Here is a 57671-nt window from a genome sequence, read left to right as displayed (position 1 = left end):
CAGCGTGAACAGCGAACGCGACGAGACGTCGATGCGAGCCAACGTGCGGCGCAACAGGCCGATCGTCTCGCGAACGAACCAGTGGTCCTTGTGCTGCATGAGTGAAGCGTCCGCGGCGAGCAGATTGCGCGCGTCGCCTTCGGTCCTGAATACCCAAGTGCCGACCGCAAGCTCGTTGGTGCGCATGGACAGGATCGCGTCGTCGAGTTCACGGGCGAATTGCAGCGGCCACCAGTTCGCGCCGGCTGCGACGATGGCCTCGATATCCGACGGCGGTTCGGTTTGCGGAGCCCTGGCCGTGAACGTTGCAATACGTTTCGCGCGATCGATCGTCACGTCGAGGGTTTTATACGTGAGGCCGTCTTCGCGATCCGTGCGCTCTATACGTGTGAGCATCACGCCTTGTGCGTCCGCGGGACGATCGCTCTGCGCGGCAAGTTCGAGCGCACGCGCCTGGATCGCCTGATCGAACTGGTTTGGCTTCACGACTTCATCCACGAGTCGCCACGCTTTCGCGCGTTCGCCGCGCACGCCTTCGACCACCGTGCAGAAGATGTCGGCGCGATCGTGGCGCACGCGGCGCTTGTCCGTCACCCGCGTGAGGCCGCCGGTGCCCGGCAAGACGCCGAGCAGCGGCACTTCCGGCAACGACACTGAAGACGAGCGGTCATCCACCAGATAGATCTCGTCGCAGGCAAGCGCGAGTTCGTAGCCGCCACCCGCGCAGGCGCCGTTCACCGCCGCGAGAAACTTCAGACCGGAATAGCGCGAGGAATCTTCCAGACCATTGCGCGTTTCGTTGGTGAACTTGCAGAAGTTGACCTTCCACGCATGGGTGGAGAGACCCAGCATGAAAATGTTGGCGCCCGAGCAGAACACGCGATCCTTCAGACTCGTCAGCACCACGGTTTTCACTTCCGGATGCTCGAAGCGGATGCGCTGTATTGCGTCGTGCAGTTCGATGTCGACGCCGAGGTCGTATGAATTCAGCTTGAGCTTATAGCCGTCACGGATACCGCCGTCCTCGGCGATATCGATGCCGAGCGTCGCCACCGGACCATTGAAGCTCAGCTTCCAATGCTTGTACTGCGAGGGATCGGTGCGGTAGTCGACCGGCGCAACGGCGGTTTCTGCTGTGGACATGGGGCGTCTCCTGACTGGACGATGCAAATTTGTTTTTTGAACAATAGTGCACCGACAAACCCATGTAAAGCACTTTAGTGCATGTTTGCTAGTAAACCCTGACGCCGGAGCGCAGATCAACCCACCCGCACGTCATCCGGCGATTCGGCGGCAAGCCTTGCGGCGAGGCGGTCGCGCAGTTGCAGATAGGCGTCGGCCAGGGTTTTTTCGCTGGTGTCGAAGGTCATATCGGCGCGGCCATACAGTTCGCTGCGCCCCGCCAGGATGCGCTTCAGGTCGTCCATCGCCTCCTTGTTACCCGACATCGGCCGCAGGTCGCCTTGCGCGACGACCCGGCGCATATGTTCCTCCGGCGCGGCCTGCAGCCACACCGTGTAGCAGTGCGACAGCAAGGTATTGAAGGTGCCCGATTCCGACACCAGCCCGCCCGGCGACGCAATCACCGCATGCTCGTGCTCCTGAATCACGGCCTCGAGCGCACGGTGCTCATAGCGCCGGTAAGCGGCCGCTCCGTACAGCGAATGAATCTCCGAAGGCGGGCAGCCCGCCAGTTGCTCGATCACCCGAGTGAGCTCGATGAACGGCACCTTGCGCTCCTGCGCCAGCATCCGTCCGAGCGTCGATTTGCCCGCGCCACGCAGGCCGATCAGGGCAATCCGGTCCTTGCGATGCGGGTCGCGCGGCGCCTGCGCGAACATCTCGGCAAGCGTCATGCGGGCGCGCTGCAACGCCGCCTGATCGCGCCCGTGCAGCAATTCGCGGATCAGCAGCCACTCGGCGGAGGCGGTGGTTTCGTCGCCGATCACCTCGGCCAGCGAGCAGTTCAAGGTGGTCGCGATCTGCCGCAGCACCAGCACGGACGCATTGCCCACACCTGATTCCAGATTCGCCAGGTGCCGCTCCGACAGGCCCGTTTCCGTCGCCAGCGTCTTGCGGGTCATGCCGCGGCGCGCGCGCAGGAGGCGCACGCGCTCGCCCATTGCCGTGAGAAAGGGATCGCGCTCTTCGCGCTCGACGCCGCGCTCCGCCGGCGCGCCCGCGCGGCCCGCATCCTCGTCTGGGGAGTCGTCCAACGGCGCAGGAGAGTAATTTTGATTCATGTTTTGCTGCCCCTTAACTTCGACACATGTACTATAGTGCTTGACATGCAGGTGGTGAACGGTTAATTTTCGCCAAATATTGATTCAATAACAAACGCTGCCGAGAATTTCCGGCGGCGTCACGGAGAGTGCGCGACGATTCGCATGCATTAACGTGCGTGTGGCGGTCGAACGCGCCGACCTGGAGGCTCGCATGTCCCCACATGAATTCCAGCGCCTGATTGCGGGCGTCACGGAACAACTCGCCGGCCGGCCGCTCGACGGCAGTCTGGCGGCGTGGCTGAACGACACCTATCCCGCTGAAGGCGGCACGTTCCGCGAGCTTGCCGAAGCCTGCCGCAGCGGCGTCGCCGAAGGCTGGCTGTGCAACCGCGAAGGCGGCGGCATTCGCTACGGCCGCATCTTCAAGGCGCTGCCCGAAACTCACGGCTTTTCCGTCGACGTGGTCGATATGAAGGATATCGCCGGCCCGCACCATGTTCACCCCAATGGCGAGATCGATCTGATCATGCCGCTGACCGCAGGCGCCACGTTCGACGGCCACCCGGCCGGCTGGTGCGTGTACGGCCCCGGCTCCGCGCATCGACCGACGGTGGCGAACGGTGAGGCGCTGGTGCTGTATCTGTTGCCGCAAGGCGCAATCGAATTCACTCCCGCTTGAGCGCCGCCATGACCGAACTATTGAAGAACCACGTGGGCGGCAAGTGGATCGCGGGCAGCGGCACGGGCGTGACGCTCACCGATCCCGTGACGGGCGAAGCGCTCGTGCGCGTCTCGAGCGAGGGCCTCGATCTCGCCCACGCCTTCCGCTTTGCCCGCGATGAAGGCGGCGCGGCGTTGCGAGCGCTGACCTATGCGCAGCGCGCGGCCCGCCTCGCCGATATCGTCAAGCTGCTGCAAGCGAAACGCGACGACTACTACGCGATCGCCACCGCGAATTCGGGCACCACACGCAACGACTCCGCGGTCGATATCGACGGTGGTATTTTCACGCTGTCGTATTACGCGAAACTCGGCGCAACGCTTGGCGAGGTGCATGCACTACGGGACGGCAACACCGACTCGCTGAGCAAGGATCGATCGTTCAGCGTGCAGCATGTGCTGACGCCGACACGCGGCGTCGCGCTCTTTATCAACGCCTTCAATTTTCCGTCGTGGGGCTTGTGGGAAAAAGCCGCGCCGGCCCTGCTCTCGGGCGTACCCGTCATCGTCAAGCCCGCCACGGCCACCGCCTGGCTCACCCAACGCATGGTCGCCGATGTGGTCGACGCGGGCATTCTGCCGCCCGGCGCGCTCTCCGTGATCTGCGGCGGCTCGGCGGGCCTGCTCGATCAGATTCAGCCTTTCGACGTGGTGTCGTTCACGGGCTCCGCGGACACGGCCGCCACGTTGCGCGCACATCCGGCATTCGTACAGGGCGGCGCACGCCTGAACGTCGAAGCCGACAGTCTGAACAGCGCGATTCTGTGCGCCGACGCCACGCCCGAGACGCCCGCCTTCGATCTGTTCATCAAGGAAGTCGTGCGGGAAATGACGGTGAAATCCGGGCAAAAATGCACGGCCATCCGCCGCGCTTTCGTGCCGGAGGCTGTACTTGAAGCCGTGCTCGAGGCACTAAAGGCGAAGCTCGCGAAGATCACCGTCGGCAATCCGCGCAACGACGCCGTGCGTATGGGTTCGCTCGTGAGCCGCGAGCAATACGAGAACGTACTGGCCGGTATCGCGGCGCTTCGGGAAGAAGCGGTGCTCGCTTTCGACGGCTCCGCAGTGCCGCTCATCGATGCGGACGCAACCATCGCGGCTTGCGTCGCGCCGCATCTGTTCGTCGTCAACGATCCTGATAACGCGACGCTCCTGCACGACCTCGAAGTATTCGGACCGGTCGCGAGCGTGGCGCCTTATCGCGTTTCCGCCGCTGGACATGCGCTACCCGAAGCGCACGCAGTCACCCTCGCGCGACGCGGTCTCGGATCCCTCGTCGCATCGATCTATTCGAACGACGAAGCGCATCTCGGCCGCCTCGCGCTGGAACTCGCGGATTCGCACGGCCGCGTGCATGCCGTTTCGCCCTCGGTGCAGCAGAGTCAAACCGGTCACGGCAACGTGATGCCGATGTCGCTGCACGGCGGCCTGGGCCGCGCGGGCGGCGGCGAAGAACTCGGCGGCTTGCGCGCACTCGCTTTCTATCACCGGCGCTCGGCCATCCAGGCCGCGAGCGCGGCAATCGAGGCGCTCACACAGACGACGCATTTACCCTCGGCCTGACGGCGCACGACCGCAGCAAAAACGTAGCAATCAGGACCGGGCACGCGAATCAGCCCGCAAGCATCGAGCGGATCATGAGCACAGAACAGCCGGACCGCGCCCACCCGATGGAGGAGACACATGGAAGCCCTGCTGGAAAAGGCGGCTAACCAGCCCGCCGCGACGGTCGAAGCGCCGCCCGCGCTGTTCAATTTCGCGGCCTACCTGTTTCGACTGAACGAAACGCGCGCCGGCAAGACCGCCTATATCGACGACACCGGCAGCACGACCTACGGTGAACTCGAAGACCGCGCGCGGCGCTTCGCCAGCGCGCTGCGTACGCTCGGCGTACATCCTGAAGAGCGAATACTGCTGGTGATGCTCGACACCATCGCGCTACCGGTTGCCTTTCTCGGCGCGCTCTACGCGGGCGTCGTGCCGGTCGTGGCGAACACGCTGCTCACGCCCGCCGACTACGTGTACATGCTGACGCATAGCCACGCGCGCGCCGTGATCGCCTCGGGTGCGCTCGTGCAGAACGTGACGCAGGCGCTGGAGTCCGCCGAACATGACGGTTGTCAGTTGATCGTCTCGCAACCGCGTGAAGGCGAGCCGCTCCTCGCGCCTCTGCTTGACGACCTGATCGACGCCGCCACGCCTGCCGCCAAAGCCGCCGCGACCGGTTGCGACGACATCGCCTTCTGGCTGTATTCGTCGGGCTCGACCGGGAAACCGAAGGGCACCGTCCACACGCATGCCAACCTGTACTGGACCGCCGAGCTGTATGCCAAGCCAATTCTCGGCATTGCCGAAAGCGACGTGGTGTTTTCCGCGGCCAAACTGTTCTTTGCATACGGGCTCGGCAATGGACTGACATTCCCGCTCTCGGTCGGCGCGACCGCGATCCTGATGGCCGAGCGCCCCACCGCCGACGCGATCTTCGCGCGCCTCGTCAAACATCGCCCGACGGTGTTTTACGGCGTGCCCACGCTCTACGCGAACATGCTGGTGTCGCCGAACCTGCCCGCGCGCGCCGATGTCGCGATACGCATTTGCACGTCGGCGGGCGAAGCGTTGCCGCGCGAAATCGGCGAGCGCTTTACCGCGCACTTCGGCTGCGAAATTCTCGACGGCATCGGCTCGACCGAAATGCTGCACATCTTCCTGTCCAACCGCGCGGGCGCGGTCGAATACGGCACCACGGGCCGCCCGGTGCCCGGATACGAAGTCGAATTGCGCGACGATGCGGGCCACGCCGTGCCCGACGGCGAAGTCGGCGATCTGTTCATCAAAGGGCCAAGCGCGGCGGTGATGTACTGGAACAACCGAGAGAAATCGCGCGCCACCTTTCTCGGCGAATGGATTCGCAGCGGCGACAAGTACTGCCGGCTGCCGAATGGCTGCTATGTCTATGCGGGCCGCAGCGACGACATGCTGAAAGTCAGCGGCCAGTATGTCTCGCCTGTCGAAGTGGAAATGGTGCTGGTGCAGCACGACGCGGTGCTCGAAGCCGCGGTGGTCGGCGTCGATCACGGCGGCCTCGTCAAGACGCGCGCGTTCGTCGTACTGAAGCGTGAATTCACGCCATCTGAGATACTCGCGGACGAGTTGAAGGCTTTCGTGAAGGACAGGCTCGCGCCGCATAAATATCCGCGCGATATCGTGTTCGCCGACGATCTGCCGAAAACCGCCACCGGAAAAATTCAACGCTTCAAACTGCGCGAGCAGTCATAAGGTGATTTATGCAGAACCCCGCCAGCGCCAACGTTACCGCCGCAACGACCGTTAGCGAGTTCGCTGAACTGCCCGCTACCGCGTCGCATGGACCGCTGCGCATCGAGTATCGCTGGGTGAATGCGCGCGCGACCGACGCGCCGATCGCCGTCTTCCTGCATGAAGGCCTCGGTTCGATCGCGATGTGGCGCGACTGGCCGCAAACGCTGTGCGAACGGATCGGCATGCGAGGGCTCGTCTATTCGCGGCCCGGCTACGGGCTTTCCACACCGCGTGCGCATGAGGTGAAGTGGCCCACCGATTTCATGACGGCGCAGGCGCGCGACATTCTGCCCGCATTGCTCGACGCACTCGGTATCGATTCACGCGAACGCCGCCGCATGTGGCTGATCGGTCATAGCGACGGCGGCTCGATCACCCTGCTGTACGCTGCGCTCCATGCCGAGGAATTGGCCGGTGCGGTGGCGATTGCGCCGCATGTGTTCGTCGAAGATATTTCGGTGGAAAGCATCGCGCAGACCAAACAGCTCTACGAAACCAGCGACCTGCGCAGCAAACTCAGCCGCTATCACGCGGACGTCGATTCGGCGTTTTATGGCTGGAACGACATATGGCTGAATCCGGCGTTCCGGATGTGGACAATTGCCGGGGAACTGGCGTCCATTCGCAAGCCGCTGCTCGCGGTGCAAGGCCATGACGACAACTACGGCACGATGGCCCAGATCGATACGATCGCCGCACACGTTCCACATGCGCAACTGGTCAAGCTCGAGGCTTGCGGGCATTCGCCGCATCGCGACGCGCCCGAGGCTTTGAACGAAGCCATTGCGGCATTCGTTGCTGGAAGCGCGTCTTCCTGATCATCGAGCGAGGCCAAACCTTTCGGCATGCTAACGCAGTGTGCGATTGGTCGGCGCCCAACTCTCACCAAATACTCAAATTTCCACATCTTCACAAAAGTTACACAGGTCAGCGACTATTCTTGCGTATCGCTGACCTGGGCACGTCGATGCCCTCGCGCATCTTCCCCGTGCCGGAGACATTGCCATGTCCGTTGTGTCGAAGCCGTCTAAAGCCTTGCATTGCAAACGTTTGGCGGCCGCGCTGGCTGCCCTGTCGCTTTGTGCGCTGGTCGGTGCTTGTGGCAACGACGACGACAAAACAGCCGGCACGAGCGCGGTTAGTCCTACCGAGATTCCCGCCAGCGAGAGCACTGCCGCCGCGCTTCTCCCGGCGAATCCGTCCTCCGCTTCACCGGCGCCCGCCGCGCTGACGATTCAAACCCCAGCACTACCCGCATCAAGCGCCGACCCGGCACTGTCTGCTGCCGCGCCGGCGCCGCTCGCCACGCCCGTCATCCACACCGTGGACTGAGTTTCGCGCCTCACGCGACGCGCGGGTGGGGCTCGCGCGCCTCGTGGATCGTTCCTCCACCGAAGATCGAAAGCCAATACCATGACCTCAAAAAATCGCCGTGATTTTCTGCGCTCCGCCGCGCATGCTGCCGGTTCCGCCACCGCATTGAGCATGCTGCCTCTGGGCATTCGCAACGCGCTCGCCATTCCTGCCAACAACAAGACCGGCACGATTCGCGACGTCGAGCACATTGTCGTGCTGATGCAGGAAAACCGCTCGTTCGACCACTACTTCGGCACGCTCAAAGGCGTGCGCGGTTTTGGCGACACGCGCGCGACCAATTTACCGAACGGCAAGCCCGTGTGGTATCAGCCGCTCGCGGCGGATCTCGGCTACGTGCTGCCGTTCCGCCCCACCGCGCCCAATCTGGGCCTGCAATTCCTCCAGGATCTCGCGCACGACTGGACCAGCACGCACGCGGCGTGGAACGGCGGCCGCTACGATCAATGGGTGCCCGCGAAAGGCACCACGACGATGGCCTACCTCACGCGCGAGGACATTCCGTTTCACTATCAGCTCGCCGACGCCTTCACGATCTGCGACGCGTACCACTGCTCGCTGATGGGACCGACGGACCCGAACCGCTATTACATGTGGAGCGGCTGGGTGGGCAATGACGGCAGCGGCGGCGGACCGGTGATCGACAATTCCGAACTCGGCTACGGCTGGTCCACCTACCCCGAAGTCCTGCAGAATGCGGGCATTTCGTGGAAGATCTATCAGGACATCGGCACCGGTCTCGACGCCAACGGCTCGTGGGGCTGGACGCAGAACCCGTATATCGGCAACTACGGCGACAACTCGCTGCTCTACTTCAACCAGTACCGCAACGCGCAGCCCGGCAACCCGCTCTACGATAACGCGCGCACCGGCACGAATGCGGCAAAGGGCGACGGCTACTTCGATATTCTCAAGCGCGACGTGCAGAACAACGCGTTGCCGCAAGTGTCGTGGATCGTCGCGCCCGAAGCCTATTCCGAACACCCGAACTGGCCGTCGAACTATGGCGCGTGGTACATCGACCAGGTGTTGCAGATTCTCACGTCCAATCCCGAGGTGTGGAGCAAGACGGTGCTGCTCATCAACTACGACGAGAACGACGGTTTCTTCGATCACATGGTGCCGCCCTTCGCACCTTCGTCGAGCGCTAACGGCTTGTCGACCGTCGACACCAGCAACGAAATCTATCCGGGCGACGCGAAGACTCCCGCCGCACCGTACGGCCTCGGAACGCGCGTGCCGATGCTGGTGGTTTCACCGTGGTCGAAAGGCGGCTACGTGTGCTCAGAACTGTTCGACCATACGTCGGTGATCCGTTTTATTGAAAAGCGTTTCGGCCACGATCACAATCTCGGCGAATCGAACATCACGCCGTGGCGCCGCGCGGTATGCGGCGATCTGATGTCCGCATTCAACTTCAGCAATCCGAACGACGCCTTCCCGACGCTGCCGAGCACGAGCGGCTACGTACCGCCGGACCAGAACCGCCACCCGGATTACGTACCGCTGCCGCCTGCCCTGCAGGCACTGCCGAAGCAGGAAGCCGGCGTGCGCCCCGCTCGCGCGCTGCCTTACGAGCTGTTCGTGCGTGTGCACGGCGAAGGCGCGGCCAATCAACTCACCATGCGCTTCGTCAACACGGGCCGCACCGGCGCGGTATTTCTCGTCTACGCCGCCCACAGTCTCGATGCACCGCGCACCTATACGGTGGAAGCCGGCAAGCGCTTGCAGGATCAGTTGCCGTGCAATGCCGACGGCAGCTACGACTTCACCGTGCACGGCCCGAACGGCTTTCTGCGCCGCTTCGCGGGCAGGCCGGTTGCGCGCAGCTGGTGGCATGGTTCCGATATCGCGCGGCCCGAAGTGGCGGAAGGCTACGACGTCTCGAACGGCAACCTGCAACTGCGGCTGGAGAACGTGGGCAGCGCACGTTGCCAGTTCACGATCGTCAACGCGTATGATCCGGGAAATGTCATCAAGCATTCAGTACGTGGCGGCGATACCGAGCAGCTCTACCTCGACCTTCGCAATGCGCATGGCTGGTACGACCTGGCTATAACGGTCGATACGGACCCGCTGTTCGCGCGGCGCTTTGCCGGACACGTGGAAACCGGCAAGAGCAGCATGAGCGATCCGGCGCTGGGCGCTTAAGCTTAAGCCTGAGCCGGAGCCGAACGTCTCGGTGAAATACAACGGCCGCTGCGATAGAAACCGCAGCGGCCGTTTTCCATGCTGCCTCCCGAGCGCATGGGCAACATCACGTCATGCGGCAACGGCAGCCGACAACGACGCGCGCTCGCGTGTCTTCTCGCGAATCGCATGCACGATGAACTCCGCATCGCGCGCGACGCCGGAGAAACGCCCGGAACCCCATGTATGCAGCCACGGCAGGCCGACGAAATACAGACCGTCGATCGGCGTTACGCCACGCGTGTGCGCCGGATACCCGCGACCGTTGAACACGGGGGCATCGAGCCAACTGAAGTCCGGCGTAAAACCGATGCACCAGATGATCGCCGCAATACCGCTGCCCTCCAGATCGAGCGTAGCGCGCTCTTGCGCGGGACGCCAGACCGGTTCGTACGCGCCACCCGCCGGCGCATCAATGCCGTGCTTCGCGATGAAGCCGTCAATGCTCGCGTTGATCCGGTTATACGTATCGTCGGCGGCATCGAGATTGGCGGCCAGCGTAGGCGAAAAGTGGAACTGCCCGTCGCGCAGATCGTCGAGCCGCCCATACAATTCCATGCCTTCAGCGGCGAACTTGCGCAGGTCGATATCGCGGCCACCATCGCGGCCCGTCACATAGTGATTGGTGTTGTCGCGCACCCCTTCACGTAACGGATGTTTTTCGACCGGCATATCGTAGTACTGCATGTCGGCGAGCCAATCGACCACGTCACGCCCCCGATAAAAGCGCGCGCAACGCGGCGCCTCGCCGACCGCGAGCACCACCTTGCGGCCCGCCAGATGCAGATCCTCCGCGATCTGCGCGCCGGATTGCCCCGTGCCGACCACCATCACCGCGCCCTCAGGCAAAGCCTGCGGGTTGCGATACGCTGACGACTGCAGTTGCATGATCCCCGCAGGCAAGCGCTCCGCGAGGCGCGGCACGATCGGCGTGTGATAGCCGCCCGAGGCCACCACCACCTGGTCCGCGGTGAAGTCGCCGTGCGTCGTCGTGATGGCGTAGACGCCGTCGTCGCGCTGCTTGACGCGTTTGACTTCAGTGCGCTCCAGCACCGGCGCGTCGACATGCGCGATGAAGCCATCGAGGTAGGCAATGATTTCGTCTTTCTTCATGAAGCCGTGCGGGTCATCGCCACGATACGGATAGCCGGGCAATGCGCATTGCCAGTTCGGCGTGACGAGGCAAAACGCGTCCCAACGCTGTTCGCGCCACGTATGCGTGAGCACATTCCTTTCCACGACCAGATGGTCGATGCCGGCCTGTTTCAGGTAGTAGCTGACCGACAGCCCCGCCTGGCCGCCGCCGATGACAAGCACGCCGTAGTGGCCCTCGGCGCGCGCGTGATGGGTTGGATTCGACATGATGCGTCCTCTGAAAGAATAAGCGCCTAGCTGAATTCGATGACCTTGACGGTCGCGTCCGGCCGATCGCGAAAGCGCGCCGCGTCGCGCTCGATCTGTGCAAGCTGGTCCATTGCCGCCGAGCAGGCAAAGCCGTATTTCTCGCGCACGCGTTCGGACGCGATGCCTAACGCCTGCCGGGAACGTTCGACGAAATCCTCGAGCGCATAGGCCTCGCCCGGCGTAAAAAAATCGCCGATCACGAGCGAAGGCGAATAACAGTTCGCTTCGTCGCCATCGGGCCATTGAATGCGAAAGTGCATGACAGGCATCGTTTATCCTCGAATCAATGGGTAAGCAGAGCGCGCTTCGCGAGGAAACGGCGGTAGGCATCCACATGGCACCGTGCGCTCGCCGCCCAGCTAAAGCGCGCGAGCAACGCGGGCACGGCATTCTCGAAATCGATACCGTTTTCACCCAACGCACGCACAAGGGCCGCGGCGATCGATTCCACGTCGTCAGGATCGGCCCAGCAGCAGGTGGCGTCGTCGAGATACTCGGTGAATGGCGCAATCGAAGACACCACCACCGGTGTGCCGCTCGCCAGCGCTTCCAGCACGACAAGACCGAAACCTTCGCGCAGCGACACCATCGAAAGAACATCGGCGCTTCGAAACAGAGCGGGCATGACGGCGTCTTCGAGCGGGCCGGTCAGCACGACGCTTTCATGAGGTCCGATCGACAGACCCAACTCACTCGCCCGTTGCAGCAAGCGTCGGCTGTAGGCGTCGTGGTCGAGAAGGCTCGCGCCGCCTGCAATGACGAGTTGTGCTTGCGGCAAACCGCTGCACACCGAGGCAAACGCTTCGAGCAGGCCCAGTGTGTTCTTGCGCGCTTCGATACCGCCCACCGCCAGCACGATCGGGCCGCCTTGCAGTCCGAAACGCTGCCGCAGTTGCGCGTCGTGTTGATCGCGTCGCGAAGAAAAACGCGCCACGTCTACACCGTTCGGCACAGTGCTTGCGCTAATGCCGTATACCGACTGCATGTCTCGCGCCCATGTATCGCTCACACACAACACGTGGTCGGCATCCTGAAACGCACGGCGCTGCCACGCCGTCAATTGCTGATCTTCGAAATGATCCAGGTGATGCACAGTGCGCATGAAGCCGTGAATAAGACCCTGCGCTTTCAACTCGGCCAGCGCGTTGCCGCTGATGCTGTCCTGCGCGTGCAGTACGTCGAACGCAGCTGCGTCGTGCTCGATCAACGCGCGCCGGAACGCATCGATTCGGGCCTCGACCATCGCAACCGTATCAACCTGAGCCAGAACGATCGGCGCATACACCACTCGGCAAGGCGGCAAACGAAACAGGCTCTCGCCGGGCGCGGCCGGCACGAACACCGTTACCTCGTGCCCAAGCGCCGTCAATGCGCTCGCCAGTTCGAGCGTGTGCACCACGCCACCGCGCGGATTGACCGAATGCGTGAGCAACGCGATACGCAGCGCGCTCATTTCGCCGCCCCCTTTCCGACGATGAACGGCTCACGCTGGAAGTCCCATAGCGTAGCGGCGTCATCCTGCCGATGCAGGACCACCTGGCTCGTTGCATCCACGGAACCGATCACTGAGCACGCAAGCGATCGGGCGCTGAACTTTGCTCGCACAGTCTCCACATGTTCGGGCCGCACGGACAGCAGATATCCAAAACTCGGAAACGCAGTCACCCAGCGTTCCAGCGGCACGCCCTCGGGCGTGGGGATGCGCGCGAGATCGATCCGCGCGCCGACCTCCGAACATTCGAGCAACATTAGCGCCGTGCCGAGCGTGCCCGCCATGCTGATATCCTTCGCGGCGTCGCACAGGCCGCTCTCCGCCAGTTGCGGCAGCAGTTCGAGATCGCCCCTTAGACGCTCGGGCGGCGCATCCACCGAAGCATTCCAGAACGGATACGGCTCTTCGAAACGGCCGCGCAGATCGACAGCCATCATCAGGCTGTCACCGGGTTTCGCGTTGAAACTCGACAGCAACGCCTTCGCGCGGCCGACGATCGACACCGCCAGTTGCGCTGCATCGCTGCGCGTATTCGTGTGGCCGCCGACAATCGGCACGCCATACGCGAGCGAAGCCGCCGCCATGCCCGCCAACACCTGCTCCGCCGCGTCGATGCCCTGACTCCACAGCGCATCCACCACCGCCAATGGCCGCCCGCCCATCGCATAGATATCGCTTACGTTGACCATCACGCTGCTATAGCCGGCGAACCACGGCATGGCGCTCACGAAATCGCTGACCATGCCTTCGATAGCGAAGAGCAGATAGCCGTCACCGTCGGCGAGCGCGGCGCAGTCGTCGCCGAGCGCCACAGCCTGCGCGAGATCGCGCGCGCCGCGCGGCAAGCGCTTCGCCAGCGAGTCGACGACACCCACGATATCGGTCTTGTGCCGGAATCCGCGGCTCTCGCGCAGACTCGCGACAAGGTCGGCGACAGTCATGCGGCGCTCCGCTCTGGCTCACGGCCGCGCGAGGGCGGCGACGAATGCGCTCGCGTCTGCGTGACAAAGCCGCCATAAGGCTCCGCGCACGGCGGATAGCGGTCCAGTTGCGCCTGCATCAGATGATGCGGTCTGCCCAGCAACGTTTCCTCCGTCAGCACGTCCCAGTACATCGCGCGAAACAGCGGCACATTCTGACTCTGCACGTGCGCGAGAAACGTCTCGCAGCCGAGCGCGTGTGCGCTGCTCACCGCGAGACGAATCAGCGTTGCGCCGATCTTTCCGTGCCGGCGAAAGGCCGCATGCACGGCGAGCCGCGAACCAAACCACACATTGTCGTGGTCGCGATGAATACGCACGGTGCCGACCACCTGTTCCGGCATGCCGGCGAGACAACTGAGCGCCACCAGTTGCTGCGCGTGCTGGTCGATATCGTCGCGATCATCGCCGACAAAAATGCCCTGCTCGATGCAGAAGACCGCGCGCCGCAACCTGAATGCCTCTTCGGCTTCCCAATTCAACGTGGTCCACTTGATACGAAATTCGCTCGGCGCATACGGCGCGAAAACAATCTCGCCATCCAGCGCCTCGCCTGCAATCGCTTCGCCGAACATGATCACTCCTCGTACGATGACAGCGACGAACACGCGCCGCATTTGCCGCAACCCGCCTTGATATCGCTCGAACGCATGGCCGCGGCATTGAGCATGCCGCCAAGCGGCTGCAAAACCGACTTCATGAATTCGGGCGTAGGGGCCGGATGATCTTCGAGCGGCGTGCCGCTGATCGGCACGAACGGCACGACGAACGGATAGACGCCGATCTCGATCAGTTCGCGCGACATCGCGAGAATTGATTCGGCGCTATCGCCCAGGCCCGCGAGGATATATGTGCTGACCTGTCCGCGTCCGAACACGGCCACCGCGGCCTCGAACGCCTCCATGTAGCGCGACAGCGGCACGCTCGCCTTGCCGGGCATGATGCGTTCGCGCAGCGCGGGCGTGACGACTTCGAGGTGCATGCCGAGTGTGTCGATGCCGCTCGCTTTCATGCGCGCGAACCAGCGGTCGTCGTCGGGCGGCTCGCACTGCGCCTGGATCGGCAGATCGACCGCGGCCTTGATCGCGAACGCGCTCTCACACAGAATCTGCGCGCCGCGATCCGGCGTGGGCGGTGTGCCGGTGGTCAGCACCATATGCTTCACGCCGTCGAGCAACACGGCCGCGCGCGCCACTTCCGCCAGTTGCTCAGGCGTCTTGCGCGTAATGGTGCGACCCGCTGCGAGCGATTGCCCGATTGCGCAGAACTTGCAGCTCTTGCGCCGGCTCTCGTAGCGAATACAGGTTTGCAACACGGTGGTCGCGAGCACGTCGGCGCTATGCAACGTGGCGATATGCGAATAAGGCACGCCGTCGAGTGTCTGCATGCCGTAGAAACGCGGCGACTTCGGGAAGCTGATATTGGCGATCGGAATCGTGCCGCGCAGCAACGCGCTCGACCCACTCGCATCCGGCGTCTGCGCGACGAACGGCGAGTGCCACGCGGTGCTCGTATGCACGGGCACCATGATCGTCACGCCATCCACCGTTACCGCCTTGTGGTCGGACGGACCCGCGCCGCCGCGGCGGCTGGCCGCGCCCGCATCCGGCGACACGAGCCGCAAGCCGGCCGACTGCAATTCAGTCATCAATTGCCGGCTCTGCGCCGACAGTGATTCACTGGCGCTCATCGCACCCTCCTTCGGTTGAATTGAAATCGGCGCTCGGGACGGACGGCCACGCCGGCATCGGCGCCACGGTTTCCGCGGGCCGCCGGTTGATCGCAAGACTCAGCAATTCGGGGCGCGCGTAATGGCCGACCGAATCCATCATGCGTTTGCGCTTGGTGATCAAGGCCATGTCGAGATCGGCGATCACCATGCCTTCGCCCTCGCGTAACGGCTCGGCGAGATGCTGCCCTTCCGGCGAGATGATCGCGGTGTTGCAGCCGCCGCGCAGCGCCTTCTGCAGATTCGTATCCGGGGTGACGGACGCAATCTGCGCTTCGCTGAGCCATCCCGTCGCATTGACGACGAAGCAACCCGATTCCAGCGCGTGATGCCGGATCGTCACCTCGATCTGATCGGCGAAGATCGGTCCCACCAGCGAGCCGGGAAACTGGCTGCAATGAATCTCTTCATGCTGCGTCATCAACGCATAACGCGCGAGCGGGTTGTAATGCTCCCAGCAGGCGAGCGCGCCCACGCGCGCCACCCCGGTGCGCGCCACCGTCAGACCGGCCGCGTCGCCTTGCCCCCAGATCATCCGCTCATGAAATGTGGGCGTGATCTTGCGGCGCTTGAGCACGATCTGACCATCCACGTCGAAAATCAACTGCGTGTTGTAGAGGCTACCGTGATCGCGTTCGTTGACGCCGAGCACCACTACCATCCGATGCAAACGCGCCTGCTCGGCCACCGCCTGTGTCACCGGGCCCGGCACCACCACGGCCTCTTCGTAGAGTTTCATGTGATCGGCGCCGGAAGCGACGGGCGGCCGTACGAAAGAGAAGTACGGGTAATACGGCACGAAGGTTTCGGGAAATACGATCAGTTGCACGCCTTCGCGCGCCGCCTGTTCGACTGCCTCGCAGACCTTGTCGAGCGTTCCGCCGCTGCGCTCGAAGTCCGGTGCGATCTGGACCGCCGCGGCGCGCACGATGCGTTTGCCGGTCGTTTTATCGGACATAGTGGTCACTCGCCTCTCGTCAGACCGTCCACGTATGGATGATCAGTGCGTTGTCCTTGCGATGAAGCAACTGGATGTCGAGCACATCGAGCGGGCTGATTGGACGAATGCCTTCGATCAGCGAGGCCTCGCCGTGTCCATATAGCGCCTGCAGCGCGAAGCGGCACGCGTAGACCTTGCCGCCTTCTTCCATGAACTTCATCAGTTGCTTGTTGAAGTTCAGATGGCCGGGGAACGCTTCGTCGCCCAGTGTCGGAAAGCCGCGTTGCAGACCGAGCGTCACGCCCGGTCCGTACAGCAGCACCGATGTCTCGAAGCCCTTGCGTTGCAGGCGCGTGGCCTGCAATAGATTGACGAAGCCGATCGAGCCTTCGAACGCGACCGTATGGAACGTGACGAGCGCCTTTTCGCCGGGTTCGGCTTTCACGTCTTCGAAGACTTTCTCCTCATAGTCGACAAGGTAATCGCCTTTCTGATGCAGCGGTTTGTTGACGGCTGGCATGGCACTCTCCGATCAGGTTTGCTAAGTAAAAGATGGCGCGCGTTCAGGTTGTGCGCGCCTCCTCCAATGCAACGGCCGTGCCATTGATCGACCCCGTGAATGCGATCAATCCGCGATCAATTCCGCCTCGATTCGAAGTGCGACTCGAAAATTTTTTGGGCGCGAAGGTTGCATACAGTTCCGGCATCCCGTGCAAACGCTGTTGGTGCGGCTTTACCGCACCAGCCAAGTGCGATTCGCGCAGTCCAACGTGTCGGCATGGTGCAGTCATTCACCACAGTCGATCAATCCAATCATTGATTGCATGCGAATGCGATCATCTTTTCCAACGTGAATAGAGACTCGAAGGCAATGAGCAGCCCGACACATCACTGGATCAAACGTCTTGCCGACATTCGCAAGCCGGCCTACCTCGCGATTCCCGATCTGATCGAAGAAGATCTCGCCACTGGAAGGCTGCGTCCGCGCGACCGCTTGCCGGGACTGCGCGATCTCGCCGAAGAGCTCGCGCTGAACTACACGACGGTGGCGCGCGCCTATGCCGAAGCGCGCAAGCGCGGCCTGCTCGATTCGCGCGCCGGCAGCGGCACGTTCGTGCGCGGCCGCACCGCCACCTTGCCGCTCGCGGGCGGCAGCAGCATCGAAATGTCGATGAACACGCCACCCGAGCCGCCCGATTACGCCATGCGTCTGCGCGACTCCGCCGCACGCCAGATGGCCGACAGCGATCCTTATCAGTTGCTGCGTTACCAGGACTTCGGCGGCTCGGCGGCGGACAAGGATGCGGGCGCCGAATGGCTGAGGCGCCGGGTGCCGCATTGCGACGCGCAAAACGTGCTGGTGTGCCCCGGCATTCATAGCGCGCTGGTGGCGCTCGTCTCGCAGCTCGCGCGGCCCGGCGGCACCATCTGCCTCGATGCGCTCGCCTACCCCGGCATCAAGGCGATCGCCGCGCAACTCGGTGTGCGTCTGCAAGCGCTGCCGCGCGACGACGAAGGACCGCTCGCTCACGCGTTCGAAGCGCTCTGCAAAACCGACAAGCCGAGCGCGTTCTATTGCAATCCGACACTGCAGAATCCGAGCACGCTCACGCTCACGCACAAACGGCGCGAGGCGCTCGCCGACGTAGCGTTGCGCTACAGCGTGCCGATCATCGAAGACGATGCGTATGCCATGCTGCCGCAGAGCGCGCCCGACGCGCTCGCGAGTTTCGCGCCCGAACTGACGTATTACGTGACGGGCCTGTCCAAGAGCTTCGGCGCCGGCTTGCGCGTCGCGCATCTGCATGCGCCGACGCCGCGCCAAACGCAGCGGCTAGCCGGCGCGTTACGCGCGACCACGGTGATGGCGAGCCCGTACACGGTCATGCTCGCGACGCAATGGATCGCGGACGGAACCGCGGCGGAGATGCTCAGTGCGATCCGCAACGAATCGCGCGCACGCCAGGCCATTGCCGCGCGCATGCTCGAAGCATGGCCTTACGAAGCGCATCAGGATGGTTTTCATTTGTGGCTGCCGGTGCCGGTGGAAAGCGGCTGGAGCGCATCCGAACTTGCCTTGCAGTTGCGCAATCAGGGCATTGCCGCCGTGGCGGGCGCCGCGTTCTCCACCGACGGCAATCCGCCCAATGCCATGCGGGTGTGCCTCGGCGGATCGAAAACGCGTGACGAATGCGCACAAGCGCTGCACATCGTGGCGGAGACTCTCGACCATCCGCATCATCTGCATTCGCCGGTGATGTAAAACGATCCATCCGATCGCGCGTTATTGTCATACGAATACAACGACGCGCGCGAAGCCATTTATTTCTGCGTGCGACACTCCGCCGCACGCAGCTCTCGCTGCGTTTGGGGTAATTGAAAGAATTCGCTGCTCAAGTCGGGCCTGCTCAGGCCGTATACCGCAGGTGAGGCCCCCGCCTCGCCGACTCCGGTTTACCGCTCACCCCCAAAGACTCCCGACATGTTCACCTCCATTCGCGCGCGCATCGTCGCCCTATGCGTTGCTATCGTTGTGGTTGCGCTCGCTGCCAACGCGGTTCTCAACTACGTCGTCGCCAACTCGTATAACGCCGATGCCATCGACAGCAGCCTGACCTCGGTGGAAAGCGGTCACGCGGCCGGCATCAGCGACTGGGTTGCCGCCAACACCCAGATGATCAACTCGCTGCAGGACGTGGTACTGCAACCCGATCCGTCAGCAGCGTTAAAACAGATCGCCGCGGCCGGTAAATTCTCGAACGTGTATGTCGGCTATGCGGACAAGACCTCGAAGTTCTCCGACCCGACCGGCATTCCGGCGGACTACGATCCGACCGGCCGCCCCTGGTACAAGCAGGCCGCAGCCGCTGGCAAGCCGGTCGTGACGCCGCCCTACGTGGACGTGGGCACGGGCAAACTGGTGGTGGCATTCGCGGCGCCGGTCGTGCGCGACGGCGCGGTAAAAGGCGTGGTGTCCGGCGACGTCGCGATGGACAGCGTGATCGCCAACGTCAAGGCGATTCATCCCACGCCGGCGAGCTTCGGCATGCTGATCGACGCGAGCGGCCATATCGTCGCGCATCCCGATCCAAAGCTGACCTTGAAGCCGGTCTCCGATGTCGCGCCCGGTTTGACCGGCGATAAGCTCGCCGCCCTCTTCAGCGCCGACCGTCCGCTCGACATGGACGTGAATGGCAGCACGAAGCTGATGCGCGCGCAAGCGATTCCCGGCACTGACTGGTACGTGGTCGTCGCACTCGACAAAGCCGAAGCGACCGCCGGCATGCGTTCGCTGCTGACCGCTTCGATCATCGCGCTGATCGTGATCGCCGGCATCGCCGCCGCCATCGTGGCGGCGGTGACCGCGGTGTCGTTCCAGCGTCTGTCGAAAGTGCGCGATGCCATGGACGCCATCGGCTCCGGCGAAGGCGATCTGACGCAGCGCCTGCCGGCCGTCGGCAACGACGAAGTCGCGCAGATCGCGCGCTCGTTCAACACCTTCATCGACAAACTCAGCCACGTGATGCGCCAGATTCGCGACGCCAGCGAATCGGTGCGCGTGGCCGCCAATGAAATCGCCGCGGGCAACGTCGATCTGTCGGGCCGCACGGAATCCGCTGCCGCGAGCTTGCAGCAAACCGCAGCATCGATGGAAGAAATCACCTCGACGGTCACGCAATCGGCCAGCTCCGCGAAACAGGCCGACAGTACTGCCGTTTCCGCCTCGCAGGTCGCCTCGCGCGGCGGCGTGGTGATCTCCGAAGTGATTGCGACGATGGGCGAGATCCAGCATGCGTCGGTGAAAATCTCCGACATCATCGGCGTGATCGACGGCATTGCGTTCCAGACCAACATCCTCGCGCTGAATGCCGCGGTGGAGGCCGCGCGTGCAGGCGAACAGGGCCGCGGCTTCGCGGTGGTGGCCGGTGAAGTGCGCAGCCTCGCGCAACGCAGCGCGCAGGCCGCGAAGGAAATCAAGGCGCTGATCGAAGCAACCGTGGCGAGCGTCTCGTCGGGTTCGGGCCAGGTGCGCCAGGCCGGCGAGACGATGACCGAGATCGTCAGCAACGTCGCCAACGTGACGACCATCATTTCCGAAATCACGCAGGCGGCCAACGAGCAGACGCGCGGTATTCAGGAAGTGAACCGCGCGGTCAGCCAGCTCGACGAAATGGTGCAACAGAATGCCGCACTGGTCGAAGAATCCACGGCGGCGGCGGCCGCACTGCAGAGCCAGGCCGTGAGCCTCGCCAGTGCAGTGACGCAATTCAAACTCGACTAAAAGCTAAAGTTGGAATCTTGCAGTGACGTTCTATAGAAATCTGAAGATCGCCGTTAAATTGGCGTTGCTCGGCGCGGTATTGTTGGCCGCGACGATGGTCGTGGGTCTGGAAGGCTGGCATGCGTTGTCCAGAACGCATGCGCTGCAAATTCAGTCCGCGCAATCGCTCAGCCAGTATGCGCAAGCCGCCGATACGGCGCGCGTCGCGCAGGTCGAATTCAAGAAGCAGGTGCAGGAGTGGAAGGACCTGTTGTTGCGCGGCGCGGATCCGGCCGCCTTCGCCAAATACCGTGATGCCTTCAACAGGGAAAGCGGAACGACGCACGCTGCCCTGCTGCGCCTGAAGGATCAGTTGAGCGCATTGGGCGCGAACATGGACGGAGTCGACAAGGCGCTCGCCACGCATGCATCGCTGCAGGACAGTTATCTCGACGCGCTGAAACACTACGACGCCGCCGATCCGAACACGGCGCACGTGGTCGACGCTCTCGTCAAAGGCATCGACCGCGCGCCGACCGCCGCTATCGACGATATCGTCGCCACCGTGATGCAACAGGCGCATGACTCCAGCGTGCGCACGAGCGAAGCGGCGGAGCAGGCCTACACCATCGCGACCGTGCTGTTGCTGTCGGTCGTTATCGGTTCGCTCGGCGTCGGCGCTTTCGCGATCTGGTTCCTGAGCCGCAGCATCACGGTGCCGGTCAGACAGGCGGTGGGCGTCGCGCAGGCGGTGGCGGCAGGCGATCTGCGCGCCGACGTGCCCGTGGTGAGCCGCGACGAAACAGGCCAGTTGCTCACTGCCCTCAACGACATGAACCAGCGCTTGCGGCATATCGTCAGCGAGATCCGTGAAGGCGCGCATACGATTTCCACGGCCACGCAGGAAATCGCCGCAGGCAACCTTGACCTGTCGGCGCGTACCGAGCAGCAGGCGGCCTCGCTTGAGGAAACCGCCGCGTCGATGCAGCATTTCACCGACTCGGTTCAGCGCAACGCCGCCAACGCCCGAGAAGCCACCACGCTCGCGCAAACCGCCGCGCATGCCGCGCGTGAAGGTGGTATTGTCATGAGCGACGCGGTGCGCACGATGGGCCAGATCGATGCGGCGTCCAAGCGTATCGTCGATATCATCGCGGTGGTGGAGGCCATTGCGGCGCAAACCAATATCCTCGCGCTCAATGCAGCGGTCGAAGCGGCGCGCGCCGGCACGCAAGGGCGCGGCTTCGCGGTGGTCGCGAGCGAAGTGCGCAGCCTCGCGCAACGTTCCGCCGACGCCGCACGCGAGATCAGGACGCTGATTCGCGAGTCGGTCGCCACAATCGAAGCCGGCACGCAACTGATCAACCACGCGAGCACGACGATGGACGGCGTGGTGGAAAGCGCCGGCAGCGTGACGCGTATCGTCGAGTCGATCGCGACCGCGAGTGTCGATCAGGCAACCGGCATCGCGGAAGTCAATGATGCCGTCACACAGATGGACCAGGCGACGCAAAGCAACGCGGCCTTGGTCGAGCAGGCGGCGGCCGCGGCCGACGCGGTGCAAAGCAAGGCATCCGGACTCGTGCAAAGCGTGAGTTTCTTCAGGCTGGGCGCCGCGGCCTGACGGAGCAGCGCCGTGCTCGTCGCGCGGCGCCTGTTGCTCCAGTTGCAGCGTGAGTGGAGTGGATGAAGCGGCGCGCCACGCGCCGCTTACGACTCGAAGTCGAGTCCGCCGATCAGGGCGACCGGCTCGGCCTGCGTATGCGAGAGAAAGTCCAGTTCGCGCGCATGGTTCCAGGCCGCGAGCTTGCGCGGCAGCGCGGCCAGATAACCAGCAAAACGCGACGGCCCTTCGGCCCCCATCAGCCTCTCGATTTCGTCGCTGTCCCAGGTCAGATACAGATTCAACGGATGGGGGTACAGTCCCATGTCCTCGATCGGTGCGGCATGAATCCGCACGCGGGTGGGATGCCCGTGGCCGCCGTAAGGCAGCACTTCGGTATGCACGGTGGTGGCGAAACAGGCGGCAATGGCCTCGGCGATGCGAGGCGCGAACTGTTCATCGAAACGGGCGGCATTCTCCGGACGCATCCATGTCTCCAACGTTGTGCGGAATGTGCGAAACATCCTAGCACGCGGTCCGGTGCGCGCTTCCTGTCTATCCGCTGCGGCTTCGCGCCGCCCTTACTCTTCAAACTGTCTTCAGAATTCGCGGCCTCGCTTCGCTCGCCACAGCCGAAGCCGAAGCCGCAACCGCCAGCCCGGGAACCGCGCCGGGTTCATCGACGTCCTTCTCCGTGCGCATGGACAGATAGCGCAAACAGCACACGCGCAGGAACGACGCGAAGTTAGTCGGCAGCTCGCCCCGCAGCGCGATCAGTTCGTCGTACAGCTGCACGGCGAACTGACTGGTCGTCATGTTCTCGCGCGCGGCGATTTCGTGCAGCACGTCCCAGAACAGATTTTCCAGCCGGACCGTGGTGATCACGCCGTGAATGCGCAGCGAGCGCGTGCGCGACTCGTACAGGATCGGATCGGCGTTGATGTACACCCTACACATGGCGTTACTCCCTGATTTCAGGCAGGCGTGCCGTGGCGCCCTTCATGCAGCCACGGCACGCCGCCCGCGTTCGTCAACATACGCCGGCATTCACCGCTCGACAATTGCCTCGAACCCGAACGCCGCCCTGCCCCGTCGATCGCTTATACCGCGCGTTTGTTCATCTGCGCCGCAATGTGATCGGCCTGCCGGATCGCCAACGTCACGATCGTCATGGTCGGATTTTCCGCCGCGCCGGTGGTGAACTGGCTGCCGTCCGAAATGAACAGGTTCGATACTTCATGCGTCTGCCCAAACCGGTTGCACACGCCGTCTTCGGCGCGCGCGCTCATGCGGGCCGTGCCGAGGTTATGCGTGGACGGATACGGCGGCACGCGATACACCGTCTTCGCACCCGCCGCTTCGTACACCGCGGTGCCCTGCCTGTACGCGTGCTCGCGCATCGCTTCGTCGTTCGGATGATCGTCGAAATGCACGTTGGCGACCGGCTGCCCGTACTGGTCCTTCACGTCGGTATTCAAGGTCACGCGATTGCTCTCGCGCGGCATATCCTCGCCGACGATCCACATACCCGCCGTGTACGCGTATTGATCCATTGCCTGGGTGAAGGTCGGACCCCACGCGCCTGGATTGAGAAAGGCCGCATAAAACGGCAGGCCGAGCGACACGGTCTCCATGTGATAGCCACCTGCGAAGCCACGCTGCGGATTGAACGCCGCCTCGTCCTCGATGATGCCGGCCATCGTGGTGCCCTTGAACATTTCCACCTTGTCGTTGAACACCGCGTACACCGAGCCCGTGGTATGACGCATGTAGTTGCGGCCCACCTGCCCCGATCCGTTCGCGAGACCCTGCGGGAACCTGCTCGAATGCGAATTCAGCAGCAGGCGCGGCGTTTCGATCGAGTTGCCGGCCACCGCGACGATGCGCGCCTTTTGCCGCTGCAGCTTGCCATTGCGGTCGTAGTAGAGCACCTCCTTCGCCCTACCGCGCGCGTCGGTTTCAATGCGCACCACGTGGGCCTGTGTGCGCAATTCCATATGGCCGGTGGCCTGGGCGCGCGGCAATTCGGTGTAGAGCGTCGACCACTTCGCGCCAGTGCGACACCCCTGAAAACAGAAGCCGCGCTGGAAGCAATGCGCGCGGTCGTCACGCACCACGCTATTGATCGCCATGTGCCCGGTATTGCAGTCCTTGTAACCGACCTTCATCGCGCCGGCCGACATCACCTTGAAGTTGTTGTTGCCTGGCAGGCCCGGCAGACCGTTGGTGCGCGTAATGCCCATCTTCTGCTGCGCGCGGTCGTAGTACGGATCGAGTTCCTCGCGCGTGAGCGGCCAGTCGAGCAGATTGGCATCCTTGATAGCGCCGTACGTCGTCTTCGCCTTGAACTCGTGCGGCCTGATCCGCAGACTCGCGCCGGCCCAGTGCGTGGTCGTGCCGCCCACCGTCTTGCAGATCCAGGCGGGGAGATTCGGAAAGTCTTTGGCGATGCGCCAGGTGCCCGACGTGGTGCGTTTATCGAGCCAGGACAGCATCTGGAACGAGCCCCACTCGTCGGTTGTGAAATCGCCTTGCGTGTGCAGCTTGCCCGCCTCCAGCACGACGACGTTGATACCCTTCTGCGCCAGTTCGTTGGCAAGCGTGCCGCCGCCGGCACCCGAGCCGATAATCACGACGACCTTGTCGTCATTGTGCGAAAAACGCACCTTGTTGTTGTCCTGATCCATGTCCTGTCTCCTCTATTGACCCGAGTTGGGCTGCCGGCCAGAGTCGGCGCTTTAGCGCTTACTCGAGTCCCTTGGCGCATGACTCCGGTCCTATGCATGATGGTGACTGTCGCAGCGGTTAGCTATCCGTCGGAATCGGGCCGCTGGCGGCGGCCGGCGGATTGGGCAGCCACGAGAGACTGTTGAAGCCCTTGTACAGGTAGCCGCCATCGCCTTCCGAAGCGCCGTAGCCGAAGTGCGTATACGCCATGGTGTTGGCGTATAGCGAGACCACCGCGGTGCCGCGTATCGTGTTGAAGAACGGTGTGCCCGCGAGCGCCGCGACGTCTTGCGCCTGGTCCGACGGCGTGCGTTTGAGCCAGTCCGAACCCGCTTGCGCGTCGAGCTGTTTGACACCATCGGCGAGTTGCTGGCGCACTGCCGGATCGGCTTTCGCTTTGGCGTCGAGGTCCTTGACGACCAGCGCGTAGACCGCGTTGTCGAGCGTGGGGTGCGGATAGAGCTGCCGCGTGAAGGCCAGAATCACTTCGCCCTGGTGCGTGTCGAGTCCTTGCATTTCGAGCGCCCAGGCGCGGCTCGGCGCGAAGGCCGACAACACCGAGGAAGCCGCCAGCGTGCCCATCAGCACGCCGGTGCCTTTCAATAGCTCGCGCCGTGTGAGCGGAATCCTCAATGCGGCGGTGGCGGCGGTGGCGGCGGTGGCGGCCTTCGCCGCCCCATGCTCACCGGGGTGCTCGTGAGTATGCTCGTGCCCGTGATGATGCGCATGATGTGCGTGATCGGACGCGACGATCGGGATGATCGTTGTCTTCATGTCTGTCTCCTTTGTCGACCGGAGCGAGTGCAAAGCACTTACTCGGTCCCATCTAATCTGGTTGCTGTGGGGTACTGCAACTCCACGCGGCGGCCGCCTGGATTGCTTTGACTATTGATAGTGGCCGTAGCGTTCCAGCACTTCGATCTTGTAGCCGTCAGGGTCCTGAATGAAAAAGTAGCGCGCCAGCAACTCGCCGTTGTCGTTGTGAAACTCGCGCAGATCGTTGGGCGCCATGCCGAGGTCGAGCAGACGCTGCCGTTCGCTCTTTGCATCGTCGACGCAGAACGCAACGTGGCCGTAGCCGTCACCGTGCGAATACGGTTCCTCCCGGCCTTTATTCCAGGTGAGTTCTATTTCGGCGTCGGCCTCCTCGTTACGCAAGTAGACGAGCGTGAAGTCCGGAAAGTCGAGCCGGTGCGATATGTCCAGATTGAAAGCTCTTTGATAGAACTGCAGCGAGCGCGGCAGATCGTGCACACGGATCATCGTGTGAATGAGTTTGGCCATCGGTGTCCCCTCCTGTTTGAATCAAGTTTAGGAGGCCGCCAACGCGAGTGGTAATGCACGGCTAAATCGCGCCAGGGACTTGCCCTATGTTGCGGGCGCGTCGACGGCATGCGCCTGCGGCACGTAATAGCGGCGCAAATGGCGGCGCAAACGGCGATGAGCATGACGTCCCTTCAGGTTGCAATGCAGCACGCGGCGCACTTCGAACGCTGTTTGCCGAATGGCATTAGGGCAAAACCCGACATGGACCGCGTGAAAAAGCGCGGCTGGTGAAGTCCATTCGTTTTTGCTCTGCGCTCGTGCACACGCGCTCGAGTTTCCATAAGATTCGAGTGTGAATACCTTCTTGACCGACGGGCGCTGTAGCAACCCTGCATCGCCCGGCTGTGGAGCGTCGTGCGTTATGGAATTCGATACGAAAGTCGCGATCATCGTGCTGGACGATCTCGCTGTGTGGCAAAAACTCAATGTGACCGCGTTTCTCGCAACAGGAATCGCGGGCGCGGCGCCTGAGGCAATGGGCGAGCCTTACGAGGACGCGGCTGGCCGTCGGCATGCGCGGCTGCTCGGCCAGCCGATGATGGTGTACCAGGCGGACAACGCAGGTTTGCAGCGCGCGCTTCGTCAGGGTATCGAACGTGAATTGACGCGTGCCGTGTATGTACGCGCGATGTTCTCGACCGGTCACGATCAGGCGAACCGGGAAGTGTTCCGCGCCGAACCCGCTGATGCGCCTGATCTCGTCGGGCTTGCGGTGCGCGGACCGAAGAAGGCGGTCGACAAAGCGGTGAAAGGTCTCTCGCTGCATGACTGAGACGCAGCGATCGCTTATCGTGCTTCAGAGTGCCGGACTCGGGCCGCGCTCCAGATACGTAGTCAGCGCGATATAGCTGCGCGTGCCGGTAAAACCTTCGATCGCGTGAATGCGCGCAAGCAGCTGTTCGAGCGATTGCGTGTTACGTGTGCGGACTTTGAGCAGCATGGCGCTCTCGCCCGTCACCGTGTGAATCTCCTCGACTTCCGGCAGTTCTTCCAACGCCAGTAGTTGCCGCGTCACCGCCCAACTCGTCGTATCGACATGCACGAACGCGAGTAACGGACGATTCAGTTTGGCGGCATCGAGTGCGGCGACAGTGGCCTTGATCACGCCTTCTTTCTTCAAGCGCCTCGCGCGCTCGTGGACGGCGGGCGCCGACAGAAACAGCAGTTTGCCGAGTTCCGCATAAGTACGCGTCGCGTCTTCGGCGAGCAGCGCGAGGAGCCTCCGGTCGGTGTGGTCCAGTGGCGCCGCGCCGAGTTGCGCGCCCGAATCTCTCGGCGCCCTGCCGCCGCGCGTCGCCGGTTGACGCTGGCGCGTGCTCATCGCGGCTCGGGTTTTGACACGGGATTCTCCGCGCCTTGTCCGAGTCCTTCGCGCAGCGCCTTGCGGATCACCTTGCCGGTCGCCGTCAGCGGCAGGCTGTCGACAAAGCGAATCTCGCGCGGATATTCGTGCGCGGCGAGACGCGTTTTGACGTGCTGCTGTATCTCACGCACGAGCGCCGCGTCGCCGACAAAGCCGGGGTTCAGCACCACGAACGCCATGACGATCTCCGTGCGCTCGCGATCCGGCGCACCGATCACGGCCGCCATCGAAACAGCCGGATGACGCAGCAGCGAATCTTCGATCGAAGCCGGCCCGATCCGGTAACCCGCGCTCGTGATCACGTCGTCGCCACGGCCGACAAAACGGATAAAGCCGTCCGCGTCGCGCGTACCCAGGTCTCCGGTCACCAGAAACTTGCCGCGGAATTTCTCGCGCGTCGCCGCCTCGTTGCCCCAGTAGCCGAGAAACATGACCGGATCGGGCGCGGCTACGGCGATATCGCCGATCGCACCGGGCGGCAGTTCGTTGCCATCCAGATCGACGATCGCAACATGATGCCCCGGCACCGCGCGGCCGATCGCGCCGAAGCACGGCTCGAACAGCGCCGCGCACGACGACACCACGACGTTGCATTCCGTCTGCCCATAGAACTCGTTGATGGTGACGCCCAGCGCCTTGCGGCCCCAGCCGATCAATTCCTCGCCGAGCGATTCGCCGCCGCTCGCCACCGAACGCAACGCGAGATTCCAGCGCTCGGGACGTTCGACGCCGCGCATCATCTTCAGCGCGGTGGGCGGCAAAAACGTATGCGAGACCGCGTGACGCGCCATCAGATCGAAAGCGGCCTGACCGTCGAATTTCGCAAAGCGGCGCGCCAATACCGGCACGCCGTGATGCCACGACGGCAGCAGCACGTCGAACAGGCCGCCGATCCACGCCCAGTCGGCGGGCGTCCACATCAGCGTGGCGTGCGCGGGAAAACCCTGCTGCGACATTTCCACGCCGGGCAGATGACCGAGCAACACGCGATGCCCGTGCAACGCGCCTTTCGGTTTGCCGGTCGTGCCGGAGGTATAGATGATGACGGCGGGATCGTCGGCGCCGGTGACGGCGGGCGTCAAGTCCGCGCTCGCGTGGTTCAGCGCGTGCCAGAACGAACGCACGGGTGATTGCGGATCGCCATTGTCTTCAGCGATATCCACGCTGAAAACAGTGCGTAGCGCAGGCAACGCCGCGCGGATTTCGTCGACCTTGCACATGCCTCCGTGATCGGTAATCAACGCTACCGCGCCGCTATCGCCGAGCCGGTGTTCGATCGCGTCGACGCCGAATAGCGCGAACAGCGGCACGGCTACCATGCCGGCCTTGTAGGCGGCGAGATGCGCGATCGCCGTTTCGACAGACTGCGACAGAAAGATGCCGATGCGGTCGCCGCGCCGCGCGCCCGCTGCGAGCAACGCATTGGCGAAGCGGTCGGACAGCACCTTCAACTGGTCGAACGTATAGCGGGTGGCGTTGCCCTCGGAATCTTCGTAGATCAGCGCGAGGCGGCCGGAGCCGTCGGCCCATTTGTCGCATACGTCGACGCCGATGTTGTAGCGCGCCGGGATCTGCCAGGCGAAGTTTGCCGTCAGCGATTCGTAGGTCTGGCCGTCGAGGTTCATGGCGTCTGCTCCTGCAAGCCGGCCGGCGGTTGATAGCGCGGGAAGCCGTTATATTCGATCGTACGCTCCGCTTGCGGAAGCGGCCATGAATGGCGAGCGTTCGGCACGCCGCCGTCGACGCGGATCGCCGTGCCGTTGATGAACGCCGAGGCCTCCGACAACAGAAACACCGCCGCGCTGGCGAGTTCGGATTCGGTGCCGAAGCGCTGCAGCGGGACCTTGTGCTTGAGCGTGCGCAGCAGCGCCTGGTAGTCTTCGTTGTAGCTGTCCATGCCCGCCGACGCTATCCAGCCCGGTGCGACGGCGTTGACTCTTACCCCCGCGTGCCCCCATTCACAGGCGGCGGTTTCGGTGAAATTCCATACACCCGCGCGGGCCGCGCCCGAGTGCCCCATGCCGGGCATGCCGCCCCAGATGTCCGCCAGCATGTTCACGATCGTGCCGCCGTGATGTTCCATCCATTGCGTATAGCACTCGCGGGACATCAGAAACGTGCCGTGCAGGTTGTTGCGCACGACCGCGTCCCAGCCATTCAAGGAAATCTTTTCGAGTTTTGCGGGGAATTGGCCACCCGCGCAGTTGAAGAGGCCGTCTATGCGGTGCAGGTCTGCCACGATCGAAGCGATCGTTTCACGTACCTGTTGCTCGTTGCGAATGTCGCAGGAATAAATCTTGTGGCCGGCGGTGTGACGATGATCTTCGGCCAGTTCGGTTTGCACCGTTTTCAGCTTGTCTTCGCTGCGGCCGACCAGCGCCAGGGTCGCCCCTAACGACGCGAGTTCGTGCGCCGTGCATCGGCCTAAGCCACTGCCCGCACCGGTGACGATAATCACTTTGCCGGCGAAAAGGCCTTCGCGGAAAACTGAACGGTAGCCGCTCGCTGGCGGCGATGTATTCGACGAAGCTGCGGGCATTCGGCTGTCTCCTCCATGTGCTGCGCTTTCGATGTTTGTTGAGTTTAGCTCAGGTCTTTGTCCTGTGCTGCGTTAGATGGTTAATTTTATTTGCATTATGGTAGTCTTTGCACGGCCGCATTTCTTGAGCTAGACTCAACTCACCAAATCTCAGTACCGCCCATCTCTCTCGATGACCACCTCGGCCCTTTCCCGCCGCGTGCCCGTGCAGGCGCGCTCCGAACAGCGACTCAAGGCGATTCTGGAGGCGGCCCGGCTCGTCTTTTCCGAAGTCGGCTATGCGTCGGCCACCATGACGGAGATCGCCGGGCGTGTCGGCGTGTCCGAGGCGACGATCTTCACGTACTTCGCCAGCAAGCGCGATCTCTGCGTGCGCGTGCTCGGCAATTGGTACGACGAGATCATCAGCCAGGTCGAAAGCGAATTGCCGCTGATCGCAGGCACGCGCCACAAGTTCGCGTACCTCGTGCGCACGCACCTCTACCGGCTCACCGTCGACGGCACCGGTTTGTGCGCGCTCATTCTTTCCGAAGGGCGCGAGAAGGACGACAAGTTCGGCGACGTGATCGTCGAACTGCAGCGCCGCTATACGGCGCCGATGATGAACGTGCTCGCCGAAGGCGTGGCGAGCGGCGATATTCGCGGGGATATGCCGCTCGGCCTGCTACGCTCGGCCGTATATGGCCCGATGGAACACGTGCTGTGGGACGCGGTGCGCAAACAGAAAGCCGTCGATATCGAAGCCACCGCCACCTCGCTGAGCGATCTGCTATGGCAAGGACTCGTGCCGCCCGAAGCGCAGCAGGCCGCGTTGCGGCAACTGCGCAGCGATGTTGTCGGTGCGGTGAAGCGGTTCGAGGCGGCGGCGTTGAAGTGACGGCGCCGCGGCTCAAGTGAGGCGTTGCCGTGGCTGCCGTGAATCGAACTCATGGTTTGTCACGGGCGGCAGCTGCATGATCATATCGAGCGACGCGCGTCCCTTTCCCGCACGGCAGCGGCCATCGCACCTCCTTCCGTCGCACTCGCCTCACTCACCGAGCCCGCGCCCGCCGGCCGTGCCAACGCCGCCCTGAGCCTGTCGCGATCCAGTTCCTCTTCCCACGCCGCGATCACGATCGACGCCACGCCGTTACCCATCGTATTCGTCAGCGCCCGGCACTCGGACATGAAGCGGTCGATGCCGAGTATCAACACCATGGCCGTCACCGGCACGGTCGGCACCACCGAAAGACTCGCGGCCAGCGTGATGAAACCCGCCCCCGTGACGCCCGTCGACCCTTTGGAGGTCAGCATCGTCACGGCCAGCAGCGTGATTTCCTGAGTGATCGTCAAATGGGTGTTGGTGGCCTGCGCGAGAAACAGCACCGCAAGTGTCATATAGATATTGGTGCCGTCGAGATTGAACGAGTAGCCGGTCGGCACCACGAGTCCGACAATCCCGCGCGAGCAGCCGAGCCGTTCGAGCTTGTTCATCAGTTGCGGCAACGCCGCTTCGGACGTGGACGTGCCGAGCACGATCAGCAACTCGTCCTTGATGTACACGACAAAGCGCCACAAGCTGAACCCGCATGCGCGGGCAATCAGGCCGAGACCACACGAGACGAACAGAAACGCGGTCAGATAGAACGTGCCGATCAGTTTCAGCATCGGCAGCAAAGAGACGATGCCGTACTTGCCGATCGTGAACGCGATCGCGCCGAACGCCCCGATTGGAGCGAGGCTGGTAATCATGCGCACGATACGAAAGAACGTTTTCGACAGCAATTCGATCAGGCCGATCAGCGGTTTGGCGGGTTCGCCCATCACCGCGAGCGCGGTGCCGAACAGCATCGCGATCAGCAGCACGGGCAGGATGTCGCCCTGCGTGAAAGCGCCGGCAAACGTCTCGGGAATGATGTGCATGAAAAAGCCCGCGAGCCCATCACCATGCGCGGCTTGTGCGGCGTAACCCGCGATCGCGCCGGCATCGAGCGTGGCGGGATCGACATTGAAGCCGACGCCCGGTTTCAGCACATGCGCGGCGAGCAATCCGATCGCCAGCGCGAATGTCGACACCACTTCGAAATACAGCAGGGCTTTGCCGCCGACGCGCCCGACCTTGCGCATGTCGTGCATGCTGGCAATCCCGGTCACGACCGTGCAGAAAATCACCGGGCCGATGATCATCCGCACGAGCTTGATGAAGGCGTCGCCGAGCGGCTTCATCGCCACGGCGTCCGTGGGCAGAAAGTGCCCGAACACCACGCCGATGACGATCGCCACGATCACCTGCACATACAGCACCTTGTAGAACGGCTTGCGTTTCATGTCTCCTCCGTTATTGCGGGCAAAGCGCGTCCCTTCCCTTCTGGCGGGGAATCCGTCACGCGCGGTTCGATTGATCGGCGGCGAAGATGCCGCCATGGCGTTACAACACGGCGGCCCAGCTATGCCGTGCGAAGTGATCCCGCTCGAATGCTTCGATATCGTGCAATGAAGCGAGCGTGAGATCGATGGTGTCCATGCCTTCCATCACCATCCGTTTATGACGGGCGCCGAGCGGGAACGCGAACACGCGCCCCGCGGCGGACGTCACCGTTTGTCGTGCGATATCGATATGTAATGCCGCTGCGGGTTGCGTGGCCGCGTCATGAAGCAGGAGGTCGATCGCGTCGCGTTCCAGTTGAACGAGCAGCAAGCGGTTGTTCATCGCGTTCGAATAGAAAATCTCCGCGAAGCTCGGCGCGATGACCGCTTCGAAACCGGCTTGCTGAAGCCCCCACACTGCGTGCTCGCGGCTCGATCCGCAGCCGAAGTTCGAGCCGCCGATCAGAATCCGCGCGTGGCGATACTCAGGCCGGTTCAGCACGCAAGCGGCACGCGGCTCGCCTTGCGCGTCGAAACGTAGATCGTAGAGCAGGCCGTCCTTGAGCCCGGCCTTGTCGATGATGCGCAGAAACTGCTTCGGCATGATCTGGTCGGTATCGAGGTTTTCGATCGGCAACGGCACGGCGCTCCCATGGATTTCAGCGAGTCGGGTCATCATGGCTGCGTCTCCAGTGTGCGAACGTCGGTGATGCGCCCGGTCAGGGCGGCCGCCGCGGCCATTGCCGGACTCATCAGGTGAGTGCGGCCGCCACGGCCCTGGCGACCTTCGAAGTTACGGTTGGTGGTGGACGCACAGCGTTCGCCGGGCGCCAGAAAATCGTCGTTCATCGCAAGACACATCGAGCAGCCCGGCTCCCGCCATTCGAAACCGGCCTCGCGCAAGGTGGCCGCGATGCCTTCGGCTTCCGCCTGGCGGCGCACGCTGCCCGAACCGGGCACGACCATCGCTCGCACGCCCTGCGCGACGTGCCGCCCTGCTGCGATCGATGCGACGACGCGCAGGTCTTCGATGCGTCCATTGGTGCATGAGCCGATGAACACGCGATCGATCGGCGTGCCCGCGATCGGCTGATCCGCATCGAGACCGACATAGTCGAGCGCGCGGCGCAACGCGGCGGCGGCTTCCGGTGTTGCCTGCGCGGACGCGGTGGGAATCCGTTCGTCGACGGCAATGGCCTGGTCGGGACTCGTGCCCCATGTGACGAACGGCGCCACCTCGTGCGCGTCGAATCGATGTTCGATATCGAAGTGCACGCCGGGATCCGTTTTCAGTTCGCGCCAGTCGTCCAATGCGGCACGCCATGCGGCCTCGTCGAGCGAGGTCGCATGGGTCCGCACATAGTCGAACGTGGTGGCGTCGGGTGCGATCAGCGCGGCACGCGCGCCTGCTTCGACTGTCATGTTGCACAACGTCATGCGCGCTTCCGCCGACAGTGACGCGGTCGTCGAGCCGGCGAACTCCACCGCATAGCCGCGCGCGCCCTGTGCGCCGATGCGGCTGATGATCCACAGAATCAGGTCTTTCGACGAAGTGCCGTACGGCAACACGCCGTCGATCGTGATACGCATGGTCTGCGCGATGCGATAGACCAGCGTCTGGGTGGCGAGCACATGCTCGACCTCCGACGTGCCGATGCCGAAACCCAACGCGCCGAGCGCGCCATACGTGGTGGTGTGGCTGTCGCCGCACAGCACGACCATGCCCGGCCTGACCAGCCCGCGCTCGGGCGCGACGATATGTTCGATACCTTGCAGCGGATCGTTCGCCGCGTGCAACGCGATGCCGGCCTCCGCGCAGTTGCGCGCCAGGTTGTTCGCCAGCAGCGACGACGCGGCATCGCGGATCACGCGGGGCGATTCAGCATGCGTCGGAATGATGTGGCTGACCACCGCAAGCTGCTGCTTCGGCCGGCGTACGCGCCGCGCTTTCTCGGCCAGCGCGCTGAAGGCCTGCGGGCTCGTGTACTCGTTCATCAGATGCAGATCGACGTAGAGCAGCACGTTCTGTTCGTCGACACGCGTCACGACATGCGAGTCGACCAGCTTCTGGTAAAGGGTTCGGTTTGACATGATGAATGCTCGAACGGCTAGGCTTGCAGGAACGGAAGAACGCGTTCGAGCAGCAACTCGGGCGCTTCCTCGGGAATGTAGTGACCGCAAGGCAGTGCTGCGCCGCTTACGTGAGCGGACCATTGCCGCCATTCGGCGAGCGGCTCGAAGCATTGTTCGATCACGCCATGGGCGCCCCACAACGCCAGCAGATCGCATTCGATCTTTTGCCCTTCAGCAAGCGATGCGCGGTCATGTTCGAGGTCGATTGTGATGCTCGCGCGGTAGTCCTCGCAGATACCGTGTGCGGTGGCGGGGTCGCTCAGGCAGCGCAGATACTCGGCGTAGGCCGCATCCGTAAACGGAGCGAGTCCGGCGCTGCGCGCGCCGATGGTCTGCTTCAGGTAGAGATCGGGGTCCGCGCGAATCAGCGTCTCGGGAAACGGCGCGGGCCGCACGAGAAAGAACCAGTGCCAGTAAGCGCGCGCGAAGTCGAACGAGGTTTGTTCGTACATCGCAAGGGTCGGCGCGACATCGAGTGTCACGAGTCGCGTCACCGTGCGCGGGTGATCGAGCGCCATGCGAGCCGCGACGCGCCCGCCACGATCGTGGCCCATCACCGCGAAGCGGCTGAACCCCTGCTCGCGCATCAGCGCGATCTGATCGGCGGCCATCCGGCGCTTCGAATAATTCGCGTGATCGTGGGCGCCTTGCGGTTTGCCGCTGTCGCCATAGCCGCGCAAATCGGCGGCGATCACCGTGAAATGCCGCGCCAGCGTCGGCGCGACCTTGTGCCAGATCGCGTGAGTCTGCGGATGCCCGTGCAGCAGCAGCAAAGCCGGCCCCGTGCCGCCGCGGATCGCGTTGATGCGGATCCCGTCGAGCTGCGCCGAAGCATCTGTGAAATCTTCAAACATCGTTGCCTCCCATGTTTGAATGAAGTCTAATTGATGCCTACAGCGATAGGGTTTCTCTCAAGGCAATCCGGAATTAACTTTTAGGAACGAATCGATGGACGGCTTTTCCGACCTGAATCTGTTCGCGCTGGTCGCACGTCACCGCAATCTCGCCGCGGCCGCGCGCGAGCTCGGCGTCACGCCGCCGTCGATCAGCAAGCGCCTCGCGCAACTCGAGCAGCGCCTCGGCGTGCGGCTAGTGAACCGCACCACGCGGCGCGTCAGTCTGACGGCGGAGGGCGAGATCTATCTGGCGAACGGCTCGCGCATTCTCGACGACCTCGCCGAACTCGAACAACTGGTCACCCAGAGCCGCGCCGAACCGGCCGGGCTGTTGCGGGTGAACGCGTCGTTCGGGTTCGGTCGCGCGCACGTCGCCCCGGCGATCTCGCGTTTCAGCGAGCGTTTCCCGTCGATGAAGATTCAATTGCATCTGTCCGACAGACCGGTCAGCCTGCAGGAAGAAGGCTTCGATCTCGGCATCCGCTTCGGCGAAGTGCCGGATGCGCGCATCAATGCGCGTTTGCTGCTGGAAAACCAGCGTCTCGTGTGCGCGTCGCCGGTATATCTGAAGCGCCACGGCGTGCCGGCAATGCCGCACGATCTCACGCGCCACGCGTGCCTCGTCTTGCGCGAGAACGAATCGGCATATGGCACGTGGCATTTCTCGCGCGGCAGGAAATCGGAGACGGTGAAGGTGGACGGGCCGTTGAGCAGCAACGACGGCAGCGCGGTCCTGAAGTGGGCGCTCGACGGCCGCGGCATCGCCGTGCGCTCGGCGTGGGAAGTCGCCGGTCATTTGCAGCGCGGCGAACTGGTACCGTTGATAACCGAGTGGAAGCTGCCGAACGCGGACATTCACGCCATCTATCTGGAACGGCACCGCCTGTCGGCCAAGCTGAGAACGTTTATCGACTTTCTCGGCGACGAATTGCGCGAGAGCGTTCGGCGCATGTAGCGAGTCATCGGCCGAATCGGGTGAATCGACGAATTGCGCGTTACCCGGTTCGCTTGCTCCGCTGTTGCGCCCGGTTGGCACGCCAGCGCAGCACAAACCCGACGAGCGCGGCAAAAGCGGCGGTCGCCGCGTAACCGGCGAGGCGAATCGCATCTTCACTGGGCAAGCGTGAGATCATCAGCGAGGCCACGGCGAGTGCAAGCACGGCTACAAGTCCGATGATCCATTTCATGTCAGGTCTCCGTTGCCACGGTTTTTATCAGGTGAGCACCGCTATTGCCGCTCTTCCGTTAAGCATACCTGTGCGCCGCTGAAGATAAATCCGCAGTTTCTCTATGACCTCGCGCATTATTCAGCCACATCGCTCCCTGTAGCCGAAGACACGGGCAACCCTCTGCCCGCCCCATGCGCCTGCCGCAAGATGAAATCGATGAACGTCGCCGCCGCGCGCGTGTGATGCCGGTTCGGCATATACAGCATGTACATGTGCGTGCCGAAGATGCTCAAGCGCCATTCGTCGAGCGCGGTCAGTATCTCGCCACGGCGCAGGTCGTCCTGCACCACGTAATCCGGCACGAGGCCCACGCCCAATCCCGCGAGCACCGCCTCGCGCAGGAACAGAAAGTTCTCGGAGATGAGGGTCGGCTCCAACAGCACTTCGTGCCGCTCGTCGCGCAAGTAAGCGGCCACGCGCAACTGCCTGCCGACCACGGCCGCGGTAATCAGCGGCGCCGTGCGCAGATCGTCGAGTTGCTTCGGCATACCATGCGTTTCAGCAAAGGCCGGCGACGCACACGCAACGTATCTGACCGGCCCCATGTCGCGCGCGACCAGGTTTTGCGGCGGCTCGGACATCACGCGCACGGCGATATCGACTTCGTCGCGCATCAGGTCTTCAACGCGGTTCTCGAACATCACGTCGAGCACGATGCCGGGATAAAGCCGCTTGAACGCAATCAGCCACTCCGACATGACGAGTTGCCCGTAACCGCTCGGCACGCTCAACCGTACGCGGCCCTGCAGGCTTTGTCCGAGCGTGGCGACGGATTCGCGCGCGGCGAGCAGCGCATTCTGGATCGTGCGGCCGTGCTCGTAGAGCTGCAAGCCAATCTCAGTCGGCTCGACCCGGCGCGTGGTGCGTCTCACCAGTTGCAGGCCGACAGAACGCTCCAGCTGGTTCAGGTGATAGCTCACGTTCGCGCGGCTCATTTTCAGCCGGCGCGCGGCTTCGCTGAGATTGCCGGCGTCCAGAATGTCTACCAGCAAGGTCAGGGAATTGACGTCCATGACGGCACCTTTGTCAAAATAACTTTGACAGTCTGTCAACCGCCCATGTGATTGTCAATAAACCTTGACCAACCCACAATCAGAGAATTCGCCAGACCCGGCATGCTTTCCCGCGTGCAACCGATAACCAGTCAGGAGACGACATCATGACCCTCAACCCTTCGGCCGACGTTGTGACGCGCGAATTGCGCGGCAAGGTGCTGCTCGTGACGATCGACCATGCGCCGGTCAACGCGCTGTCAGCCGACGTGCGGCGTGGCCTGCTCGCCGCCGTCGAAGCCGCCGACGCCGATCAGGCCGTGGAAGCCGTGTTGATCGTCGGCGCGGGGCGCAATTTCATCGCCGGCGCGGACATTCGCGAGTTCGGCAAGCCGCCGGTGCCGCCCACGCTCCCGGACGTGTGCAACCGCATCGAGGCATGCACGAAGCCGGTGGTCGCGGCGATTCATGGCGCGGCGCTCGGCGGTGGTCTGGAAGTGGCGCTCGCGGCGCATTACCGGATTGCCGTCGAGGGCGCGAAGCTCGGCCTGCCTGAGGTGCAACTCGGCCTGCTGCCGGGCGCGGGCGGCACGCAGCGCACGCCGCGCCTGATCGGCGCCCAGGCCGCGCTCGATCTGATCCTGAGCGGCCGCCACGCCAGCGCGAAGGAAGCGCTGGCGCTCGGTCTGATCGACCGCCTCGGCAGCAGCGACGACATCCTCGCCGAAGGGCTCGCCTATGTGCACGAGTTGCTGGCCGCCCACGCGCCGGTGCGCCGCACGCGCGACGCGGCCGCGCTCGGCGATCGTGCCGCGAGCCTCGCCGCGGTCGCCGCGGCGCGCGCGGAAACCGCGAAGAAATCGCGCGGCCTGTTCTCGCCGCTGAAAATCGTCGACGCCGTCGAAGCCGCCGTCGAACAGCCTTTCGACGAAGGACTGCGACTCGAACGCAAACTGTTCCTCGAATGCATCGACAGCCCGCAACGTGCCGGCCTGATTCACGCGTTCTTTGCCGAGCGAGAGGTGCTCAAGGCGCCCGAAACGCGCGAGGCCAAACCGCGCGCGCTGAACACGATCGGCGTGGTGGGAGGCGGCACGATGGGCGCGGGCATCGCCGTCGCGGTGCTCGACGCTGGCTTGCCGGTGACGATGATCGAACGCGATGACGCGTCGCTTGCGCGTGGCCGAGCGCACATCGAAAAAGTCTATGACGGCCTGATCGGCAAAGGCCGCATGAGCGCAGAAAAGAAGGCTGCGGTCATGACGCGCTGGAGCGGCAGCACGTCGTACGATGCGCTCGCCGACGCGGATCTCGTGATCGAAGCCGTCTTCGAAGACCTCGCCGTCAAACAGGCCGTGTTCGCCGAACTCGATCGCGTGTGCAAAGCAGGCGCCGTGCTCGCGACCAACACGTCGTATCTCGACATCGACGCACTGGCCGCGAGCATTTCGCGCCCCGCTGACGTGATCGGCCTGCACTTCTTCTCCCCCGCCAACATCATGAAGCTGCTGGAAGTGGTGGTGCCGAAACAGGTCAGCGCGGACGTGGTCGCCACCGCGTTCGAACTCGCCAGGAAGTTGCGCAAGACACCGGTGCGCGCCGGCGTATGCGATGGCTTTATCGGCAACCGGGTGCTGGCCGTGTATCGCAGCGCCGCGGACGCCATGATGGAAGACGGCGCCTCGCCCTATCAGATCGATACGGCCGTGCGCGCGTTCGGCTTTCCGATGGGACCGTTCCAGGTGGTGGATCTCGCGGGCGGCGACATCGGCTGGGCGGCACGCAAGCGGCGCGCGGCTACGCGCAATCCCGCAGCACGTTATGTGCAGATCGCCGATCGCCTGTGCGAGCGCGGCTGGTTCGGCCAGAAAACCGGACGCGGTTTTTATCTGTATTCCGAAGGTTCACGCAGCGGCACGCCTGATCCCGAAGTCGAAGCGATTATCGACGCCGAACGCGCACGCGCCGGCATCACGCCGCGCAGTTTTACCGACGACGAAATCATCCGCCGCTATATGGCCGCAATGATCAACGAAGGCGCCAACGTCGTGCATGAGCGGATCGCGCTGCGGCCTCTGGATGTCGATGTGACCTTCCTGTATGGCTACGGCTTTCCGCGCTATCGCGGCGGCCCGATGAAATACGCGGATACGGTCGGCCTGCCGAAGATCCTCGCCGACATCCGCGAGTTCGCCAAGGAGGACCCGCTGTTCTGGAAAGCCTCGCCGCTGCTGATCGAACTGGTGGAACGCGGCGCCGATTTCGCGAGCCTGAATCAGACCGCCTGAGCCGGCGCATCATCGATACGAATCGACCGGCGTTGCATTGTCCACGCCGGTCGGCCAACCCTCTTCGGAACAACCCGCCATGGATCTGAACTTCACTCCCGAGGAAGAAGCCTTCCGCGCCGACGTGCAGGCCTTCTTGCGCGACAAACTCCCGCCGCGTCTCGCCGCCAAGGTGCACGGCGGCCGCCGTCTCACGCGCGATGACATGGCCGCGTGGCACACCATTCTCAACGCGCAAGGCTGGCTCGCGAATCACTGGCCGAAAGAGTACGGCGGCCCGGGTTGGAACCCGGTGCAAAAATTCATCTTCGAAAACGAATGCGCGCTGGCCGGCGCGCCGCGCGTGGTGCCGTTCGGCGTCAACATGCTCGGCCCGGTGCTGATCAAATACGGCAGCGAAGCGCAAAAACGCCATTGGCTGCCGCGCATTCTCGACGGCTCGGACTGGTGGTGCCAGGGCTACTCGGAACCGGGCGCCGGCTCCGATCTCGCCTCGGTCAAAACCAGCGCGGTGCGCGGCACGGATGCGCAAGGCGAGCACTACATCGTCAACGGCCAGAAAACGTGGACCACGCTCGGCCACTACGCGAACATGATCTTCTGCCTCGTGCGCAGCGCCACCGACGTGCGCAAACAGGAAGGCATCAGTTTTCTGCTGATCGACATGAACACGCCGGGTGTCGAAGTGCGCCCGATCATCACGCTCGACGGCGAGCACGAAGTCAACGAAGTGTTTTTCACCGACGTGCGCGTGCCGGTGGAAAACCTGGTCGGCGAAGAGAACAAAGGCTGGACTTACGCCAAGTACCTGCTCACGTATGAGCGCACCAATATCGCGGGCGTCGGCTTCTCGGTGGCCGCCTTCAACCGGCTGCGCAAGATCGCCGCGAAACAGCTGCGCAACGGCCGGCCGCTCGCGGAAGACCCCGCGTTCGCCGCGCGCATGGCGCGGGTTGAAATCGATCTGGAGAACATGAAGACCACCAACCTGCGCGTGATCGCGGCGGTGGCCGGCGGCGGCGTGCCCGGTGCCGAAAGCTCGATGCTGAAGATTCGCGGCACCGAGATTCGCCAGGAAATCTCGTCGCTCACGCGCCGCGCCATGGGTCCTTATGCGCAGCCGTTCGTCGAGGAAGCCTTGCAGGACGGTTTCGAAGGCACGCCGGTCGGCCCCGACGAAGCCGCGAGCGCCGCCTCGCTCTATTTCAACAATCGCAAGCTGTCGATCTTCGGCGGTTCGAACGAAATCCAGAAGAACATCATTTCCAAAATGATCCTGGGACTGTAAGGGGCGCACGTCATGAATTTCCAGCACACCGAAGACCGCCGCATGCTGGCGGACACGCTCAATCGTTTTGTCAGCGAGCAATACGGCTTTGAGACGCGCGACCGGATCGCGCGTTCGGCACAAGGCTATAGCAGCGAGTTATGGAGCCGCTTTGCCGAACTCGGGGTGATCGGCGCATTGTTCGATGAAGCGGACGGCGGTTTTGGCGGCGGCGGTTTCGATATCGCCGTGGTGTTCGAGAGCCTCGGCAGCGGCCTCGTGGTCGAACCGTTTCTGGATACGCTGATTGTCGGCCGCGCGATTGCGCGCAGCGGCGACGAGGCGCAGAAGGCTGTGCTCGGTGACTTGATCGACGGCTCGCGAATCGTTGCGCTCGCGCACGGCGAGCCAGACAGCCACTACGAACTGGCCCGCGTGACCACGCGCGCGCAGCGCAGCGGCGACGCGTGGCAACTGAACGGCGCGAAAGCGGTCGTGCAGCACGGCGAGCATGCTTCGCTCTTTCTGGTCTCGGCGCGCACGAGCGGTGATGACGACGACGAAGCCGGCGTGTCGCTCTTTCTCGTACCGCGCGATGCGGCCGGCCTCAGTGTGCGTGGCTATCCCAGGATCGACGGCGGGCGCGCGGCCGAAGTGACCTTCGACAACGTCACGCTCAACGACGACGCATTGCTCGGCACCGCGGGCGCGGGCTTTGCAACGCTCGAGTACGCGGTTGGCTGCGGTGTGCTGGCCTTGTGTTCCGAAGCGATCGGCGCGATGGATGTCGCTAAAGACTACACGCTAGAGTATCTGCGCACGCGCAAGCAGTTCGGCGTGCCGATCGGCAGCTTTCAGGCACTGCAGCATCGGATGGCCGATCTCCTGCTCGAGATCGAACAGGCGCGCTCGGCGGTGATCAACGCGGCCGCGGCGCTCGGCGCCGAACCCCGGCAGCGGGAGCGCGCGGTGTCGGCGGCCAAGTACAGCATCGGGCGAATCGGCACGCGCGTGGCGGAGGAATGCATTCAGTTGCACGGTGGAATCGGCATGACGTGGGAACTGCCGCTCGCTCATTATGCAAAGCGTCTCGTGATGATCGATCATCAACTCGGCGATGAAGACCACCATCTCGAACGGTTTGTCGCACTGGGGCGGGAATAGGTGGGACGTGTGGGGAATCGCGATCGGCGGCGCGCGCAGACTGACGGTGAATGCAGCGCCGCCTTCTTCTGACCGCATCGCGATCGCGCCTCCATGGCGCCATGGCGATTCTGACGACTACCGAGGTCTGCCGGGACTGCGCAGGCGCGGCTGTGACCAGCGACGTCGTTAACCTATCTCGACGTTCATCTCAAGTTCCACACACGCGCCCAACGGAATCTGCGCCACGCCGAAGGCCGAGCGCGCATGCTTGCCGCGCTCGCCAAATACCTCCGCCAGCAATTCCGACGCACCATTCGTCACCAGATGTTGCTCGACGAAGTCCGGCGTTGAATTGACAAGACTCATCAGCTTGACGATCCGCGTCACGCGATTAAGGTCGCCCACGTGCGCGTGCAGCGTCGCGAGCAGATCGATGGCGATCGAGCGCGCGGCGATGCGCCCTTCTTCCGTTGTCAGGTTGCTGCCGAACTTACCTGCCCACACTTTGCCGTCCTTCTTCGCGATATGGCCGGACAGAAAGATCATATTGCCGCTTTGCGCACTCATCACGTAGGCGGCCGCGGGTGCGCCGGCAAGCGGCAACTCGATGCCGAGTTCCTTGAGTCTGGCGTAAACGTCCTGTTGGACCATGACATGCTCCTTAAATAGTGGGGTGATCAAGATGAAATGCTTTGGCTTCGGGCAATGAAACCACGCTGACGCGATGCCTACAACGCGGTCGAATCGAACACCATCGCGCCGAGTTCGCCCAGCGACTTCCCGTTCGGACTCACACGAATTCGCGGATCGAGTCGCCGCCACGGCAGATCGGAAGGATCGGCGGCCATGGGACCGGGTGCTTTGGCGACGAGGATCGTGTCGGCAATCGCCTGAAAGTCCGCGCGGAAGTGCACTGAACTCTTGTTGACTAGAATCTTCATTCGTGACGGCTCGATCCCCGCCGCGCGATACAGGTTCTGCTCGAACATCTGCGTCTTGATCGAACTCACCGCTATCCTCACCCCGTCGATGCGAAGGCATGCCACAGGCCCAAGATCGCCCGGCATTCCGTTCATCATCGGTCCGTCAAAGCGGAAATGTCCGTCCGAAACATGTTCGACGTAAAACCTTGCTGCCAGCGGTTCGTCTCCAGGCACGCCCGACCGGCCTCCCAACGCGAGTTCGAGCGTCGCGCCCACGCCTGCCCGATGGGCCGCGGCTGCCGCCGGTGCGTCCCAGATCATGCCGAGCGCGGCATCGGCCGCGCCGTGGCGCAACAGCGCGCGCGCCATGAACATCGTGTTCGAATCGCCCCCTGCTCCCGGGTTGTCCTGTGTATCGGCAATGACCACGGGCCGCCGTGCGCTGCGGCTGCGCTGCATGGCGTCGATCACCGCCTGGTCCGGCGTGAGGAAGCGAACCGCCCACAACGCTTCGTGCGCGGCGATGCGTTCGAACAAGGTGTCGATAGCCGCCGTCAACGCTGCTTCGTCATATCCGTAGCCCCAGATCATGGGCCCGCACTCCGGAAAGTCGGCCGCCGGGAACCCCGGTGCGAAGGATAGCGAAGCAATCGTGTCGCGTTCGAGCGAGGTCATGAGTTCATACACGCCGCGTGCGGGTTCGACGAGCGTGCACATCGCGTTGATGGGAATCAGAAACGGAATGCGCCGCGCCGCCCGCTTGAGCGGTCGCCCATTGGTCAACAGATCGTCGAGAATGCGCGCCGCGCGCTCCCCTGTTTGTGCCATGTCGACATGCGGATAGGTCCGATAGCCGACAAGGGCGTCGGCGTAGTTCAGCATTCGCTGGGTCACGTTCGCGTGCAGATCCAGCGTGACGACGACCGGAACGCTAGCGCCGACGGCTAACCGGATGCGCTCCAGCAGTTCGCCTTCGCCGTCGTCGGTGTGCTCGGCGACCATTGCGCCATGCAGGTCGAGATAAATGGCGTCGAACGTCTCGGTCTCGACGGCCAGCAAAATGCTGCCCGCGATCCGTTCATAAGCGTCTCGCGTCACATGGGCCGACGCACTCGCGCCTGCCCAGATCACCGGGACCAACTCGTGTCCGGCGCCCTCGGCGTGCCGGATGAAACCGGCGACCGGAACGTTGACGCCACGCAGATCCAGTACGCCGGCACCGCGCGCGAGCGCAGGAAAGCCCTCGCCTTGCAGAAAATTTTCCCAGCCGGCGCGGGTGGGCGCGAACGTATTGGTTTCGTGCTGAAAACCGGCAATCAGGATCTTCATTAGCGCAAGCTGTCAGTCCGGTACGCTTTCGCGGCTGAACGCATCCATCTCGCGGATCAGGCTTTGTGCGGCGAGCTTGACCAGCGCGCCGCCCTTTTCCGGAGAGGCGAGCCCCGGATCGGAGCCCATCCGTCCATCGGAATAGCGCGCGCGGAATTCGAGCGCCTCGCGAATCGGTCCCGATGGTGCGATCTTTGGCGAGTAGCTGGCCGTCTTGATCGACTCGGGAAGCGCCCATTGCGTAATGGCGATTTCGGAGGGCGTGGCATGGATGCCATGCCCTTCGGGAAACTGCTCTCGCGCCAGTTCGCCGACGCCTTCCAGATCCCACCAGTTGCACAGCTTCAGCGCGAACCCCGCGCGGCGTTTAGCGAAACTGGCCTCAGCATAGATCTCGGAGAAAGCGGCTTCGATCGACGCGACGTTGCCGCCATGGCCGTTCAGAAACAGGATCTTCTCGAAGCCGTGACCCGCGAGCGAGCGTGTCCAGTCGCCGATCGCGGCCATGAAAGTCGAGGGCCGCAGCGAGATGGTCCCCGGAAAGCCCAGGTGATGCTGCGCCATACCGATGTTGAAGGTCGGCGCAATCAGGATGTCAGCGCTCTTCTCGGCTTCGTGCGCGATGATTTCCGGGCACAGCCAGTCCGTGCCCAAAAGACCCGTGGGACCGTGCTGCTCGTTCGAGCCGATCGGCACGACGATCGAACGGCTTCGTTCGAGGTACTGCCCGACTTCGACCCATGTTGACTGGTACAAAAGCATTTGAAGTTCTCGCTTTCGCCGCTACCCGCAGGAAACGCGGCGCAATAGGGTTGACTGCGGCTCATCGACGACACCTGCGGATAACCGTCAACGAGCATCCTTATCCGGAGCTGGACCTGCCCCGCCCGTTATTCTGAAGGCAACCTGTTCGCGAAGAGCAGCACGGCGCCGCATAGCGCCAGACCGGCGACGATCAGGAGTCCAAGATGGAGGTTGCCGGTCGCCGTCTTGGCCCAGCCGATGATCGCGGGTCCCCAGAATCCACCAGACAGGCCGATCGTATTGATCAGGGCAATGCCACCCGCGGCCGCGTCGCCCTTGATAAATTCGGATGGGATCGCCCAGAACACCGTGTACGCCATCCACAGCATGGTTATGGCGAATGTCAGCAGAACGAGCGTGGCGACGAGATGGCCGTCGGTCAAGACGGACAACGAAAGCAAGATGGCGGCGAGCAACGCCGGCACGGAGCTGTGATAACGCCGTTCGCGACGCGCATCCGAACGGCGGCCGATCAGGTACATGCCGAACGCGGCGCCGACGTAGGGAATCGCCGCATACCAGCCGAGCCGGATCGTATCGTCGACACCTTGCGACTTCACGATGGTCGGCAGCCAGAAACTCATGGCGTAGATCGATGCGATGATGCAAAAGTACGCGCAAGCCAGCAGATAAATCCTCGGGCTGCGCAGAACAGCCTTGAACGAATGGTCTCCAGCGGGCACGGCTACGAGTTCGGATTCGAGCAGGCGCTTCTCGTCATCGTTCAGCCAGTTGGCCTCGGCGGGCCGATCCGACAGCACGAACAGCGTGAGCACGCCCAGCACGATGCACGGCAGACCTTCCACGAGGAACATCCACTGCCAGCCGGCGAGACCCGCTTTGCCGGCGAGGCTCGTCATCAGCCACGCGGAGAGCGGGCCGCCCACAATGCCGCCGATCGGGCCGGCGAGAAACACGATCGCGATTGCGCGGGCCATACGTGAGGGACCGTACCAGCGCGAAAGATAAAAGATCATGCCCGGCGCAAACCCCGCCTCGAAGATGCCGAGCAGAAAGCGCATTCCGTAGAACATCTGCACGTTGCGCACAAACAGCATGCATGCCGAGGTAATGCCCCACAGCACGAGGATGCGGAAGAAGGTTTTCCGTGCGCCGATTTTCGGCAGCATCAGGTTGCTCGGCAGTTCGAACAGCACGTAGCCCAGAAAGAAGATGCCGGCGCCAACGCCGTAAGCGGCATCGGAAAAGCCCAGGTCGCTTTGCATCTGCAACTTGGCGAAACCCACGTTCACCCGATCCAGATAAGCGAACAGATAACAAAGCAGAAGAAACGGCAGCAGCCTGAAGTTGAGCCTGGCATAGAGCGCGGGAACGTCGTTCCAGCGGGTCGCCGCGGGTTGAATTGTTGCCATGCCAGCCTCCATGTCGAACGTCTTGTTCAGTTCATCCTGTATGCGCATGGTGGCAACTCCGAGCCGGACTAGCAACAGCAACTAAGTTCACGTATCGTTGCCTACAGAGCAACGACAGCGTCGACGGGAGACCGGCATGAGGGAAATCAATCAGCAGCGCCTGCGCTATTTTTATGAGGTGTTGACTCACGGCACGATTCGCGGGGCGGCGGATAGTCTGAACACGTCGCCCTCCGTCATTACGCGGCAGATCAAGCTGCTGGAGGACGAACTCGGCGCCACGCTATTCGAGCGCCAGGCGCGCGGCGTGACGCCTACCGAGGCGGCGGCGCATCTGCTCGAATTCTGGAGAGGGTATCGGTCGCAGCAGGAGAAACTGGAGGACCAGCTTCATGCCATGAAAGGTCTTCAGCAAGGCCATGTTCAACTGGCTATCAGCGAAGGGTATGTCGACGCGCTGATCGACGAGGTGATCGCCCCGTTCTGTGCGCACTATCCCAAGCTGGACATTGGCGTGGATATGCTGCCGGTCGACGACGTGTTGGCCGAAGTGGCCGAGAGCCGCGCCCATATCGGGCTGGCTTACAATCCGCCGCCCCATGCGCGGATTGAATATCGCGCCAGTTCCTCGCAGCCCATCGTCTTGCTGGTTCGATCGGAGCATCCGCTGGCACTGAGAGGCACGCCGGCAAGCGTCGAAGACCTGCTCGCTTATCCCCTCGCGTTGATGCCGGGCAACTTCGGAATTGGCCACGCGGCCAAGATGCTGGAGTTTGCCGAGAACATCGAGATTCGCCCTGCCCTCACCACGAATTCGCTGACCGCGCTCAAGCGCATCGTCGCTTCTGATAACTTCATCACGCTCGTGGGAGAATTCGCTGCGTATCGCGAGATCGCGGCGGGCGACCTGGCCGTCGTACCCATCGACCACCCATTGTTTCGCGGCATCAAGGCGCGACTACTCGTCAAATCCGGCCGCCCACTCGTGGCGGCTGCCCATGAGTTGCTCAACTGGATCCTGCAGCGCATGACGATGTTTGCGGAGCCGGACGACGCCGGCCGTGGCCGGACAGCTAGCGGCCGGCCACGCCGACGTGGCGCGGCGCGCTAGCACGCACACGAGTGAGCGGCATGCCTGTTCGCACCAGGCGGAACAGTGATGTCCGGGCAAGCTGGACAGGCATTTCGCGAGCAGATGCGCGCTGGCGTTGCCCCTCTTGTCCGGATTGATTCGGCGAGTTGCAAGCGGAGAGCCGCCGCACCCTCGCGCGATCAGACGGACAGCGTCTGCTGAAAATTCAGATTGGGCGAGTTCAGCGCCAGGTCCGTGCTCAGGTTGGGCAGGTTGAACGAACCGCTGCCGGAAACCGTCTGGTCGAGACCGCCTTGCGCGGCCCACTGGAAGTTGCCCACGCCGGAAACACCGTCGGCGCCGGACACGTCGTGCGTCTCGATCTGCTTGTAGACATCCGGGTTCTGCAGCATGTAGGAAGCCGCGGCCGACACATCGGACGGCGTGCCGGCGGGCGGATTGTTGGCCAGCTTATAAAGCTGGTTCGGATCGAGCGACGAGATGCCGTTCTGGCTCATGTAGCTCGCGAGCGCACCGGCCGCGCTTTGTGCGCCCATCATGGCGCCCTGGGTGGAGATCGAATTCATCGTGTCGGTTGCGCCCGGCGCGGGCTCGCTGTCGAGCCCGCCCTGCGCCGCCCACTCGAAGTTGCCTACGCCGGAAATGCCGTCCGCACCTGCCACGTCGTGCGTTTCGATCTGCTTGTAGACATCCGGGTTCTGCAACATGTACGCCGCCGCCGACGACACTTCGGGCGGTGTGCCCGCAGGCGGATTGTTGGCCAGCTGATAAAGCTGGTTTGGATTGAGCGACTTGATGCCGTTCTGGTTCATGTAGCTCGCGAGCGTGCCCGACGCACTTTGTGCCATTGCGTTCTGTCCCACCGACGACGAACTCTGCTGCAACGCCTGATTGATCATCGCATCGACTTGCTGCTCCAACTGCTGGATGGACTGATCTTCTGTAGAAAACGAAGCGTCGAAGCTCGGCGTGGCAAGACTGGAGACGGTGTCGTTGGCGATAGCGGTCATGGGATCCTCGGCAAGGAGAAACAGACCGCCGCCGGTCAGGCGGAAATGAAGCGGAGCACAGCGGCGGTCCGGGGTCGTCTAATGCTAATTGGGCGGTCGGCTCCGGTTCCGGCCCACGCGAACAGCGGGCCGAAAATGCGAAGCCATGTCCTGGCTAAGAGGCGTTCGCGGCAGCAGAAACGACACACCGGCAAACACGCCCGCGTGCCGCGGCAACCCGCGCCACGCATCACTGAACCTGCGCGGCGCCTCGCGCGGCCTGCGCTTCGCAGTAGGCGAGATACTTGTCGTAGGCCTGTTGCGGCGGCGTTTTGGCGTACTGCCCGTAAAGACGATCGATAAAGGTGGTCAATTCCGCCTGTGCGTACAACTGCCGTTCGATCGGCATCGCCGCCGCTACGCGCTGCGCCTTGCGCAACTCGTCTTCCTTGCTGACGCCGGCATCGCGGTCCTGCGCGATCAGCTTCGCGTTGTTCGCGCGCGTCGTGCAGACCTGCGTCATGGCCGCCGAAGCCTGCGCCTGCGCGGACACCGGGCCAAGCGCCGCCGCCGACGCGAGCAGCGCGGTCACGGCCATGCTGCGTACGAAGGGAAAAAAAGCGCGCGCGGGGCGAGTCGCCTGGGGTTGTGCCGATCATCCGGTCCTCGTCGTATTCGATGCAATCGATGTTGAAGGGGTCCTGTCAAGCAGCGTTGCCTAGGTTACGTCGTCGGCAAACCGGCTGATCGACAGCACATGATCCAGCGCCCAGACGCAGTGAAACCAGCCCGTCGGAATCACCAGCAGGTCACCCGGTTCGAGCATGACATCCACGCCGAGCGCATCGGCAAAGCGCGGAAAGCGCGTCAGGTCCGGGGCTGCCACGTCGACGCGGCAAGGACGATACGTGTTGAACGCATCGACCGCGTAGACGGCGCGTTCCTGAGCCGGCGCATAGAGCCGCACGCGCTTGCGGCCGTGGAGCTGCGCGAGAAACGAATTCGCCAGATCGCAATGCAACCGCGTGACCAGTGCGGCGGCGCTGGCCCGCCCGAACCAGAGTTGTCCGGCGCCGAACAGGCGCGCCGGCAGCAGCGGCAGGCAAAAGCGCGCTTCCCATGCGGGCGGTAGCAGGCAGCCTTCCGTGTAGGTCGCAGCGCCGGCGCCGGGAGCATGCGGCGCGACGAACCCGTCGATAAAGTCGGCGACAGTTTGCGCAAGGCCGCTCGACGGGTCCGCGCGCAGCACCGTCGCACCCTCCTGGGTGCGCCAATCGTCCAGCGTCCACGCGACTTCGGGCCAGCTCACCATGCCGCGCAACACCAGCGGGATGGATGCCTCGAGCGTGTCCGCCAGTGCCGCATGCAGGCTCGTGCCGCTGCAGCCGCTCGCCCGCAGCGACGCCACCGTCTCCAGCGCAGCGGGTGCGCGCCGTTGGGCTCGCTCGAGCGCCATGCGCGCCATTGCCGAGGGCCGCTTGAGCAGTTGCAGCCAGTAGGCGGCGAGCCGCTCGGCGCCATCGATCCGCACGCCGCCGAGCGCCGTGGCCACGGCACTGCGGGGATCGAAGCCGGTGGGGTCGTCGAGCATTGCGCTCAGCAAGGCCCGCTTCAGCGTGATGCGAGCTGCGGCGCCGTGCGTGTCGCCACGCGGGATTGGCGCCGACTCGATTCGCCAACCGAAAGTGAAACGGCGGCTGGCCTCTGCACGATCGCTGACGATCAGATCCACGGTGGTCACTTGCGGCGGCGCCACGTAATGTTCGCCGAGCCGCGCTTCCAGAAGCGCGCTGCGTTCGTCATGCGCGATCATGTTCACCATGGCTTGCGCCAGTACACCGCCTGAGCATTGACACGCATCAGCGGCGCATCGATGCGATGCGCGCTACGGTATTCGTCGACGGCGCGCGCGCAGCCGGTCGGCAGACCATAGTCGTCGACGATCACGAAGCCGCCCGGTGAAAGACGCGGATACAAGGACTCGAGCGCGACACGGGTCGACTCGTACCAGTCGCCATCGAGCCGCATCAACGCAAGGCGCTCGATCGGCGCATCCGGCAATGTGTCGGCGAACCAGCCGGGCAGAAAGCGCACCCGGCGATCGAGCAGACCCACGCGCGCGAAAGCCTCGCGCACGGTCGCCAGATCGCTGCGCAGGAGGCCGACCGCGCGCATCAGGTGATGCCAGATCGCATCGCGCAGGTCGGTGACCGGGTCCGGCGCGGGCAGGCCCGCGAACGAATCGGCCACCCACACGCCGCGGCCGACGCCGCCGAACGCGGTCAGCGCGGCACGCATCAGAATCGTCACGCCGCCGCGCCATACGCCGGTTTCGATGAAGTCGCCGGGCACGCGTTCGTCGATCACCACGCGCGCCAACTCGACGACGTTATCGAGCAGCACGTCATCGCACATCGTCAGACGGCGTGACTCCTGGTGCATGTGGTTGAGCGCGTGCGCCATGCGTGTGGGCTCGATGCCGGCGATATCGGCAGCCGAGCAGCGGCGCGGCGCGAGCCATTCAGCGAACACACGGTCCGCCTCGGCGAGCCGCTCGGCGCAATCGTCGGCGGTGATCGGCGCCGCTCGAGCCGCCGCGCGATGCGCGGGATCATCGAGGTCGGCCGCGCCGCCAATGTAGCGGCGGATCATGGCCAGGTAGACATAGGCGCGCTCGTTATCGACGGCCAGCATGGATAGCCGCGGATCGGGGCCGGACGAAGAAGCGAAAGCAGGACGCGGAGGATTCGGAAGATTCAATTCCATCGCCGGTTCGGGTGGGCTCTCGGGCCGTTGTGCGCAGAGGGCGTTGCGCAGAAGCTGTCCCGCCAGATGGCGGGCGCTGCGGCAAGCGAGGCCAGTATCCCGCCGGGCCCGGGCACGGTTCGACTGAGGCGCGAATGAATGCATACTCATGCGAACCACCGGCGCCTTGCCGTTTGCCGTTTGCCGTTTGCCGTTTGCCGTTTGCCGTTTGCCGTTTGCCGTTTGCCGTTTGCCGTTTGCCGTTTGCCGCGGCCGCTGCCGTCCTGCCGTCCTGCCGTCCTGCCGTCCTGCCGTCCTGCCGTCCTGCCGTCCTGCCGTCCTGCCGTCCTGCCGTCCTGCCGTCCTGCCGTCCTGCCGTCCTGCCCGGCAAGTATGTGTGCCCGTCGTACCTGCGTGCGGTTTTCGATCCAGTCTTTCGTATCGAGCGAGGCAGTAGCGCGCCGGATCAGGTGTGATGCCAATATTGCCCGCCCGCCCCTTGCTCCCATGACCGGTTTTCCGCCCCGCCCCGTGCAGCCGCCGCGCCCCTCGACGCTGTGCCTCATGGCTTGCTGCCTGCTCGCCCTCACCGGCTGCGCGACGGCGCCCAAACCGCCGCCGACCTCCGACGAATCCCTACCCGCGGCATTGCGCGCCAGCCAGGACGAAGTACTCCAGGAAGTCATGACCACCCACGGCGACGAAACCTACGTGTGCCGGCGCATCAGGACGAGCCCGCCCGCCTTCGGCGTGACCGCGCGGCCGGACACGCTGCCCGGCGTCGCCCGCGACGGTACGCAACTGGCCTGGGATCCTCTGGGCTCCGAAGCAATTCTCGTCGACGCCGCAGGAAAGAGCGTCGGCACCGTCGCGCCGGGCCGTTACTTCCTCTCCTACGACGGCAGCTACGTGATCGGCAATATCGTCGCCGAAAGCCAGGTTGGTGCGAATGCGCTGACCTGGGTGCGCTACACGGCCCGCTTCGTCGCCGCCCCACGCCCCGGCGAAGGCCGTTTCGCCGACGTCAGCTCGATCCAGCGCATCGACACCTCGGGCGGTTTGCCGCCACAACCGTTGTGCGAACTCGAAGGCGCGCATCTGCTCGTGCCGTACGGCGCGACGTATATGTTCTACCGCGCGAGGGGCCACGCGCCTGCTGCACTGCCTGCGAATCAGGCCTCGCGGTAACCCCCCGTTGAATGGGACCGCGGTAGCGCTGCTCAGGCGCTGACGCCGGCCGACTGCTGTACATGGGAGTCGATGATGCAATTTGGTCTGTTCATGACGCTGCCCGCGCCCGAGCCAAAGCCCGCCGCCGAGATGTACCAGCGCGCGATCGCCATGGCCGAAGCCGCCGATACGCTCGGTTTCAGCCACCTGTGGCTTGCCGAACATCACTTCACCAACTATTCGCACTCGTCGCGGCCGCTGATGCTGCTGTCCCATATCGCCGCGCGCACCCGCCATCTGCGTCTCGGCCCGGCGATCGTGCCGGTGCCGCTGCATCATCCGCTCGTGATCGCGGAAGAACTCGCCACGCTCGACGTGCTGAGCGGCGGACGCGTCGAGGCCGGCCTCGGCAGCGGCTATCAGCGCTACCAGTACGAGCGCTTCCAACTTGTCAAAGGCGCCACCTCGGCCCGCGACGACGAAGCGATCGACGTGCTATTGCAGGCCCTACGCGAACCTCTGTTCTCGCATCACGGCGAACACTTCAGCATTCCCCGCACCGGCCTCGTGCCGCAACCGCTGCAACGCGCGATGCCGGTGTGGCTGGTCGTCAATTCAAGCCGACGCGAGTCGGTCGAACAGGCCGTGCGGCGACGCGCAAACCTCTTCACCGGCGTGCTCGAACCCATTTCGAAGCTGACCGACGTACGGCGCCACTATCCGGACCTCGCCACCGCGCTCTCGACAGTACGCATCGGCACACAGCGGCCGGTGTTCGTCGCACAAAACGAAGCGCAGGCCCGCGAGGCCGTCGAGCATGCCCGCTGGAACGGACGCGCGACGCTGCGCCTGCGTCACGATATGGGTGACGTGGTGGACGGCATGGTGCCGGCGCAGCCCCTGCCCGACGAACCCTCCGACGACGTGCTGCGCAACGATTTCCTCGTGATCGGCACCGCCGACGAATGTATCCGCCAGTTGCGCCGCATTCAAGGCGGGCTCGGTTGCGACTACTTCAGCGCAAGTTTCTGGTTCGGTTCGATGCCGCACGACATGGCGATGGAATCGATGCGCCGCTTCGCACGCGACGTGATGCCCGCATTCGCCGGCGATGCGCCTGGAGCGGGCGCGCAGCGAGCAGCGGCGGCGCGCCCGCAATGGGAAGCCACGCTAACGTGGTGAAGCGCGTGGTGAATAAGGCGCTGAACCCATTCAGCACGCATGACACGCTTGCCCGCGCGCCCCATTCGCCGCCGACACGTTCGCATCCTCGTTCCAAACTTCGGACTTGCAGCACCGCCGTGTGACGTGGCGATGAAAATTCGTCATCGTCGGCAATCAGCCGATGCGACCGTCCTCACCTGGGAGACCGCTCGTGCCATTCGGGATTCGCAACCCTTTCTCACGCGGCGCGCCGCCGGTTCAGCAACAGCAGCAACCCGCGGCCCCACAGCCGAATCAGCCGCAGGCCAATACGCCCCTGCCCGAAACGCGCGTGGTCGGCGGCCCGCTCGACAAGCTGCGCGCATTGCGCAACCATCTGCCCAGCGCGCCGGTGCAGACGCCGCTTGCAACGGGGCAGACGCGCAGTGACCCGATGCCGCAAGGCTCGCCCTTCAACGACCTGACCGGCAGCGGCGCGAGCCGCGCCTATACGCCGTTTCATACGCGCACGACGGTGCGGGCGTCGCGGCCCGCGCCGGAGATCGAGCCGAGCGCGAAGCAGATGCACACGCCGAAGCCCAACGCGAGCACTCCGCTTGGCGTCAAATCGCACAACAACACCAATGTGAAGAGCGCGGTCGGCAAGAACGAACGCGCCGCGTCGCAAGCGAGCACCGAACTGCGCAACGAGGCCGCGGCCGACGCGCATCTTGCCGCGAGCTTTCCGGCCGAACCGGGCACCCAGTTCGAAACCGACCGCAACGCGCTGCTGCACGACATCCGCGAAGCGATTCCACAAGCGCGGCGCGGCGATCCGCCGCTCGCCAAGGCGCGCTTTCTCGGTCACGCGCTGGCGGAAGCGACGGGCGGCAACGTGCAGCGCGCGAACGACGTGCTCGGCGTGCTGCAAGGCACGATCGCGCATCCCAACGCGCAGCAGGCGCGCGATGCGTTTGCCACCCGCTGCGCGATGGCGCGCTCGCAAGCCGCTTTCCACGCGCTGCGCGACGTCGAGGCGGCGCCGCCGCTGGGCGGCAATCTCCAGGCGCCCACCGAGCGCGACCGCAAGGTCCACGCGCAAGCCGACTGGCAAACCTGGCGCGCCGCGGACACACTGTTGTCGGCATGGCCGAACGGCATGGAAAAACCCGGCTCGCTGCGTGAACTCGGCGAAGCGGCCAACGCCATGCTGCCGGCCGCCGAACGCGACCCCAACACCCAGGTCGCGCAAAGCCAGCAGCAAGCCGCGATCAGCCTCGCGCTGGCGCCGCATACGCAGACCGCCAAGGCGATGCTGTGCGGCAACGCGCTGCTCGACAATCCGCGCGCGCAACCGGACACGCGTTTGCGTTCGGCGTACCTGGCGCATCGCAACGGGATCGCCGAAGCCGATGTCGGCCAGGTGCAGAACCGGATGTTCTCGGTGGTCAAGCACGCGCAGCGCAATGCCACCTCGGCACGCACCGGTTCGTGGATGAACCGCACGGCGCAGCGCTTTCGCAGCGGCGTCAAGCAGAGCTTCGGCCACGAGAAGGACCCGATCTCGGCGCTCGGCATGGGTACTGCCGGCGGACTGATGGACCATCCGGACAAGGACTTCAGCACGCTGCAATCCATCGATACGGTGGTCGATGCGCTAAATACGCAGGTGGTGAACGGGCAGCAACGGCGGCGCGGCGAAGCGCCGAACAATGCGACGATGAACGCCGCCGTGCGCGCCGCCGCGCTGCGCAACTGGAAGGCGAGCATCGGCACCAAGGGCTGGTTGCGCGACGACACCAAATTCGGCCGTCTGCAGCGAAACCAGATTGCGCGCGACGTTGCCGGCGCGCTGAACGTCGACAGGAACACGGTGCGCGACAGCCCGGCGTTCCGCGATCTGCCGAACATGAACGCCGAGACGCTGCGCGCCTGGGCCACCGAATCGGGCGCGGACATGAATGCGCCGATCGGCGCGACCGGCCGCACGCTCGGCGAAAATCTCGACCGTATGCAGGCGATCCGCCAGGATCCAGTGGCGACGCCGGCCACGCCGCAAGGCAATATCGATTCGTTGTGCCATCTGGTCGAAAACGTGCCGAAAACGTGGAGCGTGCAGATGTCGAGCGGCGGCGTGTATGGGCTGGACGCGAACATCTCCGAGAATATCGCGACCGCGCTCGGGCTCGTCGGCGCGCCGAGCGCGTCGGTGGCGCCGGACGTGCGCTATCTGAAAGGCCGTCACGCGCTACTCGAAGTCGGCTCCACCTCGCATCACGGCGAGATGTTCATCGGCACCGACAACCGCAAGTCCGCCCACCTGGGTGTGGGCGGCTTCATCGGCTGGTCGCTCGCCGGCGGCAAGGCGATGGCAAGCGGCTACGGGTCCGTGATCGGCGGACGCGACACCAGCAATCCCCGCGGCGTGGTGATCCGCACGCCGTTCGACCAGACCGGCAGCAACGACCCCGAGGCGTGGCGCGGCAAGATGACCGACGTGGTGCGCACGCTCGGCGGAGCCGGTCCCGGAGGACAACTGCCGCGCACCAAGGACGAAATGTGGAACGGCATGGCGGACAAGTTCTTTGCCGATCCTGACGTGTCGATCGGCTGGGTCGACAACAAGAGCCGTTCGAATTACGGCTCGGTTGCCGTGACGGGTGGCGCGCGTTACGTGAGCCCGGCCAACGTCAAGTTCGGGCCGCTCGTCACGGCCGAGGCCGTGCTCAGTTCGAGCAAGGCACATGCGACGGATCAGAGCGGCGCGCGCAACGTCGACAAATCGAGCAGCGGGCATCGCTTCGCGGTCAACGGCAGCGCCACGCTGGTGGCGAGCCCGCCGCCCGCGCCGATCGGCAACGTCGGGCCGTTCAACTCACTGTCGTTTTCGAGCGCGCCGCTGGTGGGCTTCGGCACGACCCTGATGCAGACCGGCACCGGTTCGACGCTGCGGCTCTATGAAGAAAGCGGCGACATCGTGCCCGAGCGCACCTATCGCGATACCGAGTTCACGAGCGTCGGCAACTACCTGCAATACATCGACAGTCGCAATGATGAATGGACTCATTCGATGAACGGCGACCAGGCGGCGTTGAACCTGTACCAGACCAAGGTCAAGCTCAACGCGACTCGCGGCAATCAGTACTACGGCGAGCGGCAGCGCATCGTGCCGCAGGCGGCCGCCGAGATCAACGCGTATCGCGGCACGCTGCGCATGTACGAGCAGGGCGGCCGCACGCCGAGCGCCGACGAGCAGAGGGAGATGCTGCGGATTCGCGGCGAGATCGCGCGTCTGCTCGAGTCGCCGGCAAGCTGGACGAATCACGTGCTGTACAGCTACGAGTCGAATTCGGCCTCGCGCACGTCGGGGCTTTCGTATGTCGGCACCGCGCAGGCGGTCAAGCAGGTTAGTGCGCAGCGGGAACTGAGCTATCTGTCGGCTCAGGTTTGATCGAGGCGCGCCGCGCCTTCGAGCACGGCACGCACCCGCTCACCCATCCCGTCGAAGCGGGCGCGTTGCAGGCGCGCATAGTCGCCGTATGCGCCCAGCAACGCGCCGCGCACACCTTCATCGCGCAGCGATGCAATGGCCGCGAGCGCGGGCAGCGCGCCGC

50 protein-coding genes and 1 pseudogene (1 of these 51 running past the window's edge) are annotated in these 57671 nt (G+C 64.0%); 19 read left to right on the top strand and 32 right to left on the bottom strand.

The window, feature by feature from the left end; translation table 11 throughout:
• A protein-coding gene (gene boxC / locus P0D71_RS02500) for a 2,3-epoxybenzoyl-CoA dihydrolase (RefSeq protein WP_408479200.1) crosses the window boundary here: on the bottom strand, window positions 1-1143 show its 5' portion. 528 nt of this gene lie to the left of the window's left edge; only the first 1143 of its 1671 coding nucleotides appear in the window; it begins with the start codon at window positions 1141-1143; its stop codon lies off the left edge, out of view.
• Window positions 1144-1259: 116 nt separating this feature from the next.
• Window positions 1260-2243 (bottom strand): helix-turn-helix transcriptional regulator, encoded by a 984-nt coding sequence (locus P0D71_RS02495; protein ID WP_408300559.1) that lies wholly within the window; start codon window positions 2241-2243, stop codon window positions 1260-1262.
• Window positions 2244-2436: 193 nt separating this feature from the next.
• Here P0D71_RS02495 and P0D71_RS02490 point away from each other — a divergent pair, with 193 nt between their 5' ends.
• From P0D71_RS02490 to P0D71_RS02465, 6 genes are all read left to right on the top strand, one after another.
• Complete coding sequence (locus P0D71_RS02490; protein WP_091800245.1) at window positions 2437-2904, top strand: DUF4863 family protein; 468 nt, start codon at window positions 2437-2439, stop codon at window positions 2902-2904.
• 8 nt (window positions 2905-2912) lie between these two features.
• The gene (locus tag P0D71_RS02485) at window positions 2913-4508 is read left to right on the top strand and encodes a 3,4-dehydroadipyl-CoA semialdehyde dehydrogenase (protein WP_408479199.1); all 1596 of its coding nucleotides are present in this window, start codon (window positions 2913-2915) and stop codon (window positions 4506-4508) included.
• 120 nt (window positions 4509-4628) lie between these two features.
• On the top strand, window positions 4629-6221 hold the full coding sequence (locus P0D71_RS02480; protein ID WP_408479198.1) for a benzoate-CoA ligase family protein: 1593 nt from the start codon (window positions 4629-4631) through the stop codon (window positions 6219-6221).
• Between the two features lie 8 nt (window positions 6222-6229).
• The gene (locus tag P0D71_RS02475; protein ID WP_408479197.1) at window positions 6230-7081 is read left to right on the top strand and encodes an alpha/beta fold hydrolase; all 852 of its coding nucleotides are present in this window, start codon (window positions 6230-6232) and stop codon (window positions 7079-7081) included.
• A 187-nt stretch (window positions 7082-7268) separates the two neighbouring features.
• Window positions 7269-7595 carry a hypothetical protein gene (locus P0D71_RS02470; protein ID WP_408184624.1) on the top strand — a complete coding sequence of 109 codons (327 nt, stop codon included), beginning with the start codon at window positions 7269-7271 and terminating at the stop codon, window positions 7593-7595.
• Window positions 7596-7676: 81 nt separating this feature from the next.
• Window positions 7677-9788: a phosphocholine-specific phospholipase C gene (locus P0D71_RS02465; RefSeq protein WP_408479196.1), complete on the top strand. Its 2112-nt coding sequence runs from the start codon at window positions 7677-7679 to the stop codon at window positions 9786-9788.
• A 111-nt stretch (window positions 9789-9899) separates the two neighbouring features.
• Here the strand turns inward: P0D71_RS02465 and P0D71_RS02460 are convergent, their stop codons facing one another.
• From P0D71_RS02460 to P0D71_RS02425, 8 genes are read right to left on the bottom strand one after another with little or no spacing between them, the layout of a single operon-like run.
• Entirely contained in the window at window positions 9900-11189 is a 1290-nt protein-coding gene (locus P0D71_RS02460) for an MSMEG_0569 family flavin-dependent oxidoreductase (RefSeq protein WP_408479195.1), read from the bottom strand.
• 26 nt (window positions 11190-11215) lie between these two features.
• Window positions 11216-11500, bottom strand: a complete 285-nt coding sequence (locus P0D71_RS02455) for an MSMEG_0570 family nitrogen starvation response protein (RefSeq protein ID WP_091792750.1) — start codon at window positions 11498-11500, stop codon at window positions 11216-11218.
• A gap of 14 nt (window positions 11501-11514) precedes the next feature.
• A complete protein-coding gene (locus P0D71_RS02450; protein ID WP_408479194.1) occupies window positions 11515-12684 on the bottom strand; it encodes an MSMEG_0565 family glycosyltransferase in 1170 nt (389 codons plus the stop codon).
• Complete coding sequence (locus P0D71_RS02445; RefSeq protein WP_408479193.1) at window positions 12681-13664, bottom strand: sll0787 family AIR synthase-like protein; 984 nt, start codon at window positions 13662-13664, stop codon at window positions 12681-12683. The genes P0D71_RS02450 and P0D71_RS02445 overlap by 4 nt, the downstream gene beginning before the upstream one ends.
• Window positions 13661-14278: an MSMEG_0567/Sll0786 family nitrogen starvation N-acetyltransferase gene (locus P0D71_RS02440; protein WP_408479192.1), complete on the bottom strand. Its 618-nt coding sequence runs from the start codon at window positions 14276-14278 to the stop codon at window positions 13661-13663. The genes P0D71_RS02445 and P0D71_RS02440 overlap by 4 nt, the downstream gene beginning before the upstream one ends.
• 2 nt (window positions 14279-14280) lie before the next feature.
• Window positions 14281-15351 carry an MSMEG_0568 family radical SAM protein gene (locus P0D71_RS02435; RefSeq protein WP_408300686.1) on the bottom strand — a complete coding sequence of 357 codons (1071 nt, stop codon included), beginning with the start codon at window positions 15349-15351 and terminating at the stop codon, window positions 14281-14283.
• A 28-nt stretch (window positions 15352-15379) separates the two neighbouring features.
• The gene (locus tag P0D71_RS02430) at window positions 15380-16390 is read right to left on the bottom strand and encodes a Nit6803 family nitrilase (protein ID WP_408479191.1); all 1011 of its coding nucleotides are present in this window, start codon (window positions 16388-16390) and stop codon (window positions 15380-15382) included.
• 19 nt (window positions 16391-16409) lie between these two features.
• A complete protein-coding gene (locus tag P0D71_RS02425; protein ID WP_054040483.1) occupies window positions 16410-16892 on the bottom strand; it encodes an MSMEG_0572/Sll0783 family nitrogen starvation response protein in 483 nt (160 codons plus the stop codon).
• Between the two features lie 351 nt (window positions 16893-17243).
• Here P0D71_RS02425 and P0D71_RS02420 point away from each other — a divergent pair, with 351 nt between their 5' ends.
• The 3 genes from P0D71_RS02420 to P0D71_RS02410 all read left to right on the top strand — a co-directional run bounded on the left by P0D71_RS02420 (window position 17244) and on the right by P0D71_RS02410 (window position 22257).
• Window positions 17244-18635 carry an aminotransferase-like domain-containing protein gene (locus P0D71_RS02420; protein WP_408300540.1) on the top strand — a complete coding sequence of 464 codons (1392 nt, stop codon included), beginning with the start codon at window positions 17244-17246 and terminating at the stop codon, window positions 18633-18635.
• A gap of 219 nt (window positions 18636-18854) precedes the next feature.
• Window positions 18855-20654, top strand: coding sequence for a methyl-accepting chemotaxis protein (locus P0D71_RS02415; protein WP_408300538.1), 1800 nt, complete (start codon window positions 18855-18857; stop codon window positions 20652-20654).
• Between the two features lie 22 nt (window positions 20655-20676).
• Entirely contained in the window at window positions 20677-22257 is a 1581-nt protein-coding gene (locus tag P0D71_RS02410; RefSeq protein WP_408479190.1) for a methyl-accepting chemotaxis protein, read from the top strand.
• Window positions 22258-22343: 86 nt separating this feature from the next.
• On the opposite strand, the gene P0D71_RS02405 is transcribed toward P0D71_RS02410, so the two are convergent.
• The 5 genes from P0D71_RS02405 to P0D71_RS02385 form a co-directional block, all read right to left on the bottom strand.
• Window positions 22344-22724: a DUF5594 family protein gene (locus P0D71_RS02405; RefSeq protein ID WP_408479189.1), complete on the bottom strand. Its 381-nt coding sequence runs from the start codon at window positions 22722-22724 to the stop codon at window positions 22344-22346.
• A gap of 100 nt (window positions 22725-22824) precedes the next feature.
• Window positions 22825-23193: a ribbon-helix-helix domain-containing protein gene (locus P0D71_RS02400; protein WP_408479188.1), complete on the bottom strand. Its 369-nt coding sequence runs from the start codon at window positions 23191-23193 to the stop codon at window positions 22825-22827.
• 143 nt (window positions 23194-23336) lie between these two features.
• Window positions 23337-24923: a GMC family oxidoreductase gene (locus P0D71_RS02395; protein WP_408479187.1), complete on the bottom strand. Its 1587-nt coding sequence runs from the start codon at window positions 24921-24923 to the stop codon at window positions 23337-23339.
• 118 nt (window positions 24924-25041) lie between these two features.
• Window positions 25042-25737, bottom strand: coding sequence for a twin-arginine translocation signal domain-containing protein (locus tag P0D71_RS02390; protein WP_408185840.1), 696 nt, complete (start codon window positions 25735-25737; stop codon window positions 25042-25044).
• A gap of 111 nt (window positions 25738-25848) precedes the next feature.
• Window positions 25849-26247 (bottom strand): VOC family protein, encoded by a 399-nt coding sequence (locus P0D71_RS02385; RefSeq protein ID WP_408347388.1) that lies wholly within the window; start codon window positions 26245-26247, stop codon window positions 25849-25851.
• A 403-nt stretch (window positions 26248-26650) separates the two neighbouring features.
• On the opposite strand from P0D71_RS02385, the gene P0D71_RS02380 reads away from it, so the two are divergent.
• Entirely contained in the window at window positions 26651-27061 is a 411-nt protein-coding gene (locus P0D71_RS02380) for a DUF2000 family protein (protein ID WP_408185838.1), read from the top strand.
• A 24-nt stretch (window positions 27062-27085) separates the two neighbouring features.
• Here the strand turns inward: P0D71_RS02380 and P0D71_RS02375 are convergent, their stop codons facing one another.
• Genes P0D71_RS02375 through P0D71_RS02365 form a run of 3 tightly spaced genes read right to left on the bottom strand, consistent with a single transcriptional unit; the run spans window position 27086 to window position 30191 of the window.
• Entirely contained in the window at window positions 27086-27610 is a 525-nt protein-coding gene (locus P0D71_RS02375; RefSeq protein ID WP_408479186.1) for an Lrp/AsnC family transcriptional regulator, read from the bottom strand.
• A complete protein-coding gene (locus P0D71_RS02370) occupies window positions 27607-29277 on the bottom strand; it encodes an acyl-CoA synthetase (RefSeq protein WP_408479185.1) in 1671 nt (556 codons plus the stop codon). Before P0D71_RS02370 ends, P0D71_RS02375 begins: the two co-directional genes overlap by 4 nt.
• Window positions 29274-30191: an SDR family oxidoreductase gene (locus P0D71_RS02365; RefSeq protein WP_408479184.1), complete on the bottom strand. Its 918-nt coding sequence runs from the start codon at window positions 30189-30191 to the stop codon at window positions 29274-29276. The genes P0D71_RS02370 and P0D71_RS02365 overlap by 4 nt, the downstream gene beginning before the upstream one ends.
• 172 nt (window positions 30192-30363) lie before the next feature.
• Between P0D71_RS02365 and P0D71_RS02360 the strand changes: the two genes are divergently transcribed.
• Window positions 30364-31068 (top strand): TetR/AcrR family transcriptional regulator, encoded by a 705-nt coding sequence (locus P0D71_RS02360; protein ID WP_408479183.1) that lies wholly within the window; start codon window positions 30364-30366, stop codon window positions 31066-31068.
• Window positions 31069-31148: 80 nt separating this feature from the next.
• Here P0D71_RS02360 and P0D71_RS02355 read toward each other — a convergent pair whose 3' ends face one another.
• The 4 genes from P0D71_RS02355 to P0D71_RS02340 form a co-directional block, all read right to left on the bottom strand.
• A complete protein-coding gene (locus P0D71_RS02355) occupies window positions 31149-32498 on the bottom strand; it encodes a dicarboxylate/amino acid:cation symporter (protein WP_408479182.1) in 1350 nt (449 codons plus the stop codon).
• Window positions 32499-32598: 100 nt separating this feature from the next.
• The gene (gene leuD, locus P0D71_RS02350; protein ID WP_408479313.1) at window positions 32599-33213 is read right to left on the bottom strand and encodes a 3-isopropylmalate dehydratase small subunit; all 615 of its coding nucleotides are present in this window, start codon (window positions 33211-33213) and stop codon (window positions 32599-32601) included.
• Complete coding sequence (leuC, locus tag P0D71_RS02345; protein ID WP_408479181.1) at window positions 33213-34628, bottom strand: 3-isopropylmalate dehydratase large subunit; 1416 nt, start codon at window positions 34626-34628, stop codon at window positions 33213-33215. The genes leuD and leuC overlap by 1 nt, the downstream gene beginning before the upstream one ends.
• Window positions 34629-34645: 17 nt before the next feature.
• Entirely contained in the window at window positions 34646-35524 is an 879-nt protein-coding gene (locus tag P0D71_RS02340) for an alpha/beta fold hydrolase (RefSeq protein ID WP_408479180.1), read from the bottom strand.
• A gap of 94 nt (window positions 35525-35618) precedes the next feature.
• On the opposite strand from P0D71_RS02340, the gene P0D71_RS02335 reads away from it, so the two are divergent.
• Window positions 35619-36521 (top strand): LysR family transcriptional regulator, encoded by a 903-nt coding sequence (locus P0D71_RS02335; RefSeq protein WP_408479179.1) that lies wholly within the window; start codon window positions 35619-35621, stop codon window positions 36519-36521.
• A 40-nt stretch (window positions 36522-36561) separates the two neighbouring features.
• Here the strand turns inward: P0D71_RS02335 and P0D71_RS02330 are convergent, their stop codons facing one another.
• Both P0D71_RS02330 and P0D71_RS02325 read right to left on the bottom strand, forming a co-directional pair.
• On the bottom strand, window positions 36562-36753 hold the full coding sequence (locus P0D71_RS02330; protein WP_408300514.1) for a hypothetical protein: 192 nt from the start codon (window positions 36751-36753) through the stop codon (window positions 36562-36564).
• A gap of 116 nt (window positions 36754-36869) precedes the next feature.
• A complete protein-coding gene (locus P0D71_RS02325) occupies window positions 36870-37808 on the bottom strand; it encodes a LysR family transcriptional regulator (RefSeq protein ID WP_408300512.1) in 939 nt (312 codons plus the stop codon).
• 146 nt (window positions 37809-37954) lie between these two features.
• Between P0D71_RS02325 and P0D71_RS02320 the strand changes: the two genes are divergently transcribed.
• The 3 genes from P0D71_RS02320 (at window position 37955) to P0D71_RS02310 (ending at window position 42506) form a co-directional block, all read left to right on the top strand.
• A complete protein-coding gene (locus tag P0D71_RS02320; RefSeq protein ID WP_408479178.1) occupies window positions 37955-40075 on the top strand; it encodes a 3-hydroxyacyl-CoA dehydrogenase NAD-binding domain-containing protein in 2121 nt (706 codons plus the stop codon).
• A gap of 79 nt (window positions 40076-40154) precedes the next feature.
• Entirely contained in the window at window positions 40155-41363 is a 1209-nt protein-coding gene (locus P0D71_RS02315) for an acyl-CoA dehydrogenase family protein (protein WP_408479176.1), read from the top strand.
• Between the two features lie 12 nt (window positions 41364-41375).
• The gene (locus P0D71_RS02310; RefSeq protein WP_408479174.1) at window positions 41376-42506 is read left to right on the top strand and encodes an acyl-CoA dehydrogenase family protein; all 1131 of its coding nucleotides are present in this window, start codon (window positions 41376-41378) and stop codon (window positions 42504-42506) included.
• A gap of 168 nt (window positions 42507-42674) precedes the next feature.
• Here the strand turns inward: P0D71_RS02310 and P0D71_RS02305 are convergent, their stop codons facing one another.
• The 4 genes from P0D71_RS02305 to P0D71_RS02290 form a co-directional block, all read right to left on the bottom strand.
• A complete protein-coding gene (locus P0D71_RS02305) occupies window positions 42675-43139 on the bottom strand; it encodes a RidA family protein (protein WP_408479172.1) in 465 nt (154 codons plus the stop codon).
• Window positions 43140-43216: 77 nt separating this feature from the next.
• Window positions 43217-44740, bottom strand: coding sequence for a M81 family metallopeptidase (locus tag P0D71_RS02300; protein ID WP_408479170.1), 1524 nt, complete (start codon window positions 44738-44740; stop codon window positions 43217-43219).
• Between the two features lie 12 nt (window positions 44741-44752).
• Window positions 44753-45502 (bottom strand): creatininase family protein, encoded by a 750-nt coding sequence (locus P0D71_RS02295; RefSeq protein ID WP_408479168.1) that lies wholly within the window; start codon window positions 45500-45502, stop codon window positions 44753-44755.
• A 128-nt stretch (window positions 45503-45630) separates the two neighbouring features.
• Entirely contained in the window at window positions 45631-46917 is a 1287-nt protein-coding gene (locus P0D71_RS02290; RefSeq protein ID WP_408479312.1) for an MFS transporter, read from the bottom strand.
• A 136-nt stretch (window positions 46918-47053) separates the two neighbouring features.
• Here P0D71_RS02290 and P0D71_RS02285 point away from each other — a divergent pair, with 136 nt between their 5' ends.
• A complete protein-coding gene (locus tag P0D71_RS02285; protein ID WP_091792720.1) occupies window positions 47054-48028 on the top strand; it encodes a LysR family transcriptional regulator in 975 nt (324 codons plus the stop codon).
• A gap of 257 nt (window positions 48029-48285) precedes the next feature.
• On the opposite strand, the pseudogene P0D71_RS02280 reads toward P0D71_RS02285, so the two are convergent.
• The 4 genes and pseudogenes from P0D71_RS02280 to P0D71_RS02265 all read right to left on the bottom strand — a co-directional run.
• Window positions 48286-48909, bottom strand: a pseudogene (locus tag P0D71_RS02280) (hypothetical protein); the annotation flags it as partial.
• A gap of 340 nt (window positions 48910-49249) precedes the next feature.
• On the bottom strand, window positions 49250-49591 hold the full coding sequence (locus P0D71_RS02275; RefSeq protein WP_408479166.1) for a hypothetical protein: 342 nt from the start codon (window positions 49589-49591) through the stop codon (window positions 49250-49252).
• 126 nt (window positions 49592-49717) lie between these two features.
• Complete coding sequence (locus P0D71_RS02270) at window positions 49718-50821, bottom strand: cupin-like domain-containing protein (protein ID WP_408479164.1); 1104 nt, start codon at window positions 50819-50821, stop codon at window positions 49718-49720.
• Complete coding sequence (locus tag P0D71_RS02265) at window positions 50815-51765, bottom strand: TylF/MycF/NovP-related O-methyltransferase (RefSeq protein ID WP_408300494.1); 951 nt, start codon at window positions 51763-51765, stop codon at window positions 50815-50817. Before P0D71_RS02265 ends, P0D71_RS02270 begins: the two co-directional genes overlap by 7 nt.
• Before the next feature lie 543 nt (window positions 51766-52308).
• Here P0D71_RS02265 and P0D71_RS02260 point away from each other — a divergent pair.
• The 3 genes from P0D71_RS02260 (at window position 52309) to P0D71_RS02250 (ending at window position 57508) form a co-directional block, all read left to right on the top strand.
• Entirely contained in the window at window positions 52309-52932 is a 624-nt protein-coding gene (locus P0D71_RS02260; RefSeq protein ID WP_408300492.1) for a DUF3455 domain-containing protein, read from the top strand.
• Between the two features lie 72 nt (window positions 52933-53004).
• The gene (locus P0D71_RS02255) at window positions 53005-54096 is read left to right on the top strand and encodes an LLM class flavin-dependent oxidoreductase (protein ID WP_408300490.1); all 1092 of its coding nucleotides are present in this window, start codon (window positions 53005-53007) and stop codon (window positions 54094-54096) included.
• A gap of 193 nt (window positions 54097-54289) precedes the next feature.
• Window positions 54290-57508 carry a hypothetical protein gene (locus P0D71_RS02250; protein ID WP_408300488.1) on the top strand — a complete coding sequence of 1073 codons (3219 nt, stop codon included), beginning with the start codon at window positions 54290-54292 and terminating at the stop codon, window positions 57506-57508.
• The last annotated feature ends 163 nt before the right edge of the window (window positions 57509-57671 follow it).

Source organism: Paraburkholderia sp. RL17-383-BIF-A (genome assembly GCF_046028015.1).
In the GTDB taxonomy this organism is placed as follows: Bacteria; Pseudomonadota; Gammaproteobacteria; order Burkholderiales; family Burkholderiaceae; genus Paraburkholderia.
The sequence above is the reverse complement of the archived record's forward strand: the minus strand, read 5'-3'. Positions and strand labels throughout refer to the sequence as shown.

Bases quoted from the DNA above. Each gene is read 5' to 3' on its own strand.
- P0D71_RS02495 (WP_408300559.1), bottom strand. From the start codon at position 2,243: ATGAATCAAAATTACTCTCCTGCGCCGTTGGACGACTCCCCAGACGAG.
- P0D71_RS02490 (WP_091800245.1), top strand. From the start codon at position 2,437: ATGTCCCCACATGAATTCCAGCGCCTGATTGCGGGCGTCACGGAACAA.
- P0D71_RS02485 (WP_408479199.1), top strand. From the start codon at position 2,913: ATGACCGAACTATTGAAGAACCACGTGGGCGGCAAGTGGATCGCGGGC.
- P0D71_RS02480 (WP_408479198.1), top strand. From the start codon at position 4,629: ATGGAAGCCCTGCTGGAAAAGGCGGCTAACCAGCCCGCCGCGACGGTC.
- P0D71_RS02475 (WP_408479197.1), top strand. From the start codon at position 6,230: ATGCAGAACCCCGCCAGCGCCAACGTTACCGCCGCAACGACCGTTAGC.
- P0D71_RS02470 (WP_408184624.1), top strand. From the start codon at position 7,269: ATGTCCGTTGTGTCGAAGCCGTCTAAAGCCTTGCATTGCAAACGTTTG.
- P0D71_RS02465 (WP_408479196.1), top strand. From the start codon at position 7,677: ATGACCTCAAAAAATCGCCGTGATTTTCTGCGCTCCGCCGCGCATGCT.
- P0D71_RS02460 (WP_408479195.1), bottom strand. From the start codon at position 11,189: ATGTCGAATCCAACCCATCACGCGCGCGCCGAGGGCCACTACGGCGTG.
- P0D71_RS02455 (WP_091792750.1), bottom strand. From the start codon at position 11,500: ATGCCTGTCATGCACTTTCGCATTCAATGGCCCGATGGCGACGAAGCG.
- P0D71_RS02450 (WP_408479194.1), bottom strand. From the start codon at position 12,684: ATGAGCGCGCTGCGTATCGCGTTGCTCACGCATTCGGTCAATCCGCGC.
- P0D71_RS02445 (WP_408479193.1), bottom strand. From the start codon at position 13,664: ATGACTGTCGCCGACCTTGTCGCGAGTCTGCGCGAGAGCCGCGGATTC.
- P0D71_RS02440 (WP_408479192.1), bottom strand. From the start codon at position 14,278: ATGTTCGGCGAAGCGATTGCAGGCGAGGCGCTGGATGGCGAGATTGTT.
- P0D71_RS02435 (WP_408300686.1), bottom strand. From the start codon at position 15,351: ATGACTGAATTGCAGTCGGCCGGCTTGCGGCTCGTGTCGCCGGATGCG.
- P0D71_RS02430 (WP_408479191.1), bottom strand. From the start codon at position 16,390: ATGTCCGATAAAACGACCGGCAAACGCATCGTGCGCGCCGCGGCGGTC.
- P0D71_RS02425 (WP_054040483.1), bottom strand. From the start codon at position 16,892: ATGCCAGCCGTCAACAAACCGCTGCATCAGAAAGGCGATTACCTTGTC.
- P0D71_RS02420 (WP_408300540.1), top strand. From the start codon at position 17,244: ATGAGCAGCCCGACACATCACTGGATCAAACGTCTTGCCGACATTCGC.
- P0D71_RS02415 (WP_408300538.1), top strand. From the start codon at position 18,855: ATGTTCACCTCCATTCGCGCGCGCATCGTCGCCCTATGCGTTGCTATC.
- P0D71_RS02405 (WP_408479189.1), bottom strand. From the start codon at position 22,724: ATGCGTCCGGAGAATGCCGCCCGTTTCGATGAACAGTTCGCGCCTCGC.
- P0D71_RS02400 (WP_408479188.1), bottom strand. From the start codon at position 23,193: ATGTGTAGGGTGTACATCAACGCCGATCCGATCCTGTACGAGTCGCGC.
- P0D71_RS02395 (WP_408479187.1), bottom strand. From the start codon at position 24,923: ATGGATCAGGACAACAACAAGGTGCGTTTTTCGCACAATGACGACAAG.
- P0D71_RS02390 (WP_408185840.1), bottom strand. From the start codon at position 25,737: ATGAAGACAACGATCATCCCGATCGTCGCGTCCGATCACGCACATCAT.
- P0D71_RS02385 (WP_408347388.1), bottom strand. From the start codon at position 26,247: ATGGCCAAACTCATTCACACGATGATCCGTGTGCACGATCTGCCGCGC.
- P0D71_RS02380 (WP_408185838.1), top strand. From the start codon at position 26,651: ATGGAATTCGATACGAAAGTCGCGATCATCGTGCTGGACGATCTCGCT.
- P0D71_RS02375 (WP_408479186.1), bottom strand. From the start codon at position 27,610: ATGAGCACGCGCCAGCGTCAACCGGCGACGCGCGGCGGCAGGGCGCCG.
- P0D71_RS02370 (WP_408479185.1), bottom strand. From the start codon at position 29,277: ATGAACCTCGACGGCCAGACCTACGAATCGCTGACGGCAAACTTCGCC.
- P0D71_RS02365 (WP_408479184.1), bottom strand. From the start codon at position 30,191: ATGCCCGCAGCTTCGTCGAATACATCGCCGCCAGCGAGCGGCTACCGT.
- P0D71_RS02360 (WP_408479183.1), top strand. From the start codon at position 30,364: ATGACCACCTCGGCCCTTTCCCGCCGCGTGCCCGTGCAGGCGCGCTCC.
- P0D71_RS02355 (WP_408479182.1), bottom strand. From the start codon at position 32,498: ATGAAACGCAAGCCGTTCTACAAGGTGCTGTATGTGCAGGTGATCGTG.
- leuD (WP_408479313.1), bottom strand. From the start codon at position 33,213: ATGACCCGACTCGCTGAAATCCATGGGAGCGCCGTGCCGTTGCCGATC.
- leuC (WP_408479181.1), bottom strand. From the start codon at position 34,628: ATGTCAAACCGAACCCTTTACCAGAAGCTGGTCGACTCGCATGTCGTG.
- P0D71_RS02340 (WP_408479180.1), bottom strand. From the start codon at position 35,524: ATGTTTGAAGATTTCACAGATGCTTCGGCGCAGCTCGACGGGATCCGC.
- P0D71_RS02335 (WP_408479179.1), top strand. From the start codon at position 35,619: ATGGACGGCTTTTCCGACCTGAATCTGTTCGCGCTGGTCGCACGTCAC.
- P0D71_RS02330 (WP_408300514.1), bottom strand. From the start codon at position 36,753: ATGAAATGGATCATCGGACTTGTAGCCGTGCTTGCACTCGCCGTGGCC.
- P0D71_RS02325 (WP_408300512.1), bottom strand. From the start codon at position 37,808: ATGGACGTCAATTCCCTGACCTTGCTGGTAGACATTCTGGACGCCGGC.
- P0D71_RS02320 (WP_408479178.1), top strand. From the start codon at position 37,955: ATGACCCTCAACCCTTCGGCCGACGTTGTGACGCGCGAATTGCGCGGC.
- P0D71_RS02315 (WP_408479176.1), top strand. From the start codon at position 40,155: ATGGATCTGAACTTCACTCCCGAGGAAGAAGCCTTCCGCGCCGACGTG.
- P0D71_RS02310 (WP_408479174.1), top strand. From the start codon at position 41,376: ATGAATTTCCAGCACACCGAAGACCGCCGCATGCTGGCGGACACGCTC.
- P0D71_RS02305 (WP_408479172.1), bottom strand. From the start codon at position 43,139: ATGGTCCAACAGGACGTTTACGCCAGACTCAAGGAACTCGGCATCGAG.
- P0D71_RS02300 (WP_408479170.1), bottom strand. From the start codon at position 44,740: ATGAAGATCCTGATTGCCGGTTTTCAGCACGAAACCAATACGTTCGCG.
- P0D71_RS02295 (WP_408479168.1), bottom strand. From the start codon at position 45,502: ATGCTTTTGTACCAGTCAACATGGGTCGAAGTCGGGCAGTACCTCGAA.
- P0D71_RS02290 (WP_408479312.1), bottom strand. From the start codon at position 46,917: ATGGCAACAATTCAACCCGCGGCGACCCGCTGGAACGACGTTCCCGCG.
- P0D71_RS02285 (WP_091792720.1), top strand. From the start codon at position 47,054: ATGAGGGAAATCAATCAGCAGCGCCTGCGCTATTTTTATGAGGTGTTG.
- P0D71_RS02270 (WP_408479164.1), bottom strand. From the start codon at position 50,821: ATGGTGAACATGATCGCGCATGACGAACGCAGCGCGCTTCTGGAAGCG.
- P0D71_RS02265 (WP_408300494.1), bottom strand. From the start codon at position 51,765: ATGGAATTGAATCTTCCGAATCCTCCGCGTCCTGCTTTCGCTTCTTCG.
- P0D71_RS02260 (WP_408300492.1), top strand. From the start codon at position 52,309: ATGGCTTGCTGCCTGCTCGCCCTCACCGGCTGCGCGACGGCGCCCAAA.
- P0D71_RS02255 (WP_408300490.1), top strand. From the start codon at position 53,005: ATGATGCAATTTGGTCTGTTCATGACGCTGCCCGCGCCCGAGCCAAAG.